Raw genomic sequence first — 55,934 nt, 5'->3', positions numbered from 1 at the left:
GCGACCTCGCCCGGGCGGGGCATCCGCTGCCCCTGCTGGTGCCGCCGGACGGTCCGGCACAGCAGCTCGACCTGCCCTCGGGTCCCCCGCTGGGTGTCGGCGGGCTGCCGTTCGAGTGCGCCGAGGTCGAGCTGCGGGAGGGCAGCGTCCTGGCGTTCCACACGGACGGGCTGCTCGTGAGCCGCGAGCGGGACGTCGATGCGAGCAGCCGGATGCTCCGCGAGGCGCTGTCGGTGCCCTCCGCCTCCCTGGACGAGACCTGCGACCGCGTGCTGCACACCCTGCTCCCGCCGGGCGGCTCCAGCGACGACGTGGCCCTGCTGCTGGCGCGCACCCGCGGCCTGCCGTCCGCCCAGGTCGCCACCTGGGACATCCCCGCCGACCCGGCGCTGGTGGCCCCCATCCGCAAGCAGGTCGTCGACCAGCTCGAACGCTGGGAGATGGTCGAGGCCACGTTCACCGCCGAGCTGGTCGTGAGCGAGCTGGTCACCAACGCCATCCGCTACGGCGCCCCGCCCATCCGGCTGCGGTTGATCCATGACGAGGCCACGCTGATCTGCGAAGTGTCCGACACGAACCACACGGCACCGCACCTGCGCCGGGCCAAGACCTGGGACGAGGGCGGCCGCGGTCTGCTTCTGGTCGCCCAGCTCACCCAGCGATGGGGCAGCAGGCACACCGCCGAGGGCAAGACGATCTGGGCGGAGCTGACTCTGCTCGGCGACGAGATCTGAGCGATCCGCACTCGGCCGGGCCGGCGGGCCGTGCGGCCGGCGCCGGGCGGGAGTTCCTGACGGCGTCCACGGCGGGCAGCGGCCCCTGACCAGGACAGCAGGGCCGCCGAAGGTCTCTTACCCGCGCCTGGTTTCATGAGCGGGCACGACCTGATCACGTCCCGGAGGACCCGCCCTGAACACCCCGCTCGCCGAAGTCCTGTCCGTGACGCTGCTGGCCGCCGTGCTGATCTGGGCCGTCGCCCGCCCGAAAGGCCTGCCCGAAGCCGCGCTGGCGGTGCCGGCCGCCGGGCTCGCCATCGCGCTGGGAGTGATCTCGCCGGACCACGCCTGGGAAGAGGTCCAGCGGCTGGGGCCCGTGGTCGGCTTCCTCGCGGCCGTGCTGGTACTCGCCCACTTCTGTGACGTCGAGGGGCTGTTCACGGCGTGCGGGACGTGGATGGCCCGCTGGGCGGCGGGGCGCCCCGCGCGGCTGCTGACCGCGGTGTTCGCGCTGGCGTCCGTCATCACGGCCGTGCTCAGTCTGGACGCCACGGTCGTCCTGCTGACTCCGGTGGTGCTGGCGACCGCGACCCGCATGGGCGTGCAGGCCCGGCCGCACCTGTACGCGTGCGCCCATCTGTCGAACACCGCCTCGCTGCTGCTGCCGGTCTCCAACCTGACGAATCTGCTGGCCTTCACGGCGAGCGGGCTGAGCTTCACCCGCTTCGCGGCCCTGATGGCGCTGCCCTGGCTGGTCGCGATCGCCGCCGAGTACCTGGTGTTCCGGCGCTTCTTCGACGACGAACTGGCGGCGCCTCTCCCCTCCCCGGGCCCCGCGCCGCACCCCGAGCCGCTCCCGCTGTTCGCCCTGGTCACGGTCGGCTGCACGCTCGCCGGGTTCGTCGTGGCCTCCGCCGTGGGGATCGCGCCGGCCTGGGCCGCGCTGGCCGGCGCGCTGGTGCTGGCCGGGCGGGCGCTGGTGCGGCGGCGGGCGACGCCCCTGACGGTGGTGCGGTCCGCCGCCCCGGCCTTCCTGGCGTTCGTGCTCGCGCTCGGCGTCGTGGTGCGCGCGGTCGTCGACCACGGGCTCGCCGACGCGCTGCGGCGGGTCCTGCCCGACGGGGCGGGCCTGCTCACGCTGCTGGGCGTGGCGGCGCTGGCCGCCGTCCTGGCCAACCTCATCAACAACCTGCCCGCGGTGCTGGTGCTGCTGCCCCTGACCGCCGGGGCGGGTCCCGGCGCCGTGCTGGCGGTACTGCTCGGGGTGAACATCGGCCCCAACCTGACCTACGCCGGATCGCTGGCGACCCTGCTGTGGCGGCGGATCGTGCAGCAGCACGGGCACCGGGCCGGGCTCGGGGAGTTCACGCGGCTCGGGCTGCTCGCCGTACCGGCCGCGCTGGTGCCGGCCGTGGTGGCCCTGTGGCTGTCGCTCACCGTCGTCGGGGCCTGAGCGCACGCCCGGTCAGCGGCGGCCGCCTCCGCCGTAGCCATAGCCATAGCCATAGCCGCCGTATCCGTAGCCGGGGTAGCCGTATCCCGGGTTGCCGTACCCGCCGTCCTCATCGCAGTAGTAGCCGTAGCGGTCGCAGGACGGGTCGGTGGTGGCCGGGCTGGTCGGCGTCGGCGGCGGGGCCGGGGAGGTCGCGGACGGCGTCGCCTTGGGCGCGGGCGTCTTCGACGGTGTGGGGGTGGGGGTCGGCGTGGGCGTGGGGCGGGGGGCCGGAACGGCGGCGGCGTTCCAGTTGACGGCCTCCAACTGGAGATCGGCCTTCGAGGTGTCGATCACCCAGCGCTGGGCCTCGTCGTCCGCCCGGGCCTTGACGACCAGGGATCCCGAGCCGTCGGTCGCGGCCGGAGCCAGGGCGAGGTCCTGGTCCCAGCGGGGCACCAGGGCGCCCTGGAGGGTGAAGTCGTAGCGGATGTTCTTCGGGTCCGGCCGGGACGCCCCCGTGCAGGGAGCCAGCCGTACCGAGTAGCCGAGCTGCGAGTCCAGGCACAGGTCGGGGGCGGCGCCGTTGCGCAGCAGCCCGTCGGTCTCGTACGTCCACTGCTGGGCGGCGTCCGCGGAGCAGGCCGTGAGTTCGGCCTCCCCCTTCTCGACGGCCTTCTTGCCGTCGATGCCCACGCACAGGCCCGAGGCGACGTTGTGCAGCCGCCCGCGCAGGGCGCCGTTCTCGGCGTCGTCCGCCCCGGCCCAGGACGGGTCGGTGGTCACCTCGCCCGCGTCCGAGTCGGGTGCCTCCCCGGCGGGCCGGTCGGGACCGGCCGGGGCGCCGTCGCCGGAGTTGCCGGTGGACCACAGGACCAGTGGCAGGACGACGAGGCCGCTGACGGTCAGGATGCCCGCGGTGAGGTTGCGCCGCCGGGCGGCACGGCGGGCCGCCTTGTGGGCGGATCGTCCGGATCGTCGGGCGGCGGTTCTGGGGCCTTCGGGCCGGGCGGCCGGGGGTGCGGTGAGGAGTGGTGGGGCGGTCCCGAGTGGTGTGGTGACGGGTGGGACGGCGAGGCGCGCGCGGACCGGGACCGGAGGCGGGGCTGTGGCCCCGGCCGCGTCCGCGCGCCCCGTTCTGACCCCCGCTCCTGTGCCCGCTCCTGCTCCTGCTCCTGCTCCAGGAGGCGGCGGCACGGCCGCCGGACCACCCGGGTCGGTGAACGACTCCCCCACCGTGCCGGCGAGGGCGACGGGATCCGGGAAGACCTCAAGCGCGGCACCGGCCGGATCGGGGAAGACGTCACGCGCGACATCCACCGGATCGCGGGACACCTCACGCGCGACACCCACCGAATCCCGGAACACCTCACGCGCGACGCCCACCGGATCCGGGAACACCCGGTCCGGATCGGGAAAGGCCTCTCGGGCCGGACCGGCCGGTCCCGGGACGGCCGCCGCACCGGCCACTCCCCCGCTGCCGCCGACGGCTGTCGTCCCCGCGTGACGCACCCGGCTCTCCGCGTAGGCCCGCCCGCCCCAGCCCAGCACCGCCTCCGACAGGGCGGCGCCGAGGGCGTGGTTGAACGGGTCGAGCTGGTCGGCGGCGGCGCTGCAGTGCCCGCAGCCCTCGATATGCGCGCGTAGATCGGGGTCGATGTCGAGGCCGCCGCGTCGGTACGTCACGTCGAGCAGGCGCAGATAGCGCCGGCAGTCCTCGTCGGGGGCGAGTTCGCGGTGCAGCTGGAGGCACTCCTCGCGCAGCCGGTCCCGGGCCCGGCCCAGTTCGACGCGTGCGCCCTCCTCGTCCAGGCCGAGCAACCCGGCCGGGGAGGTGAGCGGTTCGGCCTCGACCTCGACGTGCCACAGCAGGCAACGGGCGGACTGGGGCAGCCGCCGGAAGGCCCCGGACAGCAGGCGTCGGCGCTGCGACGGCAGCAGCCGGGAGGCGGGCCGCTCCCCCTCGCCGGTCCCGGCCAGCAACTCCGGGTGGAGCATGTCGTGTCTGTGGTCACCGGCCCACTCGGCCGCGATACGCCGTACGGTGACGAGCAGATGGGGCCGCCATGCGGAGGTCGGGCCGTTCTGCCGGAGGGTCTCGCCGAAGAGCCGGGTGAAAGCCGCGGTGGTGAGCATTCCCGCGGAGCGCGGGCCGTCGGTGCACAGCCGGGCGTAGGCGAAGGCCGCCTCCCAGTGCCGGTCCAGCAGTTCGCCGACGGGATGAAGTGCGGGCGTCGCCCCGGTCCACTTCCTGAGCTCCGCGCTCAGTTGCTCGTCCGTCGCGCCGAACCTGCGGGCCGGGGCCGGAGAATTCGACGGGCCTGCGTCTTTCACGGCTGCATTCCTCTCAAGGACATGCGGAATAAAGTCCATACCAAGGGGTATGCCGGCATGTCAGCCTTGCGCATACGAAAGAAAGGCGTGATGTGAGCACGCCGACAGGGCACACCTTTGCACAGGTCAGCGACAGGGAACAAGCGATCTCACGGTTTCGTGCATTGCGTGCGGCGCCAGCGCCTTTTGACAAAATGTCAATCAAGGGAGCGAAAGGCATTTCCGTGCTGTCTGCCCCCTTTATCGGCCCACATTTTCCTGCCTCCGGCAGCCGCCCGGAAACCATTGAGCCGCCGCCTGAACAGCAGCTCACAGCGTCGGCCGCCTTCTCCGCACCGGCCTTCCGGGGCGTCCCGCGGAACCAATAGCGGTGCTCAGGCGGGCGGATCGCCGCGCGTCGTACGGTAGGCCCCGGGCGGTGCCCCGTAGCGCTCGCGAAAGGCTCGGTTGAAGTGGAACGGGCTGACGAAGCCCGACGCCGCGGCGACGCGTTCCACCGGCAGGTCGGTGCTCTCCAGCAGCCGGGCGGCGTGGCGCAGCCGTGCCTCGCGCAGGGCACGCATGGGTGACTGGCCGAGTTGCCGGCTGAACAGATGGGCGAAGCGGGACGGCGACAGCGCGACGTCCCCGGCGAGCGAGCGGACGGTGTGCGGGGCGCCCGGGTCGGCGTCGATCAGCTCCTGGGCGCGGCGGATCCGTGCGTCGAGGCCGGGCCGGGGCGCCGTCGGCCGGGCGCCGGGGGTGGTGAGGAGGACGATCTCCTCCAGGGCGCACAGGGCCAGTTCACGGGCCGCGCTGCCGTGCGCCACGGCGACCTGCCCGTCCGGAGGCGCCGCGTCGGGCGGTGCCTCGGTGCCGGTCCAGCGGGCGTCGGCGTGCATCCGCCGGAACGCCGCCCCCACGCGGCCGTGCACCCCGGCCGGGGCGGAGGTGACGACGTACATCCCGTCGCCGGCGTCGTACGGCCGCAGCCACGCGGCCCAGGACGGGCGGGCCTGGCAGTGGGCCCACCAGAACCGCCAGTGCCGGGCACAGGGTTCGACGGCGTAGCCGTGCGCGACGCCCGGGGCGAGGACGACCAGGTGGCCGGCGTCGGCCGAGGTCCGCGCACCGCCCTGCCACAGCCGTCCCCGGCCTGCGGTGGTCCAGGTGAAGAGCCAGCTCGCGGATCCGTGCGGCCGGTTGACGCCGTAACCGGGGGGCTGGTCGAAGTGACCGAGCACGACCAGCCCGGGCGGCGGGGCGGGATCCCCGGTACCCCCGGTGTCGCCGTGCTCAGCAGTGTCGGGCAATCCGTCAGCACGCACGGGCATCCTCCTGGACGGCTGGGCGGCCTAGCGTTTCGAACCGAGGACACTTGACCGAGGAGTGCGTTCATGACAGTCACGGGCAACGGCGCCGCCGGCGCTTCCATCCTGGACCCCGCCGGGCTCCGGCGGTACCGGGAGGGATTCGAGGAGAACGGTTTCACGGTGGTGCGCGGGCTCTTCGGGGCCGACGAGGTCGAGCGGCTGTGCGGCGAGTTCGCGGCGCTGCGGGCGGCCGGTCCGGTTCCCGGGCACTTCGAGCCGCGCGCGGCGGACGGGCCGGGCGCGGATCCGCTGCACGTCTGGCCCCGGGTGATGCACCCGCACGAGATCAACGGCCTCGCGCGTGAGGTCCTGCTGGACGCCCGGCTGCGGACGGTTCTGGAGGTTCTCCTCGGGGAGGAGGTGCTGGCCGCGCAGAGCATGTTCTACTTCAAGCCGCCGGGGGCCCGGGGGCAGGCGCTGCACCAGGACAACTTCTATCTGCGGGTGGAGCCGGGGACGTGCGTGGCGGCGTGGGTGGCCTGCGATGTGATCGACCGGGAGAACGGCGGGCTGGAGGTCGTGCCGGGCACACACCTCATGGACCTGTTCTGCCCGGAGACGGCGGACTCGGATGTGTCCTTCGCCCGGGAGTACGTTCCGCCGCCGCCGGGGCTGGCGCCGGTGCCGGTGGACATGGCGCCGGGGGATGTCCTGTTCTTCAACGGGAGCCTGGTGCACGGGTCGCAGCCGAACCGGTCGGCCGAGCGGTTCCGGCGCTCGTTCATCGGGCACTACGTGGGGCGGTCGACGGAGCGGATCGGGCGGTTCTACCGGACGCTGGCGATGAGCGGGGCGAGGGTGGAGCTGGCGGAGAGCGAGGGGGCGGGCCCCTGCGGGACGGAGTTCGCGCCGCAGGGGCCCCACTGACCTGCGAGACGTACGTTCCGCAGGGCCCCACAGACCTGGGAGACGTACGTTCAGTGCCCGGCGACCGGCGACGGGATGGGGGCCGTACGGACGCTCCGATTCCTCCAGCCCCTTGTCGCCCAGCCGGATCTCCACGGCCTCCACCGCGTCCTCCGGATGCCGGGCTTGGCGGCGCCGGCGATCGGGGCGGTGCCTGACGGGCCGTCATCGTTGCTGCCCCCAGGTGACCGGACGGCGTGGGAGCAGCCGGGCGGGCGAGCCGCTGCCGCATTCTCGGCGCAGGTGACCGGTGCCGGGCCGGTCCGTTGCGTACGGCGTTCGGGAGGACTCGTGGCGGTACGACGGAGGACACTCAGGATCCTGACCGGCGCGGCGGCGGCGTCCGTCGCTCTCGCCTCGACCGCCTGGAGCCGCCCGGCCCCGCCGCAGCCCGCAGTGCGGGCACCGGCGGCCGGCGCGGCGGCCACCCTGTGCGCGCCCGCGGGCGTGCTGCGCGGCGACGACGGCGAGCGGGCCGCCGTCAGCCTGTGCGCGGGCAGCGGCACCCCGGTGATGGCGGTCTCGGCGCCCGCGACCTGCCGCCGGCCCGGGGCGTCCGTCCGGTACGCCTGCCTGACCTCCGGCACCTGGACGGCGAGGCGCGACGGCGCGAGGGTGGCCTCCGGCACCCTGCCCGGATCGCAGCCCTATCCCGGCCCCGGGACCTACGACGTCACCGCCACGGTGCACGTCCGCTCCGCGCCGGACGGTGTGGACCTGCGCGGCACGGTCCGGGCCACGCTCACCCTGACCGCGCCGAAGCAGCGGCCCACGCATCGCGTCGAGGTCGACCGGACCACCCTGAGCCGTGGCAGCACCACCACGCTGACGTACCGGGTGTACCGCGACAGCGAGCAGGGCGACGGCAGCGCGCGGTTCGGGCTGATCGGCGAGGAGAGCACGGGGGTGCGGATCAGCACCGAGGACGCCCGGTGCGTCAACCCGCTCGTCGGCAGCCATCCGTCGAAGGCCCGGCTGACGCACTCCGTGGACTGTGCGCTCACCGAGCTCCAGCCCGGACGCCCGGCCACCGTGCGCGTCCGGGTCACCACGGCCGCGACCTGCTCGACGGTGGTCTCGAAGCTGGGCTACTGGACGCCGCGCGGGCAGGCGCTGTACACCGGCGGCATGGTGGAGGGGCCGACGGTCGGCTGCGACTGACCGGCGGCCACGTCCGACCAGGTCCAGGACCCACTCCCACCCGGACTCACTGGACGGGGAAGGTGTCCCCGCGCTCCGCCTGCGGCCGTGGACCGTGGATGCGGCGCTCCTCCTCCTCGATCGGCAGGTCGTTGATGCTCGCCTCGCGGCGGGTCATCAGGCCGTGCTCGTCGAACTCCCACAGTTCGTTGCCGTAGGAACGCCACCACTGCCCGTCGCCGTCCCGGCACTCGTACTGGAAGCGGACGGCGATGCGGTTGCCGTCGAAGGCCCACAGGTCCTTGCGCAGCGCGTACTCCTGCTCGCGCTCCCATTTAAGGGTCAGGAACGCGGCGATCTCGGCGCGGCCGGTGACGAACGTGTCGCGGTTGCGCCAGACGGAGTCCGCCGAGTAGGCGAGGGAGACCTTGTGCGGGTCGCGGGTGTTCCAGGCGTCCTCGGCGGCCTGGACCTTCTGTGCGGCGGTCTCGCGGGTGAAGGGCGGCAGCGGTGGGCGGTCGGTCATGAATCCTCCCCGGCAACAAGGGAGAACGAGCGTTCTCCACCAGGCTGCTACCGTAGGAGAACGCTCGTTCTCGCGTCAAGGAGGGTCGTACATGGACAGCGCGGTGGCCCGGGAGCGCGCACTGGACGCCGCCGAGGAACTGTTCTACGGGCGGGGTGTGCACTCCGTCGGCATGGACGACGTCCGCGGCACCTCCGGGCTCTCGCTCAAGCGGCTCTACCAGCTGTTCCCGGCCAAGGAGCACCTGGTGGAGGCTTATCTGGAGCGGCGCGACACGCGCTGGCGTGGGGAGCTGACCGAGTACGTCGAGCGGCACGGGGAGCCGCGGGAGCGGATCCTGGCCGTCTTCGACTGGCTCGGCGGGTGGTTCGGTGAGCCGGGCTTCCGCGGCTGCGCGTGGCTCAACGCGTACGGCGAGCTGGGGGCCACCTCTGCGCGCGTTGCCGCCCAGGTGCGCGCGCACAAGCGGGCGTTCCGGGAGTACCTCGGCTCGCTCGTGGCGACGGCGGGGCTGCCCGACGCGCTGGCCGGGCAGCTGTTCCTGCTGGCCGAGGGTGCCATGGTCACGGCGGGCGTCTCCAGGAGCGCCGAGCCCGCGGCCGAGGCGCGTGAGGCGGCCCGGCGGCTCCTGGACGCCGTGTGAGAGCGGGGGTCAGCTCACCGTCTCGGACACGGTGATGGCGCTGACCGGGCAGGCGCGGGCCGCCTCCCGCAGCAGCGGGCTGCCGCTGCCCTCCCCGCCGGGCAGCAGGGTGCTGTAGCCGTCGTCGTCCTGGGTGAACACGTCCGGGGCGGTCAGGGCGCACTGGCCCGCGCCGATGCAGACGTCCTTGTCGATGTCGATGTGCATGGGTGGAAGCCTCTTACCAGGTCACGGGGAGTTCCAGCATCCCCTGGATCGTGTCGCCCGGTTTGAAGGGGATCTCCTCGGCCGGGGCGGCCAGGCGCAGGGTGGGCAGCCGGTCGAAGAGGCTGTGCAGGGAGATCTCTAGCTCGGCGCGGGCGAGGTTCTGGCCGAGACACTGGTGGATGCCGAAGCCGAACGCGACGTGGTGACGGGCCGGGCGGCTCCAGTCGAGTGTGTCCGGCTCGGGGTAGACCGTCTCGTCGCGGTTGATGACGGAGGTCGCGAAGACCACGCCCTCGCCCTCGCGGATGGTCGTCCCGGCCACCTCGATGTCCTCGACGGCCAGGCGCAGCATGCCGTCCGCGATCGACAGCATCCGCATCAGCTCCTCGACCGCGGCCGGCAGCAGCCGCGGGTCCGCGCGCAGTTCGGCGAGCCGCTCGGGGTGCCGGAGCAGGGTGAAGGTGCCGAGCGAGATCATGTTGGCGGTCGTCTCGTGGCCCGCGACCAGCAGGATGAGAGCCATGGCGATCAGGCCCTCGCGGTCCAGTCCGCCCTCGCGCGGCTGCCGGTGGACCAGGTCGTCCAGCAGGCCGGTGCCGGGGTCCCGCTGCTTGATGTCGATCAGCTCGCCGAAGTACGTCTCCAGCCGGTCGCGGGCGTCGAGCACGTCGGCGGTCTCCGGGCCGCGCAGCAGCCGTCGGGACTGGGTCTCGAAGAAGTCGTGGTCGGCGTACGGGACGCCCAGCAGGGCGCAGATCACCATGGACGGCACGGGCAGCGCGAAGGCGCTCACCAGGTCCGCGCCGGGGCCCTCGGCGATCATCGCGTCGAGCCGTTCGTCCACGATCTGCTGGATGCGTGGCCGGAGTTCGACGGCCCGCTTGAGGGTGAAGTCCCCGACGACCATCCGCCGCTGGGCGCGGTGCTCGGGGTCGTCGACGCCCAGCAGGGCCGTTCTGCGGTTGCGGATCCCGGCGAAGCGCTGGGTGGGGGCGGGGAAGCCGGGCCGGTCGCGGTCGGACGACAGACGCGGGTCGGCCAGCAGCGCGCGGGCGGTGGCGTGCCCGCTGACCAGCCAGGCCTCGCGGCCGTCGAAGAGGGTGATCCGGGTCAGGGGACGCTCGGCGCGCAGGGAGTCGTAGGCGGCGGGCGGGTGGTAGGGGCAGGTCCGGCTCTGGGGGAAGACGACGGGTGCGGTCGTGTCCGTCATGAAGACCTCGCAGACGAGTAGTGCGTCGTGCCGATCTTCATTAGATGCCCCAGGCATCTATGGGGCGACGCGAAGTTCGGCCACATCGGTGGCGGCGGCGATATGGCCGGGGAATGCCGTCTTCCCGTTCGAACACCGGGGGGGCGAGGCCGTGTCGCGGGGCGCGCGCCCTTGCCCCGGCACGGGTGCGGCGACGCCGATTCGAAAACCGGTTGTCGGTGCGGCGGGGCAGGCTCCAGGATCCAGCCATGCCTACGTTCACTGTGCCCGTGCCGCTGTCCGTCGCCGCTCCCGCCGCGCGCCGGCAGCAGCAGTCGGGCCGCAGGGGGGGACCGACGCCGCCGCGGTCATGACGGCCGCGCTCGTCGCGGGGCTGCTCGCCGGGTACGGCATCGCCGTACCCGTGGGCGCCGTCGGGACCTACCTCGTCTCCCTCACCGCCCGCACCTGCCTGCGCACCGGCGTCTGCGCCGCGCTCGGCGTCGCCACCGCCGACGGGCTCTACGCCCTGGCGGCCACGCTCGGGGGCACCGCCCTGGCGTCCGCGCTGCGGCCGGTGCTCGGGCCGCTGCGGTGGCTCTGCGTGCTGGTGCTGCTCGCGCTGGCGGCATGGGGCGCGGTCACCGCCGTGCGCGAGTACCGCGGCCACCGGCTCGCGACCCGCGCCTCCCCCGCTCCCCCGAGCCCCGCCCGGGCCTATCTGGGCCTGCTGGGCATCACCCTGCTGAACCCCACCACCGTCATCTACTTCGCCGCCCTCGTGCTCGGTTCCCAGGCCTCGGGCCCAGCCGGTCCTCTGGAGCAGGGCGTGTTCGTGCTGGCCGCCTTCGCCGCTTCCGCGAGCTGGCAGGTGCTGCTGGCCGGGAGCGGGGCCCTGCTGGGCCGCGCGCTGACCGGTCATCGGGGGCGGCTGGCGACGGCCCTGGCGGCGAGCGGGGTGATGACGGCTCTGGCCGTGCGGATGGCGCTCGCGCCGGAATGAGATCGTTTTCCGGCCGGATCCGCGGGGTGCGGATGATTCCCGGGGGCACGGGTGTTGATGGCAGGTGGCGATGAGCCGCGAACGCGACGATGGGACGGATGCCATGCCTCTTGAGGGCGAGTACGAACCCAGCCCGACGCAGTGGGTGCGCAACCAGGTGGAGCTGTACGAGAGCTCCGGCGGTACGGAGGGGACGACGCTGCAGGGCTCGAACATGCCGGTCGTCGTCCTGACCTCACGGGGTGCCAGGAGCGGAAAGCTGCGCAAGACACCGGTGATGCGGGTGGAGCACGAAGGGCGTTACGCCGTGGTGGCCTCCCTCGGCGGATCGCCGAAGCACCCCGTCTGGTACTTCAATCTGCGGGCCGACCCGCACGTGGAGCTTCAGGACGGGCCGGTGAAGCGGGACATGACCGCCCGTGAGGTCACGGGCGAGGAGAAGGCAGCGTGGTGGGAGCGGTCCGTCGCGGCGTACCCGGCGTACTCCGACTACCAGAAGAAGACGGACCGCGAGATACCCGTGTTCGTCCTGGAGCCGGGCGAGACCGGCTGAGACGCGGGCCGGCTGCCCGGTGCCGGCAGCCGGCGGAAAATCTTCCTCCCCCGTGCGTGTGAACCCGCACCGACGGGGCACGCGAGGTTCAGGCCGAGGAATATCTGGTCCGCCTCGGGCACCGTCCGGGCGATGGATCGCTTGATGCGGACGGCGACCTCCTCCACGCGCTCGCTGTCCAGGCCGGGTACCAGGTCGACGCGGGCCGCCACCAGGGTCGTGTCGAGTCCGGTCTTCATCGTGAACAGCGCTTCCACACTGTCGATCTCGGGCTGCGCCCGCAGCAGCGCGTGGATCCGCCCGCTCGACTCCGGGTCGGCCGCCTCGCCGATCAGCTGGTCGCGGGCCTCGCGGCCCAGCCGGAAGGCCACGTAGACCAGCAGCGCGCCGATCGCGAGCGAGGCCGACGCCTCCCACACCACCTGGCCGGTGACCATGTGCAGCGCCATGCCCGCGATGGCCAGGGTGACGCCGAGCACCGCGGTGCCGTCCTCGGCGACGACCGTGCGCAGGGCCGGATCACGCAGCCCCGCACCCGTGCCGCCCTGCCGGCGCACCTGGTACAGCGCCCGCAACAGCGAACCGCCCTCCGCGAGGAGGGCGATTCCCAGCACGACCAGGCCGGCCACATAGCCGCCGAGATCCTCCGCCGAATCGCTCGTCAGGGCCTCGAAGCCCTGGAAGAAGGAGAAACAGCCGCCCATGACGAAGATCCCGACGGCCGCGAGGAGCGACCAGAAGAACCGCTCCTTGCCGTAGCCGAAGGGATGGCGCCGGTCGGCGGGGCGGCGGCTGCGGCGCAGGGCCGCGAGCAGGAACACCTCGTTCAGGCTGTCGGCCACCGAGTGGGCCGCCTCGGACAGCAGGGCGGGTGACCCCGCCGCGAGGCCGCCGACGGCCTTGGCCACGGCGATCACCAGATTCGCCGCGAGCGCCACCAGCACGGTGACGCGTGTCCTGTGATCACTTCCTTCATCACTCACCCACGCCGATTGCCCCGGTCGGCGGTGCTCACACCGTGCCGTCAGCGGAAAACGGGGAACGCGTTCACCAGGGTCCACGTACGGCAAGGAGGTCACCCCCATGAGCCGCGACGACGGCGACGACGGCAACACCGACTACGGAAGGAGGGCGTTCAAACGGTCCAAGGCGCATTTCGCGGACCGGATCACGGCGGACGGCCGGGACGGCTGGCCGGTGGAGGCCGACCGCTACCGTCTGGTCGTCAGCCGGGCCTGCCCGTGGGCGAGCCGGTCGCTGGTCTCCCGGCGGCTGCTCGGCCTGGAGGACGCCCTGTCCCTGGCCGTCGCCGACCCCATCCAGGACGACCGCAGCTGGCGCTTCACGCTGGACGAGGACGGTCGCGACCCGGTCCTCGGCATCCGCCTTCTCAGCGAGGCCTACGACCGCCGCGAGAGCGACTACCCCGGCGGTGTCAGCGTGCCGGCGATGGTGGACGTGCCCAGCGGGCAGCTGGTGACCAACGACTACCAGCAGCTCACCCTCGATCTCGCGACCGAGTGGACGGCCCTGCACCGGGACGGCGCGCCCGACCTGTATCCGGACGCGCTGCGCGACGAGATCGACGAGGTGATGACGGACGTCTACGAGGACGTCAACAACGGTGTCTACCGAGCGGGTTTCGCCACCGGGCAGGAGGAGTACGAGGCCGCCTGCTCGGGCGTGTTCCGGCGGCTGGAGCTGCTCGCGGGGCGGCTGGAGCGGCAGCGGTACCTCGTCGGCGACACGATCACCGAGGCGGACATCCGGCTGTTCACCACGCTGGTCCGCTTCGACGCGGTCTACCACGGCCACTTCAAGTGCAACCGCTGGAAGCTGACGGAGAACCAGGTGCTGTGGGCGTACGTCCGCGACCTGTACCAGACGCCCGGGTTCGGTGACACCGTCGACTTCGACCACATCAAACGCCACTACTACCAGGTGCACACGGGCATCAACCCGACCCGTGTCGTCCCGCTGGGCCCGGACCCGTCCGGTTGGCAGGCCCCGCACCACCGCGAGGAGCTGGGCGGCCGGCCGTTCGGTGACGGCACACCGCCCGGGCCGGTCCGCGCCGAGGAGCGGATCCCGACGGCGCACACACCCTGACCCCTTCATCCCCCTCAGCGACCAAGGAGTTCCCGTGGCAAAGAAGAAGAAGATGTCCCTCGCGTACCAGCCCCTCGGGTTCGTGCTCGGCTGGTCGGGCGGCTGGCTGGCCGGGCTCGCCTTCCGCAAGACGTGGATGGCGATCCGGCACGAGGAGGACGCGCCCGACGCGCTGGACAAGGACCGCGGCTGGGGCGAAGTCCTGCTGGCCGCCGCGATCCAGGGCGCCATCTTCGCGGTGGTGCGCAGCGCCGTGGACCGCGCGGGCGCCAAGGCCATCGAGCGTTCCACCGGCACCTGGCCGGCCGGCGAGAAGGGCGGCCGGGACTGACGGCCACGCGGCCCTGCCCGGCGGCTGCCGGGCAGGGCCGGCCCGCCCTCAGCCGTTCACCTTGATCGTTTTCAATAAGCTCAGCGGCGCAGGCCGCTTTCCGGCACTGCGCCTCGGTGGGTCTCGGGTGGTTCCGCTCGGTGTCGCCTTCGTGGCCCTCGTGGTCCAGTCGGGCATTCTCGCCGGCACGGCCGTCCACGTGGCCCTGGCCAGCACCCTCTTCACGGCCTGACTCGGGTCCGGCCGTTGCCGGCGACCGGCTGAACCTCTCGCTCAGCCCTGCTTGGGTGCCGTCGGCGCGGTGCGGCGCAGGGTGAAGGAGTGGCCTGCCGGGTCGGCGTAGCCGCGCTCCTCCAGGGGGCCCGAGGGGTCCTTGGCCTCCAGGGGGCGGCCGCCGAGGCTGATGACGCGGCGTTCCACCGCGTCGAGGTCGTCCACCACGAACTCCAGATGGGCCTGCAGGGAGTTCTCGGGGCGGGGCCAGCTGGGCGGGGTCGCGTTGACGTCCCGGCGCAGTGCGATCCGGAAGCCGTCGGCGCTCTTGATCTCCACCCGGTTGGCGGTGGCGTCCGACTCCTCCCCCTCCAGCAGTTCCTTGTAGAACACGGCGAGCTTCTCGGGCTCGGCGCAGTCGAGCACGAGGACCCCCGCTTTCACCAGTGCCATGTCTCCTCCGCAGGATTCCGGCCGCGGGGCGGTCGTGCCCCGCGGATCCGTACCTTGCGGATATCCCGGTCCGGCGGATTCAGTCGGCCTTCAACCACCGTCCGTCGCACTTGAGTTCACGGCCGTCGAGTTCGTCGGCCTCCCGCCAGGCCTGCACCCGCCGTGGCACGACGCGGAAGTAGAGGTACGGCGTGGCGAGTCGGCGAGGGTCGAACCCGGTCTTGGCCGCGAAGAGTTCGGCGTCCTGCTCGGTCAGCTCGCCGGGCTGGACCGTCTCGACGGCGCCCTCGACGAGGACGACGTCACGGGTCGGCCCGATGCCCAGCCGGGCCCGGCCGGACGCGGCGAGGTTCAGTGTGGCGTTCCGCGGTTCCGGAGGCTCGGTGGACGAGCCGGTACCGGGTGAGGGACGAGGGAGTATACGCAGCTCATGCGCTTCGGGCAGTAACGGAGATCACGGCAGGGTCACGGAATGGCTTATTCACGTCGTGGGCAGCCTCGTACCGCTTCTCGGTTCAACTTTCGGACCGCGAAACCCAGTTCGAGTGTGCGGGCGGTCACGGCACCGTCCGCCAGCAGGGGTGGGGGGACTCTGCGTTCCGTCTCCCGAAAGGAAACACATGCCTCAGGACGTCCGGTTCGACCTGCCCTTCGACACCCCGGTCAGCCACCCACACGCCTCGGGCGAAGCAGCGCATCTCGGATCCAGGGGTCGCGCTACGCCTGACGGGCCGCGAGTGCTTCCTGATCAACACAGCTGAGGCGGCGATGCAGGTGCTCGCCTTGCGGCAGGAGTGCCGTCATCGCAGCAGTCGTGCCCCTCGCGGTCGTTCGTAGCAGGAGCCAAAGCCGGTCGCGTGAGTCCGGCTGTCCGGCGAGGCCGTCGCGGAAAGTACAGAAGATTCCCGGACACGGCCGGTCGACGACCACGGTCGATCGATTCCGTTGCCAGGACCACAGCTCATTGGGAGACCGGTGTGAAATCTCGAGTCGCAGGTGCTGTTCCGGAGGCGTCCGCCGACAGCTCGCTCCCGGCGCAGCCAGGCGCCCAGCTCCACCCCACGGAGGCAGGGAACACCCTGGCCCGCCTCTTGGTGAAACACATCAATGGGAGCACGGAGCAGTACCGAAGGTCCCAGAACGCCGCTCAGCAGCGGCTGAACGCATTCGGCTCCCCTCAATCCAGCACCACGCTGCGTGTGGAGGGAGCCCTCCATCTGGCGCGGCCCGCGTTTCTCCCGCCCGACGAGGAGGGCTACGCCAGGCTGAGGCACCTCGACACCAGCCTGCGCATGATCGAAGCAGCCTTCCCCCAAGTCAGCACCGACATCGAGGTCTGCAGACTGACCTGCGCGATGCTGGAAGGGGCCTGGAGGAGCCGGGCACTCACCCCGCCGCGCGAGGAGGAGCAGACAAACGTCTGCGCCTGCGCTCTGTGCCGTCGGCTGCCCGCGCCCCCCGCACGCACGCTGGACGACTACCGCTGGCGGCAGAGCGCCGGTCGTCCCCTCACCGTCAAGACCTGGCCGCACCGCCGGGAACTCGACAGCGTCCTGACCGGTGGATGGTCCTGGACCCGGCAGATGAACGACCTCGAACGAGACCTGGGCCACCGCCACCGCTTCGAGGACGACATCCTCGTCTTCCACGAATACAAACGCGTGGTCGACACCATCGACACAACGCGCCTCACCCGGCACGTCGAGGGCCGCCTGGCCGAGAATTTCAGCACCAACAGCGCACGGGCCCTGGTCTCCGGACTCTTCGCAGCCCACAAGCGGTCCGTCGACGAGTACTGGCTCCAGCAGCACGACGCGGGCAGCGTCATGCTCCCCCAGACCAACCCGCTCAGTCACAGCACCTACTCAGCGCTGCAGATGCTGGACTGCCTGTTCTGGCACGTCGCCCCCGACACCGAACTCTGGCAGGAGGAGAACCTCGCCTCCCTGCTGCTGTGCCGCGTCATCGACGACATGGCCGATGTACGAGCCGACGCCCTCACCGGCGAGATCAGCAACTTCTGGCTCGCCGACATGCCCACCCACACCAAGGCGCTCTACGCCGCCTGCGCGATAGCCCTCGTCAAGTACGGCTGCATGCCCGAGGCCCACAGCCCGATGTGGAACACCTGGCTGATGAACACCACCATCGTCTGGATGGGGCTCACGGGCCGCCACGCCCTGTGGTTCGACGGCATCACTGAGGGCCTCCCCCCGGCCGAGGAGTGCCCGCTGTGCGACCTGCAGCCCAACCCGTGCACCGGCATCCTCACCCACGGCACCACCCTCACCATCGCCCCGCGGCCCACCGCACCAGCACTGAGCACCCGGACCGCCGAGCTGTCCGCACGCTGTCGAGCCCAATACCCCCGGACATGGCCCCTCTTCGACGCCGAGCTCCATGCCTTCGAAGCACTGCACGGCCCCTGGTACGGCAACACGGACAGCACATGGGAGATCTTGCGCCGCACCTACATCGCCGCCGTGGAGGCATCCAGCGCCGCGCCATCGCCGGAGCGCGCCCGTCATGTCCAACAAGACGCCGGCGTAGTCGGATCCGAGAGGTTCCACACCCTGCACGACCCTCAGACCGGGCGGGAAGACACCGCACTGCTCGCCTACATGTTCGGCTGTGCCCACCCGCATTTCCTCTGGAACGCCACGGGATACCGTCCCACGGGCGTCGCAGGCGACTGGCTCGACGGCTGACGCGTCAACCCTGAAGGCTCCGCCACCGAGGAGTGCCCCGTGGCCACGGCCGAACTCCCCGGACGCAGCTCAGGTTGACGACCTGCTGGGTGTGTGAGCCACCGCCTGCACCCACGCATGGCGTTGCCCGGCCGGAAGCCGGCCGGGCAACGGTCTGCCGGCGTGGCCTAGACGGCGAACTCGACCGGCAGGCTGTCCAGCCGGGACTCCCACGTGGAGGCGGTCGAGCTGAGTTCTTCCGGCGGTACAGCCAGGCGCAGGTCCGGCAGCCGGTGCAGCAGGACGTCCACGCCGATCTCGATGATGGACTGGCCGATGTTCTGCCCGGGGCACTCGTGCGGTCCGGAGCTGAACGCCAGGTGCGACTGGTTGCCCTGCACGGCGACGGCCGGGTCGGGCCGTACCTCCGGGTCGACGTTGCCGGCGGCCAGGCCCAGGATGAGCAGTTCTCCCTCCTGGACGTGATGGCCTCCGAGCTCCAGGTCGGCGGTTGCGAACCGGCCCGGCAGCACGGACAGCGGCGGGGTGTCCCACATGACCTCTTCCACCGCTGAGGAGATGTTCAGCTCCCCGCTGACCAGACCGGACAGCCGGGCGGAGTCGGTGAGGACCCGTTGCAGGACCCGGGCCAGCAGGTTGCTGGTGGTGGTGTGCGCGGCGATCAGCACCAGGCGCAGATGGCTGACGACCTCGTCGTGGTCGAGGCCGGCCGGGTGCTCCAGCAGGGCCGTGGCGAAGTCGGAGCCCGGCTCTGCCCGCTTGCGCTCGGCGAGTTCCGCGAGGATCTGCATGATCCGGTCGTTGTGCTCGAGGGCGCCCTCACCGCCCTTGAAGACCTCGGCGCACGACTCGATCAGGCGTAGCCCGTCCGCCGCGGGAAGACCCAGCATCCTGGTGAGCACGAGCATCGGCAGTTGCTCGGCGTAGTCGGCCACGAGGTCGGCGCGCCCGGCGTCGGCGAACGCGTCGATCTGCTTGTTCGCGAAGTACGTGACGTGCCGCCGGATGCCCCGGGCGGCCGCCGCCTGCAACCCGTCGGTGACGGCGCCGCGCAGCCTGCGGTGCGGTTCGCCGTCCTGGGACACACAGTCGGGGCGCCAGCCGACCATCGGCATGATCGGCGAGGTCTCCTCGATCCGGCCCTCCCGCCAGTCCCGCCAGATCCTCGCGTCCCGGCTGAACTGGCGGGGGTTGTCGAGCACCCGCCGGTTGTCGCGGTAGCCGAGGACCAGCCAGGCGGGCACGTCGCCTTCGAGCAGAACCGGCGCGACCGAGCCGTGCTCCTTGCGCAGCCGCTCGTAGATGCCCACCGGGTCGGTCGCGGCGTCCGGGCCGTACAGCCTGGTCAGGTCGGCCCCGTGGTGGGCGACGGGGCAGCCCCGCACGGCCTGGAGTCCGGATTCGGTCGAGTCGTTCATCGGGGCTCCAGGGCCACGGCCGAGCGTTCCTTCAGATGGTGGATCAGTGCGACGAGGACGTCCCGGCTGGAGGCCCGGTCGCGGGCGTCGAAGGCCACGACCGGAGTGTGCTCGGGGATGTCCAGGGCGTCCCGGATCTCCTCGGCCGGGTAGTTCCGCGAGTCGGGGAAGACGTTCAGCGCGACGACGAACGGGACTTCCTGCCGTTCCATCTCCTCGATCGCCCGGAAACTGGATTCCAGGCGGCGCGTGTCCACCAGGACGATCGCGCCGAGGGCCCCCTTGAACAGCCCGTTCCACAGGAACCAGAACCGCTCCTGCCCGGGCGTGCCGAACAGGTACAGCACCAGGCTCTCGTTGATGCCGATCTTGCCGAAATCCAGGCTGACGGTGGTCTGCGTCTTGTCGGCGACGCCGATGAGATGGTCGACGTCGGCACTGGCCTGGGTGAGGGTCTCCTCGGTGGTGAGCGGCTTGATGTCGCTGACCGACCGGACCATGGTGGTCTTCCCGGTACCGAACCCGCCGGCGATCATCACCTTCACGGAGCGGGTGTCCCCGGCCGAGCCTCCGGGTTGGTCAAAGCCTTTCAAGTCCACTGAGTACCTCCTCAAGGAGCGCGAGGTCGGGCCCGCGGCCGGCTTGGTGTGCCGGGATGGGGTTACGGGCTTCGACGCGACCTGCGTCCAGCAGGTCGGACAGCAGCACCGCGAGAATGTTGAAGGGGAGCCCGAGGTGAGCGCCGAGCTCGGCGACCGACAGCGGGTCGCGGCAGCGGCGGAGGATCTCCTCGTGCTCGTGCTGCATGCCCGGTAACGGGGCGGCGCGGGAGACGACCAGGGTCGCCACGTCGAGGCTCGACGCCGAACCGCCCGGTCCGCTGCGCCCCCCGGTGAGGACGTAGTAGCGCTCGAGACCGGACGGGTCCGACGGCTTGCGGGGAGCACTCATCCAGAGTGCTCCTCCAGGCGCGGAGTGGTGCCGAGGAGCTCACCCATCCTGCGGGCCAGGTCTCTCATCTGGTGCCCGAGCAGGCCCTGGTCGAGGCCTTCCCTGGCGAGGACACCGAGGTACGTCTCCACACCCGCGCGCACGACGAAGAGGTGCCCGCCGTCCACCTCGATCATCGCCAGGCGCAACTGCCCGGCGTACTTGGGGAACTGCTCGGCGACCGGCTGGGCCAGGGCCTGCAGGCCGGCCACCACGGCCGCGAAGCGGTCGACGTCGTCGGGGTCTTCGGCGCCGTAGGAGGTGATGGCCTTGCCGTCGCTGGAGGCCACGAGGGCGAAGCGGATCTCCTGGATGCTCTCGACGAGATCGCGGAGCGCCCAGCTCACATCTGTTCCTTGTTGCGTCATGGGACTAGTCGCTCTCTTCGGTGCGGTGCTCGGTGTACTCGCGTCCGGCGAGGGGGTCGCGGTCGTCGGCCGCCTCGGAGGCCTCCGCCGCGTCGCGTCCGGCGGTGGCGAAGGCGGCGAGACCCGAGAAGGACGCGTCCGGCGGTACGGCGGCGACGGCGCCCCGCTCGGTCCGCTCGGCCGGCCTGGGCGCCTCCGTCTCGTTCCGCTTGCTGCGGCGCCGGGGCAGTCCGCCGGGCGTGGTCTCCCCGGTCTCGGCCTGCGCGGCCCGTGGTTCGGGCACGCTGAGCGTCTCGCGGGCCGGGGCGGCGGTGCGGACCTCCGGGGCGGGCGCGGCCGTGGGCAGCGGGCTGAAGTACTTGTGCGGGACCACGACCACCACGGAGGTGCCCAGCCACGGCGAGTCCGCGAAGGTGACGCGGATGCCGTAGCGGCGGGCGACGGCGCCGACGACGCGCAGGCCGATGTTGGCGTCCTCGGTGATGCCGCCGAGGCCCGCGCCGGGCGCGGTGCCCGCGAGGGCGTGCTCGGCCTCGCGCTTCTTCTCCTCGCTCAGGCCCTTGCCGGAGTCCTGGATCTCGATGCCGACGCCGTTGGGGACCTCCTTGCCGGAGATGAGCACCGGCTCGGTGGGCGGCGAGTAGCGGGCCGCGTTGTCCAAGAGGTGGGCCAGGATCAGTGTGAGGTGGTCGACGAGGCCGCCGTCGACGCCGAGTTCGGGCAGGTGGCGCACCTGGATCCGGTGGAAGTCCTTGATCCGGCCGATGCCGCCGCGCACCACGCTCAGCAGCCGCTGCGGCTCCTGCCACTGCCGTCCGGGCCGGTCGGAGCCGCCGAGCACGCCGATGCTCGCGGCGAGCGAGTCGGCGGGGCCGAGCTCCTGGTCGAGCTCCATCAGGCCCCGGGCGACGGCCGGCAGCCGGCCGTGCTCGCCCTGCATCTCGTGCAGACGGCCACGGAGCTTGCTGGTCAGGACGTGGATGCGGTTGCCGATGCTGATCACGGCCTGCTCGGCGGAGGTGGAGCGGTCGAACTCCGCCTCCAGGCCGATCAGGGAGGTGCGCAGCAGCTTGCGCAGTTCGGCCTGGAGCTCCGAACTGACCTTGGCGCACTGGTTGACGGTGGGCAGCAGGTCGTCGATGGCGTCGCCGGCGCGCAGCTTCTCCATCGCGTCGGGCAGCTGCTCGTCGGCGAGCCGGGCGACCGCTGCGAGCTGGTGGGAGAGCTGCTCCTGCCAGACCTCGGCCTGGTCGGCGAGCTGGGCCTCGTAGGACGTGGCCTGCTCGGTCAGCCGTTCCTCGTAGGCCCGGGAGTGCTCGGCGAGCTGCGTCTCGTACGTGGCGCTCTGGTCGGCCAGGCGCCGCTCGTACGTCGCGTTCTGCTCGTTGAGCTGGGCTTCCAGGCCGGCCCGCTCGGCGGCGAACTTGCGTTCCAGGCCCGCCACATGCTGCTGCCACTGCTGGTTGTGCTCGGCCTGCGTGGTACGGAAGGAGCCCTCCGCCCGGTGCAGTTGTGCCCGGGTGCGTAGCAGCAGCCGTACGCACACGGCACCGGCCGCCGTCGCCGCGAGTCCGGCGACGGCTGCGGTTATTCGCTCCGAGCTCATGAACGTGGCGGCAACGGTCCCGCCTCCCAAGCCCAGCGGCAACAACCACCAGCTGTACCAGGCGACAGGGGCCCGCGCCGCCGGTGGCGGAGTGGCGAGTTCCATCTGCATCCTTCGAAGCAACACGATCGAACAGGGGGGTGTGTGGACCGCACTCATGAGTACGCACCGCGAGTCGACTGAACGCGATCGCGTCAACTCGCAGCGCCGATCGGAACCTTATCGGGTTTGGGCCCGAAAGGATCAACTTCGCCCCCCGGCCGGACGTGAGGGTTCCGTCACGCTCCGACAGAAGGCAACAGGTCGACAAATGGCTTTGCTGCCAGTGGAATTGGGCTGTACGCCAGGCCGCGCACGCGTGCCTCCGGCGTCAGCGCGCGGTCTGGAACGTGCGGCGGTAGGCCTGGGGGGAGACGCCGATCGCCGCGTTCAGGTGCTGGCGCAGGGACGCGCCGGTCGCGAAGCCGACCCGGCCCGCGATCTGATCCACTGTCAGGTCGCTGGACTCCAGCAGATGCCGGGCCCGGACCACACGCTGCTGGATCAGCCAGCGGCCGGGACTGAGACCCACCTCGTCGTGGAAGCGGCGGGCAAAGGTGCGCAGGCTCATCCGGGCATGGTCGGCGAGGTCGGCGAGGGTGAGCGGTTCGCCGAGGCGCTCCAGGGCCCAGGCGCGGGTGGCGGCGGTGCTCGCGGCGCCCCGCTCGGGGACGGGCTGCTCGATGTACTGGGCCTGGCCGCCGTCCCGGAAGGGCGGGACGACACAGCGGCGGGCGACGCTGTTGGCCAGGCGGCTGCCGTGGTCCTTGCGGACGAGGTGCAGGCAGATGTCCACGCCGGAGGCGGCCCCGGCTGAGGTGAGGAAGGGGTGGTCGTCGACGAAGAGCACGTCCGGGTCGAGGTCGACGCGCGGGAACAGGCGCCGGAAGTGGTCGGCGACCAGCCAGTGGGTGGTCGCCCGCCGCCCGTCGAGGAGACCGGCGGCGGCCAGGACGAAGGCGCCGGTGCAGATGGAGACGATGCGGGTGCCGGGGCGGATGGACGCGAGGGCGGCCAGGACGTCGTCGGACACCTCGTCGGTCAGCCGGTCGGGCGTGACGGGCGCGATCACCACCGTGCCCGCCGTGGCCAGGATTTCGGGGCCGTGCTCCACGGTGACGCCGAAGTCCGCGTTGGTGCGCACCGGGCGGCCGTCGACCGAGCAGGTGAGGACCTCGTAGCGGCCGTCGGCCGCGCCGAGGATCCGGCTGGGGATGCCCAGCTCGAAGGGGTACACCCCGTCCAGGGCCAGGACCACCACTCGCTCACGTCGCATGGCACGATCCTATCGAAGGTTGGCAATCGTGCCATTGGCGTGCGGCGTGAAGACGGGCACGCTGGTTGACCATGAGCACACAGAAGACGATGCGAGCCATCAGCCAGGACGTCCTCGGCGGCCCCGAGGTCCTGAAGGAAGTGGAGATCGAGCGCCCGGTACCGAAGCCGAACGAGGTACTGGTCCGGGTGCGGGCCGCCGGGGTCAACCCGACCGACTGGAAGCACCGTGCGACCGGCGGGTTCCTGGGCGAGCCGCCCTTCGTCCTGGGCTGGGACGTCTCCGGGGTGGTGGAGGCGGTCGGCATCGGCGTCGTGGCCTTCGCGCCCGGTGACGAGGTCTTCGGCATGCTGCCGTATCCCTATGGGCACGGCTCGCACGCCGAGTACGTCATCGCCCCGGTCCGCGCCCTGGCCCGGAAGCCGGCCGGCGTCGACCACACCCGGGCGGGCGCGCTCCCGCTGGTCTCGCTCACCGCCTGGCAGGCGCTGACCGAGCACGCAGGCCTCCGGCCCGGGCAGCGGGTGCTGATCCACGCCGCGGCCGGCGGGGTCGGACATGTGGCGGTCCAGATCGCCAAGGCGCGCGGTGCGTACGTGATCGGTACCGCGAGCGCGGGCAAGCACGAGTTCCTGCGCGAGATCGGTGTGGACGAGGCGGTGGACTACCGGGAGACGGACTTCACCGAGGCCGTGAAGGACGCCGACGTCGTCCTGGACACGATCGGCGGCGACAACTCCCTTCGCTCGCTGCGCGTGCTGCGCCCCGGCGGTGTCCTCGTCTCGATCCTCCCGGGCGGCTCGGACGACCTCTACGAGGAGGCCGAGCGGCTCGGTGTGCGGGCGCTGCGGATGCTGGTGGACGCCGACCGCAGCGGCATGGAGGCGATCGCGGAACTGGCCGAGGCCGGGAAGCTGCGCGCCACGATCGCCGGGACGTTCCCGTTGTCCGACGCGGCGGAGGCACACGCCCTGGGCGACACCGGCCGGACCACGGGGAAGCTGGTGCTGCTGAACGACTGACCCGGTCGGCCCGGCGGATCAGAAGGTGAGAACGGGCTTGATCGTCTTGCCGGACCTCATGTCCTGGACCGCCCGGTCGATGTCCCCGAAGGGGTAGGTGCTGATCAGGCGGTGCAGTGGGAGCCGGCCGTCCTTCACCAGGCGGACCAGGGCCGGGATCATCGTCTGGGTCTCGCTGTCGCCGAGGGTGAGACCGACGATCCGCTTGCCTCCGAGGAGGCCGTTGACGTCCAGGGCGACCTCGGTCCCGAAGGGCGGCGCGCCGACGACGACCAGGGTGCCGCGGGCGGCGAGCGCGTCGACGCCCTGCCGCAGGACGCCGACGTTGCCCGTGGTTTCCACGACACCGTCCGCGCCCTGCCCGCCGGTGATCTCGGCGAGGGCCGGGGCGAGGTCCGTGCCGCTCGTGTCGACGGTGTGGGTGGCGCCGAGCTCCGTCGCCAGGGCCAGGCGTTCGGCGACCCGGTCGACGGCGACGATCCTGGTGGCCGGAGTGAGGGCCGCTGCCATCACGGCGGACAGGCCGACCGCTCCGGCGCCCAGGACGACTACCGTGCCGCCGGTCTCCGGCTTCAGGACGTTCCAGACGGCTCCCACTCCGGTCTGTACCCCGCAGCCCAGCGGTGCGATGGACTCCAGCGGTACGTCCGGGTCGACCTTGACGAGGCTGCGCTCGTCGGCCAGGGCCCGCTCGGCGAAGGAGGACTGGCCGAAGAAGTGGCCGCCCAGGGCCTCGCCCTCCCGGCTGATGGTGCTCGTGCCGTCGGCGCGGGTGCCGCCGAGCAGGTTCAGCGGCAGCCAGGTCGCGCAGTACGCGGGGTGGCCGCCGCGGCAGTTGCGGCAGCCGCCGCAGGAGGTGAAGGAGAGCAGGACGTGGTCGCCGGGCGCGACGCCGGTGACGGCGGAACCGACGGCCTCGACGACGCCCGCGCCCTCGTGGCCCAGGACGCCGGGCAGCGGGAAGGGCAGCCCGCCGCTCGCCACCCCCAGGTCGGTGTGGCACAGGCCGGTGGCGACCATGCGGATCAGCGCCTCGTGCGGGCCGGGTGCGTCGAGGACGACGTCGGAGAGGGTGAAGGGCGCGCCGCCGGATTCGACGACCGCGGCACGTGTGGTGGTGGGCATCGCGATGACTCCTTGACGGTGTCTCAGTCGAGCGAGACGACGACGGACTTGACCTTGGTGTAACCGGCGAGGGCCTCGGGCCCGTACTCGCGGCCGTAGCCGGAGTCCTTCACCCCGCCGAAGGGCACCGCGGGGTCGAGCATCGCCCAGTCGTTGACCCAGACGATGCCCGCCTGGAGCCGGTCGGCGACGCGGTGGGCGCGGGCGAGGTTGGTGGTCTGGACGCCCGAGGCCAGGCCGTAGGGCGTGGAGTTGGCGAGGGCGACGGCCTCGTCCTCGTCGTCGAAGGGCTGCACGGTGAGGACCGGGCCGAAGATCTCCTCCTGGATCACACGGGAGTCGTTGGCCAGGTCGGCGATGACGGTGGGCCGGTAGTAGTAGCCGCCGTCGAGGTCGAGCCGCTCGCCGCCGCAGACGATCCGGGCGCCCTCCTTGCGGGCCAGGGCGACGTACTCCTCGACCTTTTTCAGGTGCTTCTCGGCCGCCATCGGACCGATGACCGTGGCCGGGTCGCGGGGGTCGCCCACCGGCACGCCCGGCACGGCCTCGGCGAGGATGCCGAGCATCGTCGGATACACCGAACGGGCCACCAGCAGGCGCGGACCGCCCATGCAGAACTGGCCGGTGTTGAAGACGAAGCCCTTGATGACCGCGCCGACCGCCTTCTCCAGGTCGGCGTCCTCGAACACGATGTGGGCCGCGTTCCCGCCGAGCTCCATCGTGACGGGCTTGAGCGCCTCGCCGGCGACGCTCGCCACGTGCCGGCCGATCGCGGTGGAGCCGGTGAAGGCGACCTTGTCGACTCCGCGGTGCCGCAGCAGCGCCTCGCCCGCCACCGGGCCGGTGCCGGTCACGACGTTGACCACGCCGTCGGGGACGCCCGCCTGCTGGAGCAGCCGGGCCATGTACAGGGCGCTGAGCGGGGTCTCGTCGGCGGGCTTGTGCACGACGGTGTTGCCGGCCGCCAGCGCCGGGGCGAGCTTCGAACCGGCCAGGATCAGCGGGAAGTTGAACGGGGTGATCGCGGCGACCACCCCGAGGGGCTCGCGCTTGGTGTAGGCGAGGGCGTTCATGGGCAGGTCGCGCAGCGCGCCGTCCTGGCTCTGGGCGAGATGGGCGTAGTACTCGTAGTCGTTGGCCGCGTTCGTGACGTCGACGGCGCCGCACAGCGTGATCGGCTTGCCGACGTCGAGGCTCTCCAGTGCGGCGAGCTCGTCGGCGTTCTCCCGGATGAGCTCGGCGACACGATGCAGCACCCGGCCGCGCTCGCGGCCGCTCAGGCCGGACCAGGCGCCGTCGTCGAAGGCCTCGCGGGCGGCGCGTACGGCAGCGTCGACGTCGGCGGGACCCGCTTCGGCGACGGTGGTGACGACCGTGCCCCGGGAGGGGTCGACCACCTCGGTGCGCGCCCCGTCGGCGGCTTCGCGCCATCGGCCCCCGATGAACAGCTGCCCGGGTGTGCTCTCGAAGGTGGTCATCGCCACTCCTCAGCTTCGTCGCCAAGATTTCAACAAACAGGATTCCTGTCTGTGCGCAGTCTCTTTACAGACAGGTTTCCTGTCAATGGTCTAGCCTGCCCTCATGCTCGACACACAGGTGACCAAGGCGCCCCCTTCCCTGCTCTACATGGTCAAGCAGGTGGAGCTCGTCGTGCGCTCCCATCTGGACGAGCTGGTCAGACCCTCCGGGATCACCGCCCTTCAGTACACGGCGCTGACCGTGCTGGAACGGCACGACGGGCTGTCCGCGGCCCAGCTGGCGCGCGACTCCTTCGTCACCGCCCAGTCCATCGCGGACCTGGTCCGCTCCCTGGAGCGCCGCGGGCTGGTGCGCCGGGAACGCAACCCCCGCAATCGCCGGGAGCTGCTGATCCTGCTCACCGAAGACGGCCGTGAGATGCTCGCCCGGCACGCCGGGCCCGTCCGGGAGCTGGAGGAGCGGATGGTGCGCGACCTCACCGCGCACCAGACCGAGCAGTTCCGCGAGGCACTCGCCAGGGCGTGGCACGCCCTGTCCTGACCCCCCCCGGGCTCGGTGACACGCCCCCCGCGGACACGCCCGCGCACGCCCCGGCGTGAACCTCGGCCAACTCGGCCGGAATTCAAAGACATATGTCAATCGAACATGCTCAAATTCACTCGTTGGAGGGTAACTTGCAGGGCGGGGAACGGCGTTGAGGCCGTAGCCCCTCCCCACGCACGGAGCAGGCTGGAGGCGATCTCGTCGTGCGGCAGGAACCTGCACCGCTCACCCGGCATCTGCGCGTCCGCCAGGAACGGGGACACACGGTGCTGGAGTTCCGCGGCGAGATCGACCTCGCCGCGGCCACGGAGATCGCACCGCACCTGGACCGGGAGACGGACCGCCCCGCCGCCCGGGTCGTGATCGACCTCAGCGGGATCGACTTCTTCGACTGCTCAGGACTGCGGCTGCTGTACCGGGCCCGCAGCCGGGTGCTGGACCGGCGGGGCCATGTGCTCCTCGTCTGCGCGCACCCGCTCACCCTGCGCGTCCTGCGGATCACCGGCCTGTCCCGGATCCTGCCTCCGCAGCCGACGCTGGACGCCGCGCTGGAGCAGCCGGAGGCGACCTCCCGCCCGTGACGGGCGTGCGCCCCGCGTGCTTCCGCCGGGGCCGTTCCCTCTTCAACTCGGCGGTCTGGCGCGGGCTGTGGCGGGCATCCGGACGGTAGGAAGGAGGGCCGTCGCATGACGACTCCCGTCAAGCGCCTCCCCAGGCGCATGCCCGGCTGGGCGAAGGTGGTGGCCGCGCTCGTGCTGGTGCTCGTCGTGTTCTTCGCCGGGCTCCGGCTCAGCGTGCTCCCGGGCCTGAAGGACCTGTTCGGCACCGACACCCACGACCGGTCCGGCCCCGCGCTGCTGAAGTCCATCCAGGACATCAGCCGTTACGACGCCGCCTCCGGCAACTTCCAGGTCGTCGTCGACCTGGAGAAGGACGCCAAGCTGCTGCCCGACGCCATCCGCGGCACCCGCACCCTGTATGTCGGCGCGGGCACCGTCGACGCCTATGTCGACCTGGGCAAGGTCGGCGAGAACGACGTGAAGGTCAACGACGACCGCACGTCCGCCACGCTCCGGCTGCCCCACGCGCAGCTGGGCAGGCCCGCCCTCGACCCCGACCGCTCCTACGCGGTCTCCAAGCAGCGCGGTCTCTTCGACCGCCTCGGCGACCTCTTCTCGGACAACCCCAACGGCGAGCAGGCCGTGCAGAAGCTCGCGGTACGGCACATCGGCGACGCGGCGAAGGAGAGCGAGCTGACCGCACGCGCCGAGTCGAACACCACCGGCATGCTCGAGGGCCTGCTGCGCTCCCTGGGCTTCAAGGAGGTGCGTGTCTCGTACGGGAGCTGATCGGCTCCCGTAGGACGTGGTCCTCGGCGTGCCCGGACCGCGGACGCCTGAACGGCAGGGGCCCGACCCGGGCGGCGAGGAGCCCGGGCCGGGTGTCGGCCCCGGTCGTGGGGATGAGCCCCGGCGCGGCCTGGACGAGGCCGGGCAGGACGCCGGGCGGGGCCCGGTGGCGGCGGGGACCAGCGTCATGATGTCCGGGGATTCGGCTCAGCCGCCGCCGGGTCCCCGGCTCCTCGCCGGAGCCGGTCGTCTCGCACCCGTCCCCCTCTCCCGGCCGGGGCCTTTGGCCGGGGCACCTTTGGCCGGGGCCTAGGAAGACCCCGGCGGTGTCCGCGCTCGCGAGCGCGGGGGCGAGGATCCAGCCGTTCACCGGTGGGCCACCGTCCGCCGCGGCCCACCGAGCGGCACTTCGGCGCGCGGCTCCTGGCCGGGAGTGCTCCGGGGAACGCGGGGAAACCGACGGTGGGAACGGTCCCCGGCGATGCCGTCGGCGACCGTGGCCGGGAACGGCCCCCCACGGCATCCTCGGCCCGCCCGGGGGTAACCGCCTTGTCACGCAGGGAAGTTGAAGACTGGAGGACTCACCATGGCCAGTGCAGCCTCACGTCCCCGGACCACCGGGTCCGGGAGCGAGCGACGCCCGCTCCCGTGGCCCGTCCGGCTGCTGGCGGTGCTGTGCGCGTTCACGTTCATGGTCGCCTTCGCCGTGGTGCTGGCCCGGCTGACCCTCCAGCCCTCGCCCGCCTCGGAGGCGCTGACCCACAGCAATCTGCAGCCGGGCAGTTCTCTGAGGGCCTATCTCGACCAGCCCGAACTGCGGGACGCCGTCAAGCAGATCGGCGGCAACATCGTGCTGGGCATTCCCTTCGGCGTCCTCGTGCCCGTGGTCGCGCCCCGCACCCGAGGCATCCTGCGCGTGCTGCTCCTGACCGCGATCGTGATGCTCCTGGTGGAGTTCGCCCAGGGCGCCCTGGTCACGGGCCGCGCCTTCGACGTCGACGACGTCATCCTCAACACGACGGGCGCGCTCATCGGTTACCTGCTCCTGGGACGCCGCCTCAGCAGGGCCGTGCACGCGCGCAAGCCCCGGCCGGGCCGGGCGGGGAAGGAACCGTCGGCCGGCAAGGCCTAGTGCGCGGCGGACAAGGCTCAGTGCACGGTCCAGGTGTACTTGTCTCCGCCCACCCAGCGGACCACGTCCGGGTCGTCCATGTCGTGCACCGTGATGCCGAACGCGGCCGCGGCCGTCAGCACGTCGGTGACGGCCCGGGCCTCCCCGACCACCTGACCGTCGATCTCCACGATCCGGAACGGCGGTGTGCCCGGCTGTACCCCGAGCACCATGATCCGCGGGTGGGGTATGTACGGGCTCGCGCTTTCGGTCATGCATCGAGCGTAGAACGCAACCGGCGCCGGCGCGGGTTCAGGGCGCCCGCCGGACCGGCCGGCCGCTCAGGGGCGGCGCCAGTCGTGCCCGGTCAGGTGGGAGCCGGCCTGCGGGCCCATCCGCAGCATGCCGCCGTCGACGCTCCAGGACGCGCCGGTGACGTACGAGGCGTCCGGACCGGCGAGGAAGGCGATGACGGCGGCGACCTCGCGGGCGTCACCGGGCCGGCCGAGCGGGATGCCCGGGCGGCTCTCGGTGTGCGGGTCGGTGTCCTCCTGCCCGGTCATGGGCGTGGAGATCTCGCCGGGCGCGACGGCGTTGACGGTGATGTGGTGCTCGGCCAGTTCGAGCGCCATGACCTGGGTGAGCAGCCCGAGACCGCCCTTGGCGGCGCAGTAGGGGGCGGCGCCCACCCGCGGCTGGTGCTCGTGGACGGACGTGACGTTGATGATCCGGCCCCCCTCCCCGTGCCCGATCATGTGCCGGGCCGCCTTCTGCCCGCACAGGAACGGCCCGACGAGATCGACGTCGAGGACCTCCCGCACGTCGGACAGCTCCAGGTCGAGGAAGGGCGTCATGGTGCCGGTGCCGGCGTTGTTGACCAGCACGTCGATGCGGCCGAGCCGCTCGCACAGGTCGTCGACGGTGTCGGCGGCGTCGGGCAGCCGGGTGAGGTCCATCCGGGCGACCTCGGCCCGCTGCCCGTGCGAGCGCACCTCGTCGGCCGTCTCCTCCGCGCCCTTGCGGTCGCTGTGATAGGTGATGCCGACGTCCATGCCCGCCTGCGCCAGGCGTACGGCGGTGGCCCGGCCGATGCCGGAGTCGGCGCCGGTGATCACGGCGACCTTGCTGGGTGACGCGCTCGGAGCGGACATGACGAGCCTCCTCGTCGACGGAGTGGGGACGAGGCATCGCAGTACCCGAGGGGATACCGGGCAAACCGTCCGCCCGTCGTGCGGCCCGCCGGGCGCTGGGGAACCCTTGAGGTGGAGGTGGCGATGGACCCCGTCGAGGCACTGGACCGGATCGCCTTCCTGCTGGAGCGGTCCCTGGCACCGACCTACCGCGTGCGCGCCTTCCGTACGGCGGCCCGGGTGCTGAAGGACCTGGGCGAGGACGAGGTGCGGCGGCGGGCGGCGGACGGCTCGCTGGAGAAGCTCAAGGGGGTCGGCCCGAAGACGGCGCAGGTGGCGCGGGAGGCCCTGGCCGGCCAGGTGCCCGGTTATCTGTCGAAGCTGGAGGGCGAGGCGCGGGAGCGGCCGGCCGTGCGGGGCGGGGAGAAGCTGCGGGCGTTGCTGCGCGGGGACTGCCATCTGCACTCCGACTGGTCGGACGGCGGCAGCCCGATCGAGGAGATGGGCCGCGCCGCCGCGGAACTGGGCCACGAGTGGGCGGCCCTGACCGACCACTCACCCCGGCTGACGGTGGCCCGCGGGCTGTCGCCCGAGCGGCTTCGGGAGCAGCTGGACGTGGTGGCGGAGCTGAACGAGACCTGGGCGCCGTTCCGGCTGCTGACCGGCATCGAGTGCGACATCCTCGAGGACGGCACGCTCGACCAGGAGCCGGAGCTGCTGGACCGGCTCGACGTGGTGGTGGTGTCGGTGCACTCCAAACTGCGCATGGACGCCCGGTCGATGACCCGCCGGATGGTGGCCGCCGTACGCGACCCGCACTCGGACGTGCTCGGGCACTGCACGGGGCGGCTGGTGACCGGGCGGGGGCGGCCGGAGTCGGAGTTCGACGCGGACGAGGTGTTCGCGGCGTGCGCGGAGACCGGTACGGCGCTGGAGATCAACAGCAGGCCGGAGCGGCTGGACCCGCCGCGGCGGCTGCTGCGCCGGGCCGTGGACGCGGGGGTGCTGTTCTCCGTCGACACCGACGCGCACGCGCCGGGGCAGCTGGACTGGCAGATCAACGGGTGCGCCCGGGCCGAGGAGTGCGGGGTGCCGCCCGAGCGGGTGGTGACCACGTGGTCCCTCGACGAGCTGCTGACCTGGACGCGTGAGCGGCGGGTGCCGTCCGGCGTGGCGGGCGGCTGACGTGGTACCCGCGCGGCCTGAGACGAAGGGACTGCACTTATGGGAAGCGCGGGACGGGCGGCCGTGTTCGACGTCGACGGCACGCTGGCCGATACCAACCATCTGCATGTCGTGACCTGGTGGGAGGCCTTCCGGCAGGCGGGCCACCAGGTGCCGATGCACGCCGTTCACCGGGCCGTGGGCCTGCCGTCGACCGACCTGATCGCCCATCTGCTGGGCGACGACCGGGACACGGACCAGGACGCCGCCATCAGCGCCGGGCACAAGGCGCTGTACGGGCAGTACTTCGACCGGCTGCCCGCGCTGCCGGAGGCCGGGGCGCTGCTGCGGCGGCTGCACCGGGACGGCTGGACGGTGGTGCTGGCCACCTCGGCGGGCGGCGCGGAGCTGAGCGCACTGCGCCGGGCCATCGACGCGGACGAGGCCATCGCCGCCACGGCCGGCGCCGACGACGTGAACGAGGGCAAGCCCGCCCCCGAGCCGGTCGAGCACGCTCTGGAGCTGGCCGGGGTGCCGGCGCGGCGGGCGGTGTTCGTCGGCGACACCGTGTGGGACATGCGCGCGGGAAGCAGCGCCGGGGTGCGCTGTGTGGGCGTCCTGTGCGGCGGCGTCCCGCGCGCCGATCTGGAGGAGTCCGGCGCGGACGCGGTCTACGCCGACCCCGCGCACCTCCTGTCGGCCCTCGGCGACAGTCCACTGTCGTGAGGCGACGTGAAACCGCCGGTCACACGGATACCCGCAGCGCATGACGCGTGTGACGAGTGCGGTACGGCGGACGGCGGGAGTCTTCCGCGGGCGGAGGGACAGCGACGAGGACCCGGGTGGGCGGCCCCGGGGAGCACCGACGGCGCAGGGGCGGATGCGCGGCCTGGAGCAGGGAGCGCGCGCCGTGCGGCCGGTGGATGCCGTACGCCGCGACACGCGGGGCGCCTGGAACGCCGCGCGGGCGGCGTGGCGCGGGCCCGGGCGGGAGCGGGATCTGGTCGTCCAGTCGCTGAAGGCGGCCGGGGCGGCGGTGCTGGCGTGGCTGGTGGGCGGCGTCTGGATGGGCGACCCACTGGCGCTGATGGCGCCCTGGGTGGCGCTGGTGCTGGTGCAGGCCACCGTGTTCAGCTCGCTGGTGCAGGGCGCGCGGCAGTTCGGCGCGATCTGTGTCGGCACCCTGCTCGCCTCGGGTGCGCAGGCGATCACCGACGACACGACCGGCGCGCTCGCGCTGTCCGTGCCGGTGCTGATGCTGCTGGCGAACTGGCCCCGCTTCGGCGACCAGGGCATCTACGCGGCGACCACGGCCCTGTTCACCATCTCCTCGGGCATGGTCAGCCTGTCCGCGGTCGGGCACCGGGTGGGGCTGGCCGCGATCGGCGCCGTCATCGGCGTCGCCGTCAACGCGCTCGTCCTGCCGCCGATCCACCTGCGGGACGTACGGGAGAACCTGGCGGCGCTCGCCCGGGAGGCGGGGGACGTGCTGCACACCGTGGCCGGCGATCTGCGCGAGGGCGAGTGGGGCGCGCAGACCGCCTCCGGCTGGGTCAGCGCCGCGACGCGACTGGACCACCGTCTGAAGGCGTTGCGCTCGGCGCGCCGGTGGAGCCAGGAGAGCCTGCGCCTGACCTACGCCCCGCTGCGCGCCCTGCACCGCGTGCCGCACGGAGGTGTCCTGCCGTCTGAGGAGGAGGACGAGCGGCTCGCCCGGGCGACCGGGCACGTCATGACGCTCACCCGGGCCCTCGCGGTGTCCGTGGACGACAAGCGGACGCCCGCCCCGCCCGAGGGCCCGGCTCTGCGCTCGTACGCGCGTCTGCTGGAGCTGATCGGGGACACCCTGCGCGCGGAGGCCGACAGTCTGCTCGACGGCAGCGTGACCGCCCGGCCGGGCGAGGAGAGCGAAAAGGCGATGCGGGAACTGCACGAGGAGTTGCAGGAAAAGCTGCGCCGACACGCCGGGGAGGGGGCCGCTCACACCATGGTCCTGGGCACGCTGCTGCTCCAGGCGGAGAACCTCTGGGCCGAGACTGTTCCGGGCGACCAGGAGCAGTGACGCACCTCACCGGGCCCGGTGCGCGGGGCCCGGAACACCCAGCGGTGGTTGCCCGTTGAACAAGGTGTGGGTCCGGACAGGATCCGCCCCTGAGCCGCCCCGGCCGTGATTCCCCCGTCCGGCCGGGGCTTCTCTCTCCCCACGTGCAATCCGCGCCAGCCGGGTACTCGGTCACCTCTCACGGAACCACGCGGCCGAGAGGAGCACGAGGTGAGCAGCGGAACGGGCATGAAGGTCGTCGTCACGGGTGCCACCGGCAACGTGGGCACCAGTGTGGTGCGCCTGCTGTCGGAGGACCCGCAGGTCGCCTCCGTACTGGGCCTGGCCCGGCGGATCCCCGACTGGTCCCCGCCGAAGACGGACTGGGCCGCCGTCGATCTGGCGTCCGAGCGGTCCGAGCTGGTGGAGCGGTTCACGGACGCGGACGCGGTGGTCCATCTGGCCTGGGCGTTCCAGCCGACGCACGACCCGGCCGCGACCTGGCGCACCAACGTACTCGGCAGTGTGCGTGTCTTCGAGGCGGTGGCGGCAGCCGGAGTGCCGACGCTGGTGCACGCCTCGTCGGTCGGCGCGTACTCGCCCGGCCCGAAGGACGAGGCGGTGGACGAGTCGTGGCCGACGCACGGCTGGCCGGACGCCGCGTACTGCCGGGAGAAGGCCTATCTGGAGCGGGCGCTGGACACGTTCGAGCGCGACCGTCCCGAAACGCGGGTGGTGCGGATGCGGCCCGCCTTCCTGTTCCAGCGGGAGTCCGCGAGCGAGCAGCGCCGCATCTTCGGCGGCCGCTTCCTGCCCGGGCCGCTGGCCCGCCCGGAGCTGCTGCCCTTCCTGCCCGACATCCCGGGGCTGCGGGTGCAGGCGCTGCACACGGACGACGCGGCGAACGCGTACCGCCTCGCGCTGCACTCCGATGTCCGGGGCGCCTTCAATCTGGCGGCCGACCCGCCGGTGGACGCGCGGCTGCTGGGCGAGATGTTCGACGCGCGTCCGGTGCGGCTGCCGCGCAGTGCGGCCAGGTCGGCGATCGCCGCCGCCTGGGGCCTGCATCTGCTGCCTGCCTCTCCGCACCTGTTCGACGCGGTGCTGCGACTGCCGCTGATGGACTCGACGCGTGCGCGCACGGAGCTCGGCTGGCGGCCGGAGCACACGGCTCCCGAGGTGCTGGAGGAGTTCCTGCAGGGCCTCCAGCAGGGCGCGGGTGCGCGGACGGAGCCGCTGCGGGGACGCAAGGTGGGCTGATCCGGGCGAGCCGCCCGGGAGGCCCCGCGGCCCCCCGGGCGCGCCGCACGAGCGGCCGGGGACATGCCCGAGGGCCGCAGCCGACCCCCACAGCCGGCTGCGGCCCTCGGTGGGATGCCCTCCTCAGGCGGAGGGCTCGTCCGGCACCGGGTGCTCGGGGTGAACCGTTCCCGAGCGCGGTGCTCCCTGCCGGCCCGTCCCCGCTTCGTCCGTGTCGGGGACGTCATCGGCGGGCTCGTCGGTCTCGTCGTCGCCCTTGTGCTGGTCGTTCTCACCGGAGCCCGTGAAGCGCGGGGCGACCTCCCACGGGTCCTCGCCGTCGTCGGCCTGCTGGTCCGGCATGTCCCGCGGGATGGGGTCACCGTTCTCGCCGGGTCCTTCGAGGCGGTGGTCGGTCACGGCGCGCTCCCTTCTGTGGTCCGGGCGCCACGCGAGTACCTCCGCGGTGATCGGCGAAACCTCAGCGCGGTGTCCGCTCCTGAAGGCGTGGCGCGATGTTCCTCCACCCCTTGCTTCACGACGTGAGCCGACCCGCGTCCGCCGGGAGGGTCAGGAACCCCGCTCGATCTCGTCCAGGGCCGCGACGAGTTCCGGGTCGACCCTCTCCCGCACCCACCGCTGATGCTCCTCACCGGCTTCACGGGGAACCGTCTCGATGAGCATGATCAGGTACAGGTAGGCGCGGTACAGGGCGAGGCGCAGGCGGGCCGGGGCGTCGAAGCGGGCCCGGCCGCCCGCCTCGCGGTAGCCCGCCAGGAACTCCTCGTCCTCCCTGATGTCGCCGAGCAGCGCCAGGGAGACGAAGTCGGCCAGTGGATCGCCCCAGAACATGCGCTCCCCGTCGATGAGGCCCCCGATGCGGGCCCGGCCGTCCGGGCGGTCGACGAGTATGTTGCCCCGCCACAGGTCGAAGTGGACGAGACACGGGTCGGTGACCTCGTCGAGGGCGCCGTACGCGGACGCGGCGGTACGGGCCACCGCGTCGACGGGGCGGGGCAGCCGGGCCCCGTAGCGTCGGGCGTCGTCGAGGACGGCGTCGAACATCGCCGTGAACGCGGTCCGCCAGTCGGGGGCGAGCGGGCCGAGGGCGCCGGAGGGGTAGCCGAAGCCGGGGCCGGTCACGCGGTGCAGGCGGGCCACCTGGCGCCCCAGCTCCGCGCGCAGGGCGGTCTGCTCCGTGTCGGTGAGGGTGCCGTCCCACGGGTCGCCCGGGACGGCAGTCATCAGCAGGAAGTCCTCCCCAGCGAGCGCCTGCCGCGGTGTGGGGACCCCGACCCGCGCTGCCGAGCGGTAGAACTCGGCCTCGGAGACGAGCAGCCGCTTTTCGTGCCGCATACCGGGGACGGCCGCGGCGGGCGGGATCTTGAGCACATAGCGGCTGCCGTCGGTGAGGCGGAGCTCCTCGACGGTGTTGTATGTGCCGCCGGTCAGCGGGGCGAGGTGGGTGAGGCGGCCGGGGTCCAGGCCCGCCGCCTGAAGGATGTGCCGGGCCCGTTCCCATGAGTCCACCACCGTGTGCCCACCCCTCCCCTGCCGCCGGTCAGCCGGCCGCGTACACGTCCTCGATGTAGCGCCCGTCCGCGATCAGCCCGTCGAGCCACTGCTCGGCGGCGGCCTCGTCGGCATCCGGCGCGTGCTTGCGGAACAGCGTACGGAACGCCTCCCGCACCCCGGGCGCCATTCGGGAACCGTCTCCGCAGACGTACACCCGCGCTCCGGCGTCCAGCAGGGCCCAGACTTCCTCGGCCTCGGCGGCGATCCGGTGCTGCACGAACCGCACCTCGCCCTCTGGGGTCTCGCTGAAGGCCGGGCGGAGGGAGACGGCTCCGGCGGCCTCGGCGGCGCGCAGTTCGTCGGCGTGCAGGAAGTCCGCGTCGGGGGCGTCGCAACCGAAGTAGCACAGGGCCGGGGCGAGGCCGGTGCCGGCCGCGAGGGCCGCCGTGCGGTCGGCGATGACACCGCGGAACGGGGCGAGGCCGGTGCCCGCCGCGACCATGACGACCGGTGCCGGGTCGCCGGTGACGTCGATGCGGAAGGCCTCCCGGCAGGGCTGCACGCGCGCGTACACCGTGTCGCCGGGCTCGACGGTGGTGAGGTGGCCGGAGCCGGTACCCCGGTAGACGCCCCTGCCGGAGCGGGCGGGCGCCTCCAGCAGCGACACCATCAGGTCCACATGGCCGGGGTCGAGGGCGGGCGAGGAGGAGATGGAGTAGTGGCGCGGGCGCAGCGGGGTGAGGAGGTCGAGGAGCCGCGGCCAGTCCAGGGCGCCCCGCAGCGCCGGGTGGTCCTCCAGAATCTCCACGAGGGTGCGCGGGTCGTCGGTGAGGGCGGCCAGGGCGATGCGCTCCGGCGGGCAGGGATTGGCGGCGGCGAGTGCGGCCAGCTGCCCGGCGCTCGGGCGCTCCTGCAGCTCCACGTGGTGGGTGAGGAGCTGCCGTACCGTCACGGGCCGGTCCACGGCGATGCCGTCGCGGCGCGGACGGGTGGGGCGGATGTCCAGGACGGTGTCGAGGTCGGCGCCGAGCGCGGTGGCGGCGCGGGTGACGAGATCCGGGGCGTTGGCGGGGAGCACGGTGAGGTGGTCGGCCGTGCGGTAGCGGGCGCCGTCCGGCAGCGCGACGCGGACGAACCGCTTGCGGCGCGCGTAGCCCGGCGCGGTGAGGTCGCGGGCCTCGGTGACGCGCATGGGGACGAGGCCGTGCCGTTCGGCGAAGGCGTCCAGCGGGCCGCCGGTCAGGGTGCGGACCTCGTAGGCGGCGACGGGCTCGGGGGCCGGGGTCGTGGCGTCCGGGTCGCCGTAGCGCTCCAGGAGGGCGGTGCGCAGGGCCGCGGTGAAGGCGCGGACGGTGCCGGTGAGGTCGCCGGAGGCGTCGGCGGCGGCGCGCTCCAGCAGGCGGCCGGCGCCGGACGCGGCGAGCCGCTCGTCGATCCGGGTGGGGACGTGCTGGTAGGTGGCGGCCCAGTTGCGGTCGCCGACGCCGAGGACGGCGTACGTCACGCCGGACAGGTCGTGGGTCTCCTCCAGCCGGGCGGCGAACGCCATGGCGTCGTCGGTGGGGCGGCCGTTGTAGGAGGCGGCGGTGATGACGACGGGCCGGTCGGTGGGCAGGCCGCCCGCGTAGGTGTCGAGGGGCGCAACCTCGGTGTCGCAGCCGATCGCGGCGGCCTCGTCGGCGAGCCGGCCGGCGAAGTCGCGGCAGGTGCCGTAGTTGCTGCCGTGCAGGAAGAGGGCGGCGGTGCCGGGGCGGACGCGGGCGGGCAGGCCCTGCGGCTCGGCCGACTCGGTGTCCTGGGCCGGGGCGGCTCCGGGCAGCGGCGTGTGGACCCGGTCGGCGGCGGTGCGCGGGGTCAGCGCGAGGGTGAAGCCCTCGGGCTTGAGTGTGAGGGTCTCCTTGACCGTGAGCCGGTAGTCGGCGTGGTCGTTCAGCCGGTAGCGGTGGACGAGCATGGCCAGCAGCATGGTCGCCTCGTGCAGCGCGAACTGCCGCCCGATGCAGGCGCGCTCGCCGGTGCCGAACGGCTTGAAGGCGTGCACCGGGCGCTCCGCCTCCGCCTCGGGCGTGAAGCGGGAGGGGTCGAACAGCTCGGGGTTGTCGCCCCACACGGGCTGCCGGTGCAGCATCGGCGTGAGGACCAGGGCTGACTGCCCGGCGCGCAGCGGGATGCGGCCGCCGAGCAGGGTGTCCTCGCGGGCCTGCCGGGAGAAGACGGCGGCCGTGGGCCAGAGCCGGAGCGCCTCGTTGAGCACCTGGCGGGTGTAGGTCAGCCTGCCGACCTCGTCGTACGTCGGCTCGGGGTCGGCCTGGTCGCCCCACAGCGCGTCGGCCTCGCGCCGCACCAGCTGGAGCGCGGTGGGGTGCTTGGCGAGGTAGTACAGCGCGAAGGACATGGCGCCGGAGGTCGTCTCGTGGCCGGCGATCAGGAAGGTGATGACCTGGTTGCGGATGTTGGCGGTGTCGAGTGTGGTGCCGTCGGCCGGGTGCTCGGCGGTGAGCATCAGCCCGAGGAGGTCGTCGGCGGCGCTCTGGTCGGTGCCGGTGCGGGCGGCGATGACGTCGTCGACGACCCGGGCGAGGTAGGCGGAGTCGTCGCGGAAGGCCGCGTCCTGCTCGGAGTAGTCCCGGCCCGGGACGCGCGCCAGGCGGGTCATGCTCCACTCCAGGCAGCGGACCATCGACTCGACGAAGGGGTGCGGCTCGGCGCGTTCGAAGGAACCGAAGTCGTAGCCGAAGCCGGCGAGTCCGATGGTGTCGAGCGTCATGCGGGTCATGTCGTCGGGGACGTTCACCGGCTGCCCGGCGCGGGCGTCGCGGTCCCAGGACGCGATGAGCCGGCGGGCCACCTTCAGCATCACCGGGTGGTAGGTGCGCATCGAGCCCAGCGCGAAGGCAGGCATCAGGATGTCGTGCGCCTTGGCCCAGTTGGGTTCGTCGTTGTACGCGGTGAACAGGCCGTCGGCCGCGAACTCGCGGACGTTCTCCAGACCGGGCCCGATGTGCTTGGCGAACCGCTGTTCGTCCGCGAGGTCGGCCACGAGATCGAGGTCGCCCACGAACAGGGTGTCCCGCCCGTGCAGCCGCCGCACGAACACGGGCCCGTGCTCGCGCATCAGATCCATGGCCTGCTGGACGGGCGCACCGCCGGGTCCGGTGGCGGAGATGTCGGCGACGGGGACGCCGGGGAGGGTGTCGTCGGTCAGGGGAGGCTGTCCGGTGGGGGGCATGACGCGGCAACTGCCTTTCGCGGTACGGAAGTACTGCGCTCCAGCGTGATCCACCGGGCCCGCAGAGCAGTACCGCCGCCCTACATGATTGTGTAGTGGGAGCAGACGCGCCGCTCTTGCGCGGGAGTGGCCCGGCATGGCAGGAGAGGCTCGTGGAACTGGCCCGGCAGGAGGCCGTGACGTGGCGCAACCGTGCCCTGCTCCTGTTCGACCGGGTCGCGATGCCGGTCGCGGTGTGCGATGTGTACGGGGCGGTGCTGCTGGCCAATCCGGCGATGGCCGCCGAGTGCGGTACGACACCGGGGCGGCTGCGCGGCCGTGACGTGCTGGACCTGTTCAGCCCGCGGGAGGCCACGCAGGTGGAGCGCATCGCCGAGGCCCTGCGCCTGCGCCACCGCTCGCGCTACCAGGTGTCGGTGCGCTGGCGGGCCCCCGGCGGCGTGGAGCGCTACGGCGAACTGACGGCGGATCCGGTCAGCGACACGGTGGAGGACACCCCGGCCCTGCTGGTGATGCTCCGGGTGGACGCCGAGCGCGTCCCCTCCCCCACCGCGCCCGGCGAACAGGCCCTCGTCACCCCGATGGAGGCCCGCATCCTGGCGCTTCTGGCCGCAGGCGCCACCACGGCCCGGACGGCCCGCGAGACGGCCCTCACCACGGACGGCGTGACCTACCATCTGCGCCGCCTGTCGTCCCGCTGGGGCGCCTCCAACCGCACGGAACTGGTGGCCCGGGCGTACGCGCTGGGGGTGCTGACCCCCGAGGTGTGGCCGCCGGGCGTCCCGGGCGACAAGGCCTGACGGAAATCCGGTCGCCCCCCGCGACGCGACTGTCTAACCTGACCTGGCCCGCAAACCTAGGACCCCTAGGTTTCACGACGACGCCCCCAGGAGCCCTCCCGTGCAGCCGCTCACCGAGCAGGACATCCGCGCCTCCTTCATCAACTGCTCGAAGGGCGAGGCCAAGCGCCTGGCCGTGCCCCGGGACCTCGGCGAGCGGCCCTGGGACGATCTCGACTTCCTGGGGTGGCGTGACCCGGGGGCGCCCGACCGGAGCTACCTGGTGACGGAGCGGGAAGGACGGCTCGTCGGGGTCGCGATGCGGTTCCAGGCCGCGCGGCGCGGGTTCCTGCACCGCAGCATGTGTTCCCTGTGCCTGACGACGCACCCGCGGGGCGGGGTCTCCCTGATGACCGCCCGCAAGGCGGGGCCGGCCGGGCGCGAGGGCAACTCCGTCGGTGCGTACATGTGCACCGACCTCGCCTGTTCCCTCTACCTGCGCGGGAAGAAGGCGCTGGAGACCGGGGCCCGGTTCGAGGAGAGCCTCACGCTGGAGGAGCAGATCGAGCGGACCACGAACCAGCTGGCCGCCTTCCTCGACAAGGTGTCCGCCTGAGCCCCCTCGGTCGCCCGTGGTGTGCCCCGGCACTACCGTCCTTCATGAGCGTCCTTCATGGATGTGATCATGGATGCGTTCGATACGCCGGGGAAGGGGAACAGCCCGAGGATGAGAGAGGTACGTGAGTGGACGGCGCACGCCGGGCGGATCGCGAGGAAGCGTCGCGATCCCGTGGTCGTCCAGACGCTGCGGTCCGCGATCGCGGCGACGATCGCGTACGTCATCGCGCTGCGGCTGAGCCCCGAGCCGGCACCTCTCACCGCTCCCCTGACGGCACTGCTGGTCGTCCAGGTGACGCTGTACGCCACCATCACCAACGGCTTCCGCCGGGTGAACGCCGTGGTGACCGGCGTCCTCGTCGCCATCGCGTTCAGTCTGCTGGTGGGCCTGACCTGGTGGAGCCTGGCGCTGCTCCTGGTGGCCTCGCTGGCCGTGGGCCGGCTGGTCCGGGTGGAGGAGTACGTACCCGAGGTCGCGATCAGCGCGATGCTCGTCCTCGGCGTCACCACCGTCGGGGACACCGCCTGGGCCCGGGTGGTGGAGACGCTGATCGGGGCGGTCGTCGGGCTCGCCTGCAACCTGCTGCTGGCTCCGCCGGTGTGGGTGGAGGAGGCGGGCGAGTCCATCGAGGGGCTGGCGCGCCGGCTGCGGCAGCTGATGCTGCGCATGGGCGAGGAGGCCGCCGACGGCACGCCGGTGCACCGCGCGGAGAAGCAGCTGCACGAGGCGCGCCGCCTGGACCACGACATCGTCGAGGTGGACGCGGCCCTACGGCAGGCCGAGGACAGTCTGCGGCTCAACCCGCGCGTGCAGGACAGCGTGCTGCACCGGGTCGTGATGCGCACCGGCCTGGACACGCTGGAGATCTGCACGGTCGTCCTGCGCGTGCTCGCCCGCTCCCTCACCGACCTCGCGAAGGAGCGCGAACCCGAGCCGCTGTTCGAGCCCGAGACGGGCGCCGCCCTGCAGCAGCTGCTGTCCGAGATCGCCGACGCCGTGGTGAGCTTCGCGGTGCTGGTCACCACGCACCTCAGTGCGAGCGCCGAGTCGGCGGAGGAACGTCTCGCCGCGGAACTGCGCACCGCGGCGGGCACCCGCGACAAGCTGGCCCTGCTGCTGCGTGAGGAGGCCGAGCGCGACCTCCGGCACTGGCAGCTTCCCGGAGCCGTCCTGACGGAGGTCAACCGCATCCTCGACGAGCTCGACACCGAACACCGCACCCGGCGCCTGTTCGAGGAACTGGACCGTGTGTCGCGCGAGCAGCGCGCCCGGATGCCCCGGCTGACGCGGCTGCGGGAGCGGCTGGGCGTCACGGAGCAGTTGTGGCGGAACCGCGCGGGGTTCGGCGAGCGTTCTCGCTGAGGGAACGCCGGCAGGGGGCCGGCACATGAGGCGAGGAGCGGGCCGATGGCCGACACGACCGTGCGGATCGACGGGAACACACTGCGGCTGCCGGGCGGGGTCGCCGTGCGGTTCATCCGCACCCTGCGCCTGCCGGAGACCGGCACCCATCCGCTGCCGCCGGGCCTCGGCGAGTTCCCGGTGCGGCGGGTCGCGGACTACGGGGACAGGGTTCCCGAGGCGTGGCGGGCGCGCGGCGGTGTGATGCTCCCGGTGTATCTGCGCGAGGCGATGTGGCTGAGCTTCGCGGGCACCTCGGAGCCGGCCGCGCTCCAGGTGGGGGTCGGCAAGGTGTGCGCGGTCTCGGGCCGGCCCTGGAGCGACCGCCTGGCACACGACCCGCAGAACTATGTGGTGCTCCCCCGCCAGCCCTGGCTGGACGGCATCAACTCCGGCACGGGCACGGTCCGTCAGTTCGTGGCCGTCCCGCTCGGCCTGGGCGCCACCGTCGAGGGGCAGGTCACGGGCGAGGAGGTGTGGGGCGGCGTACAGCTGCGGTCCTTCGCGCTGAACGACCGGGAGCTGGCGCGGTGGCGTGAGGAGGAGCGGCAGCGGGCGGAGCGGACGAGGGCGATGCCGCCGCCGAGTGGGTACGGCGCCGCGATGCCGGGCGGCCTGCCAACCGCCGCGTCCGGCGGTTTCGGTGCCGCGATGCCCATGGCGGCACCGCCCGCGTCCGGCGGCTTCGGCGCCGCCATGCCCATGGCGGCCCCGTCCGCGCCCGGAGCGGTCCCGGCGCCCGCCGCCGGTGCCGCTCCGGCGAGCCCGCCCCGCGCGGCCGCCGCGATGGGTCTGGGCGTCGGCGGTTCCATGCGGCAGGAGGTCTACCAGGACGACCGGCCCCTCACGGACTGGTCGGAGCAGCCCGCGGGCCGGGTTTTCGTGCACCTGGTGACGCCGCCGGAGTGGCACCGCATCACCGGCGAGGCCGCGCCGCCCTCGCCGGTGGACCGGGCCGCGTACACCCGCGCGGGCCTGCCCTGGTTCGACTACTACGACGAGGACGCGCAGGACCTGGCCCCCACGGACCCTCTCCGGTCCGTGAAGCCGGTCGGCGACTGGCTCGGCGACGACCACGAGCCCTGGCAACCGCCCACGCCGGGGCAGACACAGCAGCTCAAGGACGCACCGGGGAAGCCGGTCGAGGACGGGGACTGGTAGCGGGCGCAAGCGCGTCACGGACGGGACGAGGACTGGTAGGCGGCGGAAGCGCGTCGCGGACGGGACGAGGACAGGCAGCCGACGACGGCACGTCACGGACACGACCAGGACGGCCAGCCCACGACGGCACGTCACGGACACGACCAGGACGGCCAGCCCACGACGGCACGTCACGGACACGACCAGGACGGCCAGCCCACGACGCCACGTCACGGAGGGGGCGGGCAGCCGGCCGGGGCGCGTGACGGACGAGGACCGGCAGCCGAGGACCCCAGGTCGCGGAGGTGCCTGGCAGCCGGCCAGGTCGCGGAGGGCGCTGACAGCCGGCCGGGACGCGTCGCGGACGGGGGCTGTCAGGCCGTCACGACCCGTTGCGCCTCGCGCAACACCGGCTGCCGTTGTTGCACCCGGTGGACGGGACACGCCAAGGTGGCTGTCACGACGGGGACGAGTGACGACCTGAGGGGCGACATGGACAGTGGTGGCTGGAGCAGGCGCCGGTTCGTCGGTGCGCTGGCGGGTGGGGCCGCCGCGGCGGCGTTGCCGGCCTGCGACGACACGACCGCGCCCACGAACACTCCGGCCCCGGAGCCCGAGGCGAGTACGAGCCCGTCCCGCGAGGCCCGCCGCCCCTCCGGCCCCCGCCCGCTCTTCCTCGGTACCTACACATCCGTCGAGGGCGGCGGCAAGGGCATCGGCCTGGCCACGTACGACGCGGCGACGGGCCGGATCACCGGCACCGGCACGATCACCGGCGTCGGCGACCCGTCGTATCTCGCGCTCCACCCGGACCGCCGCACGCTGTACGCGGTGGACGAGCGCGACGACGGTGCCGTGACCGCCGTCCGGCCGGCCGACGGGAAGGTCCTGGGCAGCCGGAGCACCGGAGGCGCGGCCCCCTGCCATCTGTCGGTCCACCCGGGTGGGCGCTGGCTGCTCAGCGCGAACTACGGCTCGGGCAGCGTGGCCGTGCATCCCATCGACGCCTCGGGCGCCCTCGGTGAGCGCACCGACCTCGTCCGGCACACCAGTCCGCCGCCCGGCCCCGGCCAGGAGGGCCCGCACGCCCACCAGTTCGTCACGAGCCCGGACGGGGGTCACGTCCTCGCCGTCGACCTGGGGACGGACACCGTCTACACGTACCGGCTGGACGAGAAGGCGGGCACGCTCACCGAGGTCGCGCAGGCGCGGACCCGGCCGGGCGCGGGGCCGCGCCACCTCACGTTCCACCCGGGCGGCCGGTACGCGTACCTCGCCAACGAGGTCGACGACACGGTGGCGGTCTGCTCGTACGACAAGGCCTCCGGCCGGGTGACCGTCGGCGAGGCGCAGTCCACGGGCACGGGCTCGGGTACGAGCTACCCGGCGCAGATCCTGGTGACCGCTAACGGCCGGTACGCCTATCTCGCCAACCGCGGCCACAACAGCCTCACCCGGTACGCCGTCGAGGCGGACGGCGCCCGGCTCAGGCTGCTCGACACGGTGCCGGTGGGCGGGGACTTCCCGCGGCAGATCGCCTTCTCGCCGGAGGGCACGCTGCTGTTCGCGGCGAACCAGAAGTCCTCCACCGTCACCGTGTTCCACGTGGACGAGGCGAACGGCGAACTGCGCCGCGCGGGCGAATCGTTCCCCTCACCCGTCGCCGTCTGCGCGCTGCCGCTGTAGGGCCCCCGGGCACGACGCGGCGCTCGCCTGGCTGAGCAGGATGTGCATGCGTTCGGTGAGCTGCGCGACGTCGTCGGCGGGCGCGTGGAACGCGAGGCGTACGTCGCCGTGGGCGCGGGCCCGTTCGATGCGCAGCGTCAGTCCGTGCCGGTCGACGGCGAGCGGCTGGACGCGGACGGCGCCGTGCAGACTGCCGGAGTCGACGAGCCGGGTGAGCCGCTCGACGGCGTCGGCGTGGCAGTCGGCGAGGTGGGTCAGCAGGCGGGCCTCGGCCGTGGTGAGCGGGTCGGGCACGGCGGCGGCGAACTCGTCGAGGTCCACGACCACGGCTCCGGACGGCTGCCGCAGCACCACGCGGGTGGGCGTGAAGACGAGCCTGTCCCCGTCGACGGCGAACCAGCCCGCGAGCCACAGGCGGGCGCGGACCCGGTCGCGGACCGGGACGGGCGCGACGTCGGCGAACTCCAGCACCGCGGACGGCTCGCCGCGGGGCGCGCAGATCGCGGCCGCGAGCAGGGCGCTGTCCTCGGGCACCTCCACGAGCACCCGGCCGTCCTCGCCCACGGTGTGCGCGCCGACCAGCTCCTCCCGCGTGCCCTCCGCGGTCACGGAGCAGGACCACGCGGCGGCGAGCACCGTGCGGGCCCGCTCCGCCGCGGCGGGAGCCGCCGTCCAGCTGTGGCTGTCGTCACCCATCCCAGACCTCCTTAGGTAAGCCTCACCTAACCTACCGAAGATCGGGGTGCACGCCAACCACGTCACGTGCTCTTCGCGAGAGCTTTTCAGGGAGTGAGGACGCCCAACAGGGCGCGGGCGCACAGCTCACGCACCTGTTCCCGGCCCAACTCCGTGCCGCGCAGCCACTCCAGACATACAGCCGTGGTGAACGCCAGCCAGCCGCGTACGGCCAGCCGGACCTCCGGCCGCTCCTCGAAGGCCGGGCCGAACTCGGGGTCCGCGGCGAGCGCGGCGAGGATCTGCCGCTCCTGCGCGGCCAGCGCCCGCTGATAGACCCGCCGCACCGCCTGGTCCCCGGCCGCGTCGGCGCGATGGAAGGCGCGATAACCGTGCGCGTGCGCCTGGACGTACTCCAGGAACGTCTCAAGACCTGCCGCGAGTTGCTCGCGGACCGGGAGGCCGGGCACCGCCGCCGTCATACGCAGCATCCGCTCGCTCTCGCGCTCGACGACCGCCGCGAAGAAGTCCCGCTTGGTCGGGAAGTAGTGGTACAGCAGCCCGCGCGACACCCCGGCGATCTCGGCGACCTGCTCGATCCACACGTCGTCGTAGGGGCTCTCGGAGAACAGTCGCGCCCCGACCGACAGAAGCTGCTCCCGGCGCTCCTCGGTACTGAGCCGGCGGCGCGGGCGCCCGCCCTGGTTCGCGGCCATGCCCGCACTTTACTTGACGTCGGTTCAACAACGGGACCAGACTGAACCGCACTATTGAACCCATGTACAACACGTGCGAACCCGCCGCCGGATCAAGGGAGATCGCGTCATGACGGAGGCGTCGGCACGGACCGGGGAGCCCAGGGGGTTCCGGAGTGCCGAGCTGGGCTGGCCGGAGCTGGACCGCATTCCGCATCCGCCGCGCCGGGTCCCGCTGCTCGGTGACGTGCTGGGCGTGAACCGGCGCACTCCCCTGCAGGACTCGATGCGCTACGCCCGCCGGCTGGGGCCGGTGTTCCGGCGGAAGGCGTTCGGCAAGGAGTTCGTGTTCGTGTGGGGCGCCCGGCACGCCGCAGACCTCGCGGACGAGTCGCGCTTCGCCAAGCACGTGGGACTCGGCGTGGCCAATCTGCGGCCGGTCGCCGGGGACGGCCTGTTCACGGCGTACAACCACGAGCCGAACTGGCAGCTGGCCCACGATGTCCTCGCGCCGGGGTTCAGCCGCGATGCCATGGCCGGATACCACCCGATGATGCTGTCCGTCGCGCGGCGGCTGACGGAGCACTGGGACCGGGCGGCGGCGACGGGCCGGGCGGTGGACGTGCCCGGCGACATGACCAAGCTGACGCTGGAGACGATCGCGCGCACCGGCTTCGGGCACGACTTCGGTTCGTTCGAACGCTCCCGGCCGCACCCCTTCGTGACGGCGATGGTGGGCACGCTGACCTACGCGCAGCGGCTCAACACCGTCCCGTTCCCGCTGGCTCCGCTGCTGCTGCGGAGCGCGAGCCGCCGCAACGCGGCCGACATCGCCCACCTCGACCACACGGTCGACGAACTGGTCCGGGCCCGGCGGACCACCGGTGGCGGCGAGGGTGATCTGCTCGACCGGATGCTGGAGACGGCTCATCCCGGCACCGGGGAACGGCTGACCCCGCAGAACGTCCGCCGTCAGGTCATCACGTTTCTCGTCGCGGGCCACGAGACCACGTCCGGCGCGCTCTCCTTCGCCCTGCACTACCTCTCCCGGCACCCGGAGGTCGCCGCCCGGGCCCGCGCCGAGGTGGACCGGGTGTGGGGAGACACAGCGGAGCCCGCCTACGAGCAGGTGGCCCGGCTGCGCTACGTCCGCCGGGTGCTGGACGAGTCGCTGCGGCTGTGGCCCACCGCGCCCGCGTTCTCCCGGGAGGCCCGGGTGGACACGGTGCTGGCCGGGGAGCATCCCATGCGGCGCGGGGCGTGGGCGCTGGTGCTGACGCCGATGCTGCACCGGGACCCCGAGGTATGGGGCGCGGACGCGGAGCGGTTCGACCCCGACCGCTTCGACGCACAGGCCGTACGGTCCCGGCCCCCGCACACCTTCAAGCCGTTCGGGACGGGGGCGCGGGCCTGTATCGGGCGCCAGTTCGCGCTGCACGAGGCCACGCTGGTGCTCGGGCTGCTGCTGCGGCGCTACGAGCTGCGGGCCGACCCGGCCTATCGGCTCGGCGTGACGGAGCGGCTGACGCTGATGCCGGAGGGCCTGCGGCTGCGCCCGGAACGCCGCACGGCGGTACGGGAGCCGGCCTCAGAGCTGCGCTGTCCAGTGCCCGGGGCGGGTGACTGACCCGGGCAGCCGGGTCCCGGCACTCCCCCGGGCCGCGTTCAGCTGCGGCTGGGTGAGGAAGAACGCACCGGTCAGGTCGGCGTCCGTGAGGTCCGCGTCGCGCAGGTCGGCACCGATCAGGTCGGCGCCCCGCAGGTCCGCGCCGGTGAGGTCGGCGGCGATGAGGTAGGCGCCGCGGAGGCCGGCACCGCGCAGGTCGGCGCCCTTGAGGCGGGCGCCCATGAGGTCCGCGCCCCGGCGGTCCTTCCTGCGGCCCTTGATGCCGGCCCTGGCCAGCTCACTCGTCCTCAGCAGCAGGACGTTGACCTCCTGGCGGTGCGCCGCCACGTCCAGCCCGGCGAGCTCCTCGGGGGTCCCGCCGGTCAGTTCCTCGGTCTTCTCCAGCGCCGCGCGCAGCCCGGCGTGGACGGGACGGGCCGCCGGCAGGGTGAGCGCCTCGGTCAGGTACCACAGCAGCTCGTGCAGTTGCCGGACGACGGGGAACACCTCGGACATGCGGCGGACCTGCTCCGGCGGTCCGGTGCGCCAGTCCCGGCCGCCGAAGGTGACCTGCGAGACCTGCTGCCCGGCGCCGAAGCAGTCGTAGACCGTACAGCCGGAGAACCCTTTCTGCCGGAGCCTGGCGTGGATGCCGCAGCGGTGGTCGTCCTGGAGGTTGCGGCAGGGCGTGCCGGCGGCCTTGTCGACCGCGAAGTCGGCCGACGCGGCAAAGGGCAGGGCGACGCAGCACAGCCCGAAGCACCGCTCGCAGTCGCCGCGCAGGTCCGCCTGCTCAGCCTGGTGATCTCGCATGCCGTTCAGCATACGAAACGAAAAGCGACGGGTGAGTTCCCGTCACCAGGTGAGCCCCGGTGCCTCCAGACGCTCCAGCCGCTCGGGGTCGGCCAGGATGTACATGCCGGTGATGCGGCCGTCGGTGATCGTGACGCCCATGACCGACTGCACGCGGCCCTCGGGCGCGTGGACGACCCCGACCGAGCCGTTGACCAGCACCAGCTGCGCGGCCTGCGCGTACCGGGCGAACATGAGCGCCCGTTCCGCCACCGCCTTCGCGCCCTGGACGACCTTGGACGCGGCCGCGCCCCGCACGAGAGCCCCCGAGTCGGCCCGCAGCACCACATCCGGGTGCAGCACTTCGAGCAGCGCCTCGAAGTCGCCGCCGCGCGAGGCGGCCAGGAACGCGTCGAGCACCTGCTTCTGCCGGCCGAGGTCCGGCTCGGCCGACGGGGTGGCGCCGCGCACCCGGCGCCGCGCGCGGCTCGCCAGCTGACGGGTCGCGGCCGGGCTGCGCTCCACGATCGGCGCGATGTCGTCGAACGGCACGGCGAACATGTCGTGCAGCACGAACGCGAGCCGCTCGTCGGGGGCCAGGTTCTCCAGCACGACGAGCAGGGCCAGGCCCACGGAGTCGGCGTGCAGGACCTCCTCCGCCGGGTCGAGGTGCGACAGGGGCCGGAGCACGGGGTCCGGGACGAAGGCCCGCACGGTGTCCTGGGTGTCGCCCATCGGCTCCTCGCGGCGCGCGGTACGCGAACGCAGCAGGTCCAGGCAGACCCGGCCGGTCACGGTGGTGAGCCAGCCGCCGAGGTTGTGGATGTCGTCCGCGTCGGTGCGGCCGAGCTTCAGCCAGGCCTCCTGGACGGCGTCCTCCGCCTCGGAGAGCGAACCGAGCATGCGATAGGCCACCGCCTTCAGATGGCCGCGGTGTTCCTCGAAGCGGTCGGCCAGTTCCTCGCTGCCCGTCATGGTCTCCCCCGTCGTGCGCCGGTCATCTGCTGAACAGTTCGAACGTCACCGCCGGCCTGCCCCCGAACCGCTCCCCCATGGCCTCGGCGTGCCCGGTGAGGAAGCGGCGGACGTAGGTCTCCGGATCCTCCTCGGTCAACACCTCGATGTAGCTGCGGTGTTCCAGCAGCGAGGCCACCGCGCGCTCCAGGCCGGCTGTCGCGTCGACGGCGTGGGTGGGGGCGCTGGAGCCCGCGACGGCGACCCAGCGCACACCGTCCCAGGGGTCGAGGCCCTGCTCCACGAGCTCGGGAAAGATCCACCGGTTGCCGGCGTCGCCCGCCGCGTCGAGCGTGGCCCGGCCGACGGCCACATGGTCCGGGGTGTTCCAGGCGACGCCGCCCCAGGTGTCGCGGTGGTTGAGCGTGATGACCAGCTCGGGCCTGTGCCGGCGGATCGCGGCGGCGATGTCGCGGCGCAGGGCGGTGCCGTACTCGATGACGCCGTCCTGGTGGTCGAGGAACTCCACCTCCGTCACGCCGACCACCGCCGCGCTCGCCCGCTGCTCCCGCTCGCGCAGCGGCCCGCACCGCGCGGGCTCGATCGTGTCGATGCCCGCCTCGCCCCGGGTCGCGAGGACGTAGGCGACCTCGCGGCCCTCGTCGGTCCAGGCAGCGATCGCCGCCGAACAGCCGTACTCGAGGTCGTCCGGGTGTGCCACGACCGCGAGGGCACGCCGCCAGTCGCCGGGCATGGGCTGCAGTTGAGTGGTCGTCATGTGCGCAGACTAATCCGCGCCACCGGCGTCACCGGGCGTACGGCACGGCTTCACGCCTCGCCCCGCACGAGCGCGAGCAGCCGGTCGAGGACGCGGGGCCCGCCGGTGCGGATGCCGTCGTGCTCGAACTCGTCCGTGATCCAGGTGCGCAAGCCCCGGATCGTGCGGGCGGTGCGCAGGGAGTGGGCCGTGTCGACGTACATGTCGTCGTGGTAGACGGCCGCCACGACCGGTACCTCGTTGGCGGCGAGGCGGGCCGGGTCGTACAGGGGCGTCCAGTTCGTGCGGGCGGCGAGCAGGTCGGCGGGCTCGCGCAGGGGGCGCAGGGCCGGGTCGCAGTCGAACATCCAGGGGTGAATCGATTCCCCGGTGAACAGGAGAGGCTCATCCCCCGCGAGGGCCTTGGCGGCGTCGAACTGCGGGAACTCGGCGCGGACCCGCTCGGCCGACCAGCCGGTGGGCCGGGCGTCCTGGCCGTAGATCGACTCGTGGATCAGGGCGTACAACGGGTGCCGGGCGTAGGAGAGCATGGCCTGCGCCTGCTCCTGGAACGCGTCGGATAGCGTGTGGCCCTGCGCGGTGCGGACGAAGGCGTTCTCCAGGAGGTAGTGCAGGCGGTGGGTGCCGTCGCCGGTGCCGAGGACGATGCCGAGGGACTGGAAGGCCTCGACGGTGAGCCGGTAGCCGTTGGACAGGACCACGTCGTGGTGAAGCAGGTGGTCCGCGATGCGGCGGGCGCGCTCGGCGTCCTGCGGGTAGCGGGCGTAGTGGGCGGTGACCTTGCGTTCGATGCGCGGGAAGGCGGCCCGGTAGACGTCGTCGGCGTGCGCGTCGAGGGAGGGCAGGCCGCCGGTGAGCACGGCGGTGGTCAGGCCCTCGGGGGCCAGGGACAGGTAGCTGGTCGCGCAGAAGCCGCCGAAGCTCTGGCCGAGGACGGTCCAGGGCTTGCCGGGGGTGAGCTCCGCGCGGATGACCTCGCAGTCGCGGACGATCGAGTCGGCGCGGAAGTGCGTGAGGTACTCGGCCTGCTCGGCGGGGCCGCCGCGCAGCGGGAGCGTCTGGCGGTTGGCGGGTGTGCTGTGGCCGGTGCCGCGCTGGTCGAGGAGCAGGACGCGGTACTCCTGCAGGGCCCTGCCCAGCCAGCCCGGGCGGCCGACGGACCGGTCCGCGCCGAAGCCGGGACCGCCCTGGAGGTAGAGCAGCCACGGCAGGTCCTGGTGCGCCTTGTCGCTCGCCACGACTTCGCGGGCGTACAGCTCGATCGTCTCGTCCTCGGGGCGGTCGTGGTCGAGGGGGACGGTGAAGCGGCGGTCGGTGAGGACGACTCCGGGCTGACGGTAGCTGGTGGTCAACAGGGCTCCCGGGACGGACGGATTTTCGGACCGCGTCCCAGTTCATCACAGCGATCGTCCGCGGGTGAGCCCTTCGATCATGAAACCTTGCTGAACGGCGGTTCAGCCCTAGGCCGTGTCCGCAAGGTCCCGCCTGCCCCGCGGGCGAACGACGGGACTTCGCGGACACGACCTAGCGGGCGGACAGGCTGGAGCGGCGGACCACCAGCTCGGGCTGGAGGACGACCCTGCGGTGCTCGTGCGCTCGCGCCGTGCCTTCCTCCTCCGTCTCCTCCAGGAGCAGGTCGGCGGCCATGGCGCCCATGGTGACGGCGGGCTGCCGGACCGAGGTGAGCGGGACGGCCGCGGCGGCGGCGAACTCGATGTCGTCGTAGCCGACGATGGCGAGGTCGTCGGGGACGCCGACACCGGCCGCGTACATGGCCTGCAGCACTCCGAGGGCGAGCAGGTCGTTCGCGCAGAACACGGCGGTGGGCCGGTCGGCGAGCCCGAGCAGCCGGGCCCCGGCGTCGCGGCCGGCGGCGACGTCCAGCCGCTCGGTGGGCAGTTCGCGCAGCACGTCGGGCCCGAGCCCGGCCTCGGCGAGCGCTTCGAGGGCGCCGGTGCGCCGGTCACGGACCTGGTTCAGGCCGGGCGGGCCGCTGACGTAGGCGAGGGAGCGGTGCCCGGCGTCGACGAGGTGGCGTACGGCCAGGGCGCCGCCCGCGACGTCGTCGACGGAGACCGAGCACTCGGTGGTGCCCTCGGCGACCCGGTCGACCAGGACGAAGGGGATGTTGTGCCGGCGGAACCCCTCGATGTTGCGGCCGGTCGCGTCGGCGGGCGTGAGCAGCACACCGCGCACCCGCTGCTCGGCGAAGAGCGACAGGTACTCGGCCTCCTCGCCCGGGTTCTGGGCGCTGTTGCAGACCATCACGCCGAGTCCGGCCTGCCGGGCGGCGCGCTCGGCGCCGCGCGCCACGTCGACGAAAAAGGGGTTGCCCATGTCGAGGACGAGCAGCCCCATGATGCGGCTGCGGCCCGCGCGCAGTTGGCGAGCCGACTCGCTGCGGACGTAGCCGAGCCGGTCTATCGCGGACAGCACGCGGGCCCGAGTCTCGGTCGCGACCGTGTCCGGGCGGTTGATCACGTTCGAGACGGTGCCGACGGAGACTCCGGCGACGCGGGCGACGTCCTTGATACCCACCGACTGGGCCATCGGGCAGGGACCTCCAGAGGGAGACGAGGGGGGCGGCGGCCGGGGCGGCTTCACACTACCGGCAGCCGCCCCGGGAACCGGTCGCGGTCAGGCGGGCAGGCGGAAGTCGACGACGCGCAGCGCCGAGGGCGTCGTACCGCTGGACTTCTCCTGGTACATGAAGGACAGCACCCCGTCCTGCGCGACCCGTGTCTCGTCGGTGACGACCTCGCCGAAGGCGTTGAGGCCGCTGCCGTCGAAAAGGATCTTCCAGTCGGTGTACCCGGAGGCGGCGGAAGCCGCGGCGATCCGCCCGAACGGGAAGATGGCGTAGGCGTTGTCGTACTTGTCCAGGATCAGCTTGGTGCGCTGGCTGGAGTTGAGCGGGACCGGTATCTCGGTCTTCTGCCAGGTGCCGGAGGCGTTCTTGCGGACATGGAAGGCACGGCCGTTGGCCGTCCGGTTCGCGACGTAGTTCGTGGTGCACTGGCCGAACCGGCCCGGGACGTAGGAGATGATCGCGTGCGGCCGGCCCGCGGAGTCGGTGAACTGGCTCTCCTGGTTCATCAGGGAGTGGTCCGGGTTCAGGGGGTCCACGACCAGACCGGCGTCGTTGACGGACACCTTGTCGGAGCCTCCGGTGACGCCGACGACGGCACCGGCGTTGTTGCGCCAGGTGCGGCCCCGGTCGTCGGAGTAGACGTAGCCGGTGTCGTGGTTGGTGATGCCGCCGCTGCTGCACATCACGGCGCCGTTCTGCTCGCGCCAGGTGAAGAAGGAGTGCAGCCGGCCGTTGCGGTCGTAGTCGATGCCGTGCAGGTACATGTTGCGGGCCGTCGAGGAGCCGTGCTCGCTGCTGTACGTGCCGGTGGAGGCGGACCATTCGCCGAGGTTGGTCCACTTGGTGCCGTCGTACTCGGCGAGGGCGTTGCGGCCGTTGCCCGAGACGGCGACGCGGTAGCTCAGCTGGAGCTTGCCGTCCGGCGTGGAGACGAACTGCGGGTAGGTGAACTGCGAGGTCAGTGCCAGCCCGTCCAGCGTCGACTGGGGCGCGCCGAAGCGGCTCGCGGTCCAGCTCAGCCCCGCGGGGTTGTCCATGAGCCCGGCGACGGACTTGACGTACGTGAAGCCGTCGCTGTGGGAGTCCATGTTGAGGTGCAGCCGGCCGTCGACCTTGGAGAGGCCCATGGAGATGACGTTGTGGGAGTCGTTGTAGCGAAGAGTGTGCCCGACCTTCACGGTGGACCAGGTGCTCGCGCCGAGGGCACGGCGGCCGACGACGGCGTTGCGGTCGGCGGTGTACCAGGCGGCGTACTGGTAGCCCTTGTAGGTCAGCAGGCCGTTCTTCTGGAACGCGTTGTTGTTGACCAGCCCGTCATAGGACACGAAGAAGAGGGCCTGGCCGTCGAGCGTGGTGGTGCCGGTGCGGGTGACCGACGGGCCGGGGTCGGCGGCCCGCGCCGTGCCGGAGGCGAAGGCGGGGGTCACCACCGCTCCCGCGAGAGCGGCGGCCAGCAAGGTACGTCTGTGCATCGCGTGGACTCCATTGTCATGCGAGGTGGAATACTTCGGTGAGCGGTTTCATGGCCTCGTCGGGCCGGGCGCCGTCCAGCGACTCGAAGAACGGCGCCATCTCCGCCTGCCAGCGGGCGTTGACGTCGGTGGCTTCCATGCCGGCCTGGGCGGCCGCGAAGTCCTCGGTCTCGAGGTAGCCGACGAGCAGTCCGTCCTCGCGCAGGAAGAGCGAGTAGTTGTGCCAGCCGGTCTGTGAGAGTGCCTGGAGCATCTCGGGCCATACCGCGGCGTGCCGCTCGCGGTACT

The 55,934-nt window shown here is 72.6% G+C and carries 54 protein-coding genes and 1 pseudogene (2 of these 55 only partly in view); 25 read left to right on the top strand and 30 right to left on the bottom strand.

Annotation, left to right across the window (positions count from 1 at the left end; all coding sequences use genetic code 11):
• Positions 1-734: the end of a SpoIIE family protein phosphatase gene (locus CEB94_RS37450; protein WP_175436378.1), read on the top strand. Its footprint begins 1,654 nt before the window's first position; the window shows 734 of its 2,388 coding nt (coding positions 1,655-2,388); the start codon falls outside the window, past its left edge; the stop codon is at positions 732-734.
• 175 nt (positions 735-909) lie between these two features.
• Entirely contained in the window at positions 910-2,169 is a 1,260-nt protein-coding gene (locus CEB94_RS37445) for an SLC13 family permease (RefSeq protein ID WP_175437333.1), read from the top strand.
• A gap of 12 nt (positions 2,170-2,181) precedes the next feature.
• On the opposite strand, the gene CEB94_RS37440 is transcribed toward CEB94_RS37445, so the two are convergent.
• Together CEB94_RS37440 and CEB94_RS37435 are read right to left on the bottom strand one after the other, a co-directional pair.
• Positions 2,182-4,482, bottom strand: a complete 2,301-nt coding sequence (locus CEB94_RS37440) for a ricin-type beta-trefoil lectin domain protein (RefSeq protein ID WP_246112037.1) — start codon at positions 4,480-4,482, stop codon at positions 2,182-2,184.
• Between the two features lie 374 nt (positions 4,483-4,856).
• Positions 4,857-5,795, bottom strand: a complete 939-nt coding sequence (locus CEB94_RS37435) for a helix-turn-helix domain-containing protein (RefSeq protein ID WP_175436376.1) — start codon at positions 5,793-5,795, stop codon at positions 4,857-4,859.
• A 63-nt stretch (positions 5,796-5,858) separates the two neighbouring features.
• Between CEB94_RS37435 and CEB94_RS37430 the strand changes: the two genes are divergently transcribed.
• Entirely contained in the window at positions 5,859-6,701 is an 843-nt protein-coding gene (locus CEB94_RS37430; RefSeq protein ID WP_175436375.1) for a phytanoyl-CoA dioxygenase family protein, read from the top strand.
• A gap of 330 nt (positions 6,702-7,031) precedes the next feature.
• Entirely contained in the window at positions 7,032-7,901 is an 870-nt protein-coding gene (locus CEB94_RS37425; protein WP_175436374.1) for a hypothetical protein, read from the top strand.
• A 46-nt stretch (positions 7,902-7,947) separates the two neighbouring features.
• Here CEB94_RS37425 and CEB94_RS37420 read toward each other — a convergent pair whose 3' ends face one another.
• Positions 7,948-8,406 carry a nuclear transport factor 2 family protein gene (locus CEB94_RS37420; protein ID WP_175436373.1) on the bottom strand — a complete coding sequence of 153 codons (459 nt, stop codon included), beginning with the start codon at positions 8,404-8,406 and terminating at the stop codon, positions 7,948-7,950.
• A gap of 91 nt (positions 8,407-8,497) precedes the next feature.
• On the opposite strand from CEB94_RS37420, the gene CEB94_RS37415 reads away from it, so the two are divergent.
• Positions 8,498-9,049, top strand: coding sequence for a TetR/AcrR family transcriptional regulator (locus CEB94_RS37415; RefSeq protein ID WP_175436372.1), 552 nt, complete (start codon positions 8,498-8,500; stop codon positions 9,047-9,049).
• 9 nt (positions 9,050-9,058) lie between these two features.
• On the opposite strand, the gene CEB94_RS37410 is transcribed toward CEB94_RS37415, so the two are convergent.
• Positions 9,059-9,256 (bottom strand): ferredoxin, encoded by a 198-nt coding sequence (locus CEB94_RS37410; protein ID WP_175436371.1) that lies wholly within the window; start codon positions 9,254-9,256, stop codon positions 9,059-9,061.
• A 13-nt stretch (positions 9,257-9,269) separates the two neighbouring features.
• Positions 9,270-10,466 (bottom strand): cytochrome P450, encoded by a 1,197-nt coding sequence (locus tag CEB94_RS37405; protein ID WP_175436370.1) that lies wholly within the window; start codon positions 10,464-10,466, stop codon positions 9,270-9,272.
• A gap of 349 nt (positions 10,467-10,815) precedes the next feature.
• On the opposite strand from CEB94_RS37405, the gene CEB94_RS37400 reads away from it, so the two are divergent.
• Complete coding sequence (locus tag CEB94_RS37400) at positions 10,816-11,448, top strand: LysE/ArgO family amino acid transporter (RefSeq protein ID WP_175436369.1); 633 nt, start codon at positions 10,816-10,818, stop codon at positions 11,446-11,448.
• Between the two features lie 103 nt (positions 11,449-11,551).
• Positions 11,552-12,001, top strand: coding sequence for a nitroreductase family deazaflavin-dependent oxidoreductase (locus CEB94_RS37395; RefSeq protein ID WP_175437332.1), 450 nt, complete (start codon positions 11,552-11,554; stop codon positions 11,999-12,001).
• Here the strand turns inward: CEB94_RS37395 and CEB94_RS37390 are convergent.
• Entirely contained in the window at positions 11,938-12,945 is a 1,008-nt protein-coding gene (locus CEB94_RS37390) for a cation diffusion facilitator family transporter (protein WP_425472562.1), read from the bottom strand. The two genes, CEB94_RS37395 and CEB94_RS37390, sit on opposite strands and share 64 nt — an antisense overlap.
• 139 nt (positions 12,946-13,084) lie before the next feature.
• On the opposite strand from CEB94_RS37390, the gene CEB94_RS37385 reads away from it, so the two are divergent.
• A complete protein-coding gene (locus CEB94_RS37385) occupies positions 13,085-14,110 on the top strand; it encodes a glutathione S-transferase family protein (RefSeq protein WP_175436368.1) in 1,026 nt (341 codons plus the stop codon).
• Positions 14,111-14,144: 34 nt separating this feature from the next.
• Complete coding sequence (locus CEB94_RS37380) at positions 14,145-14,441, top strand: DUF4235 domain-containing protein (protein ID WP_030845173.1); 297 nt, start codon at positions 14,145-14,147, stop codon at positions 14,439-14,441.
• Positions 14,442-14,714: 273 nt separating this feature from the next.
• Here CEB94_RS37380 and CEB94_RS37375 read toward each other — a convergent pair whose 3' ends face one another.
• Both CEB94_RS37375 and CEB94_RS41370 read right to left on the bottom strand, forming a co-directional pair.
• Positions 14,715-15,107, bottom strand: a complete 393-nt coding sequence (locus CEB94_RS37375) for a VOC family protein (protein ID WP_175436367.1) — start codon at positions 15,105-15,107, stop codon at positions 14,715-14,717.
• 79 nt (positions 15,108-15,186) lie between these two features.
• Positions 15,187-15,459 (bottom strand): annotated as a pseudogene (locus tag CEB94_RS41370) (pyridoxamine 5'-phosphate oxidase family protein); the annotation flags it as partial.
• An 847-nt stretch (positions 15,460-16,306) separates the two neighbouring features.
• On the opposite strand from CEB94_RS41370, the gene CEB94_RS37370 reads away from it, so the two are divergent.
• Positions 16,307-17,815 carry a hypothetical protein gene (locus CEB94_RS37370; protein ID WP_175436366.1) on the top strand — a complete coding sequence of 503 codons (1,509 nt, stop codon included), beginning with the start codon at positions 16,307-16,309 and terminating at the stop codon, positions 17,813-17,815.
• A 167-nt stretch (positions 17,816-17,982) separates the two neighbouring features.
• Here CEB94_RS37370 and CEB94_RS37365 read toward each other — a convergent pair whose 3' ends face one another.
• From CEB94_RS37365 to CEB94_RS37340, 6 genes are all read right to left on the bottom strand, one after another.
• Complete coding sequence (locus CEB94_RS37365; protein WP_175436365.1) at positions 17,983-19,233, bottom strand: cytochrome P450; 1,251 nt, start codon at positions 19,231-19,233, stop codon at positions 17,983-17,985.
• On the bottom strand, positions 19,230-19,832 hold the full coding sequence (locus CEB94_RS37360) for a GTP-binding protein (RefSeq protein ID WP_175436364.1): 603 nt from the start codon (positions 19,830-19,832) through the stop codon (positions 19,230-19,232). Before CEB94_RS37360 ends, CEB94_RS37365 begins: the two co-directional genes overlap by 4 nt.
• Positions 19,813-20,184: a DUF742 domain-containing protein gene (locus CEB94_RS37355; RefSeq protein ID WP_175436363.1), complete on the bottom strand. Its 372-nt coding sequence runs from the start codon at positions 20,182-20,184 to the stop codon at positions 19,813-19,815. The genes CEB94_RS37360 and CEB94_RS37355 overlap by 20 nt, the downstream gene beginning before the upstream one ends.
• Positions 20,181-20,591 carry a roadblock/LC7 domain-containing protein gene (locus tag CEB94_RS37350; protein WP_003994857.1) on the bottom strand — a complete coding sequence of 137 codons (411 nt, stop codon included), beginning with the start codon at positions 20,589-20,591 and terminating at the stop codon, positions 20,181-20,183. The genes CEB94_RS37355 and CEB94_RS37350 overlap by 4 nt, the downstream gene beginning before the upstream one ends.
• Positions 20,592-20,595: 4 nt before the next feature.
• Entirely contained in the window at positions 20,596-22,302 is a 1,707-nt protein-coding gene (locus CEB94_RS37345; protein ID WP_175436362.1) for an ATP-binding protein, read from the bottom strand.
• Between the two features lie 265 nt (positions 22,303-22,567).
• Positions 22,568-23,512 (bottom strand): GlxA family transcriptional regulator, encoded by a 945-nt coding sequence (locus tag CEB94_RS37340; protein WP_175436361.1) that lies wholly within the window; start codon positions 23,510-23,512, stop codon positions 22,568-22,570.
• Between the two features lie 71 nt (positions 23,513-23,583).
• On the opposite strand from CEB94_RS37340, the gene CEB94_RS37335 reads away from it, so the two are divergent.
• Complete coding sequence (locus CEB94_RS37335) at positions 23,584-24,534, top strand: NADP-dependent oxidoreductase (RefSeq protein WP_175436360.1); 951 nt, start codon at positions 23,584-23,586, stop codon at positions 24,532-24,534.
• Between the two features lie 18 nt (positions 24,535-24,552).
• Here CEB94_RS37335 and CEB94_RS37330 read toward each other — a convergent pair whose 3' ends face one another.
• Both CEB94_RS37330 and CEB94_RS37325 read right to left on the bottom strand, forming a co-directional pair.
• Entirely contained in the window at positions 24,553-25,659 is a 1,107-nt protein-coding gene (locus tag CEB94_RS37330) for an NAD(P)-dependent alcohol dehydrogenase (protein ID WP_175436359.1), read from the bottom strand.
• Positions 25,660-25,682: 23 nt separating this feature from the next.
• Complete coding sequence (locus CEB94_RS37325) at positions 25,683-27,137, bottom strand: aldehyde dehydrogenase family protein (RefSeq protein WP_175436358.1); 1,455 nt, start codon at positions 27,135-27,137, stop codon at positions 25,683-25,685.
• 103 nt (positions 27,138-27,240) lie between these two features.
• On the opposite strand from CEB94_RS37325, the gene CEB94_RS37320 reads away from it, so the two are divergent.
• The 4 genes from CEB94_RS37320 (at position 27,241) to CEB94_RS37305 (ending at position 30,162) form a co-directional block, all read left to right on the top strand.
• Positions 27,241-27,678 (top strand): MarR family winged helix-turn-helix transcriptional regulator, encoded by a 438-nt coding sequence (locus CEB94_RS37320; RefSeq protein ID WP_175436357.1) that lies wholly within the window; start codon positions 27,241-27,243, stop codon positions 27,676-27,678.
• Positions 27,679-27,884: 206 nt separating this feature from the next.
• On the top strand, positions 27,885-28,262 hold the full coding sequence (locus CEB94_RS37315) for an anti-sigma factor antagonist (protein WP_175436356.1): 378 nt from the start codon (positions 27,885-27,887) through the stop codon (positions 28,260-28,262).
• A 105-nt stretch (positions 28,263-28,367) separates the two neighbouring features.
• On the top strand, positions 28,368-29,030 hold the full coding sequence (locus CEB94_RS37310) for a DUF4230 domain-containing protein (protein WP_175436355.1): 663 nt from the start codon (positions 28,368-28,370) through the stop codon (positions 29,028-29,030).
• 586 nt (positions 29,031-29,616) lie between these two features.
• Positions 29,617-30,162, top strand: coding sequence for a VanZ family protein (locus CEB94_RS37305; protein WP_175436354.1), 546 nt, complete (start codon positions 29,617-29,619; stop codon positions 30,160-30,162).
• 17 nt (positions 30,163-30,179) lie between these two features.
• Here CEB94_RS37305 and CEB94_RS37300 read toward each other — a convergent pair whose 3' ends face one another.
• Positions 30,180-30,416: a hypothetical protein gene (locus CEB94_RS37300; RefSeq protein WP_175436353.1), complete on the bottom strand. Its 237-nt coding sequence runs from the start codon at positions 30,414-30,416 to the stop codon at positions 30,180-30,182.
• A gap of 66 nt (positions 30,417-30,482) precedes the next feature.
• Positions 30,483-31,292, bottom strand: coding sequence for an SDR family oxidoreductase (locus CEB94_RS37295; RefSeq protein ID WP_175436352.1), 810 nt, complete (start codon positions 31,290-31,292; stop codon positions 30,483-30,485).
• A gap of 123 nt (positions 31,293-31,415) precedes the next feature.
• On the opposite strand from CEB94_RS37295, the gene CEB94_RS37290 reads away from it, so the two are divergent.
• From CEB94_RS37290 to CEB94_RS37275, 4 genes are all read left to right on the top strand, one after another.
• Positions 31,416-32,456 carry a PHP domain-containing protein gene (locus CEB94_RS37290; RefSeq protein ID WP_175436351.1) on the top strand — a complete coding sequence of 347 codons (1,041 nt, stop codon included), beginning with the start codon at positions 31,416-31,418 and terminating at the stop codon, positions 32,454-32,456.
• Positions 32,457-32,495: 39 nt separating this feature from the next.
• The gene (locus CEB94_RS37285; RefSeq protein ID WP_175436350.1) at positions 32,496-33,161 is read left to right on the top strand and encodes an HAD family hydrolase; all 666 of its coding nucleotides are present in this window, start codon (positions 32,496-32,498) and stop codon (positions 33,159-33,161) included.
• A gap of 154 nt (positions 33,162-33,315) precedes the next feature.
• A complete protein-coding gene (locus tag CEB94_RS37280; RefSeq protein ID WP_175437331.1) occupies positions 33,316-34,497 on the top strand; it encodes an FUSC family protein in 1,182 nt (393 codons plus the stop codon).
• A gap of 228 nt (positions 34,498-34,725) precedes the next feature.
• Positions 34,726-35,736 carry an SDR family oxidoreductase gene (locus tag CEB94_RS37275; protein ID WP_175437330.1) on the top strand — a complete coding sequence of 337 codons (1,011 nt, stop codon included), beginning with the start codon at positions 34,726-34,728 and terminating at the stop codon, positions 35,734-35,736.
• A 123-nt stretch (positions 35,737-35,859) separates the two neighbouring features.
• On the opposite strand, the gene CEB94_RS37270 is transcribed toward CEB94_RS37275, so the two are convergent.
• The 3 genes from CEB94_RS37270 to CEB94_RS37260 form a co-directional block, all read right to left on the bottom strand.
• The gene (locus CEB94_RS37270) at positions 35,860-36,135 is read right to left on the bottom strand and encodes a hypothetical protein (RefSeq protein ID WP_175436349.1); all 276 of its coding nucleotides are present in this window, start codon (positions 36,133-36,135) and stop codon (positions 35,860-35,862) included.
• A 150-nt stretch (positions 36,136-36,285) separates the two neighbouring features.
• Positions 36,286-37,248 (bottom strand): phosphotransferase family protein, encoded by a 963-nt coding sequence (locus CEB94_RS37265; protein WP_175436348.1) that lies wholly within the window; start codon positions 37,246-37,248, stop codon positions 36,286-36,288.
• Between the two features lie 28 nt (positions 37,249-37,276).
• Positions 37,277-40,459 carry a cytochrome P450 gene (locus tag CEB94_RS37260; RefSeq protein ID WP_175436347.1) on the bottom strand — a complete coding sequence of 1,061 codons (3,183 nt, stop codon included), beginning with the start codon at positions 40,457-40,459 and terminating at the stop codon, positions 37,277-37,279.
• Between the two features lie 221 nt (positions 40,460-40,680).
• Between CEB94_RS37260 and CEB94_RS37255 the strand changes: the two genes are divergently transcribed.
• From CEB94_RS37255 to CEB94_RS37235, 5 genes are all read left to right on the top strand, one after another.
• Positions 40,681-41,259, top strand: coding sequence for a PAS domain S-box protein (locus tag CEB94_RS37255; RefSeq protein WP_425472561.1), 579 nt, complete (start codon positions 40,681-40,683; stop codon positions 41,257-41,259).
• A gap of 100 nt (positions 41,260-41,359) precedes the next feature.
• Complete coding sequence (locus tag CEB94_RS37250; RefSeq protein WP_175436345.1) at positions 41,360-41,854, top strand: FBP domain-containing protein; 495 nt, start codon at positions 41,360-41,362, stop codon at positions 41,852-41,854.
• A gap of 111 nt (positions 41,855-41,965) precedes the next feature.
• Positions 41,966-43,219 carry an aromatic acid exporter family protein gene (locus CEB94_RS37245; RefSeq protein WP_175436344.1) on the top strand — a complete coding sequence of 418 codons (1,254 nt, stop codon included), beginning with the start codon at positions 41,966-41,968 and terminating at the stop codon, positions 43,217-43,219.
• 45 nt (positions 43,220-43,264) lie between these two features.
• A complete protein-coding gene (locus CEB94_RS37240; protein WP_175436343.1) occupies positions 43,265-44,419 on the top strand; it encodes a hypothetical protein in 1,155 nt (384 codons plus the stop codon).
• A gap of 471 nt (positions 44,420-44,890) precedes the next feature.
• Positions 44,891-46,084 carry a lactonase family protein gene (locus CEB94_RS37235; protein ID WP_175437329.1) on the top strand — a complete coding sequence of 398 codons (1,194 nt, stop codon included), beginning with the start codon at positions 44,891-44,893 and terminating at the stop codon, positions 46,082-46,084.
• On the opposite strand, the gene CEB94_RS37230 is transcribed toward CEB94_RS37235, so the two are convergent.
• Both CEB94_RS37230 and CEB94_RS37225 read right to left on the bottom strand, forming a co-directional pair.
• Entirely contained in the window at positions 46,052-46,780 is a 729-nt protein-coding gene (locus CEB94_RS37230) for a DUF2470 domain-containing protein (RefSeq protein ID WP_175436342.1), read from the bottom strand. The genes CEB94_RS37235 and CEB94_RS37230 overlap by 33 nt on opposite strands.
• Positions 46,781-46,866: 86 nt before the next feature.
• A complete protein-coding gene (locus CEB94_RS37225; protein ID WP_175436341.1) occupies positions 46,867-47,475 on the bottom strand; it encodes a TetR/AcrR family transcriptional regulator in 609 nt (202 codons plus the stop codon).
• A gap of 109 nt (positions 47,476-47,584) precedes the next feature.
• On the opposite strand from CEB94_RS37225, the gene CEB94_RS37220 reads away from it, so the two are divergent.
• Positions 47,585-49,081, top strand: a complete 1,497-nt coding sequence (locus tag CEB94_RS37220; protein WP_175436340.1) for a cytochrome P450 — start codon at positions 47,585-47,587, stop codon at positions 49,079-49,081.
• Here CEB94_RS37220 and CEB94_RS37215 read toward each other — a convergent pair.
• The 7 genes from CEB94_RS37215 to CEB94_RS37185 form a co-directional block, all read right to left on the bottom strand.
• Complete coding sequence (locus CEB94_RS37215; RefSeq protein WP_175436339.1) at positions 49,043-49,885, bottom strand: pentapeptide repeat-containing protein; 843 nt, start codon at positions 49,883-49,885, stop codon at positions 49,043-49,045. The genes CEB94_RS37220 and CEB94_RS37215 overlap by 39 nt on opposite strands.
• A 30-nt stretch (positions 49,886-49,915) precedes the next feature.
• Entirely contained in the window at positions 49,916-50,827 is a 912-nt protein-coding gene (gene sigJ / locus CEB94_RS37210; RefSeq protein ID WP_175436338.1) for an RNA polymerase sigma factor SigJ, read from the bottom strand.
• Positions 50,828-50,849: 22 nt separating this feature from the next.
• Entirely contained in the window at positions 50,850-51,584 is a 735-nt protein-coding gene (locus tag CEB94_RS37205) for a PIG-L deacetylase family protein (protein ID WP_175436337.1), read from the bottom strand.
• Between the two features lie 50 nt (positions 51,585-51,634).
• On the bottom strand, positions 51,635-52,936 hold the full coding sequence (locus CEB94_RS37200; RefSeq protein WP_175436336.1) for an alpha/beta fold hydrolase: 1,302 nt from the start codon (positions 52,934-52,936) through the stop codon (positions 51,635-51,637).
• Between the two features lie 172 nt (positions 52,937-53,108).
• Positions 53,109-54,134, bottom strand: coding sequence for a LacI family DNA-binding transcriptional regulator (locus CEB94_RS37195; protein ID WP_175436335.1), 1,026 nt, complete (start codon positions 54,132-54,134; stop codon positions 53,109-53,111).
• A gap of 87 nt (positions 54,135-54,221) precedes the next feature.
• Positions 54,222-55,646 carry a BNR repeat-containing protein gene (locus CEB94_RS37190; RefSeq protein WP_175436334.1) on the bottom strand — a complete coding sequence of 475 codons (1,425 nt, stop codon included), beginning with the start codon at positions 55,644-55,646 and terminating at the stop codon, positions 54,222-54,224.
• 16 nt (positions 55,647-55,662) lie between these two features.
• Positions 55,663-55,934, bottom strand: the 3' portion of a protein-coding gene (locus tag CEB94_RS37185; protein WP_102908957.1) for an L-rhamnose mutarotase. It continues 49 nt past the right edge of the window; only the last 272 of its 321 coding nucleotides appear in the window; the start codon falls outside the window, past its right edge; the stop codon is at positions 55,663-55,665.

Origin of the sequence: Streptomyces hawaiiensis (assembly GCF_004803895.1) — a bacterium.
Classification (GTDB): Bacteria; Actinomycetota; Actinomycetes; order Streptomycetales; family Streptomycetaceae; genus Streptomyces; species Streptomyces hawaiiensis.
Note: the sequence above shows the minus strand (reverse complement) of the source record. Positions and strands in the feature narration are given on the sequence as shown.

Coding starts and splice junctions, on each gene's coding strand:
- CEB94_RS37435 (WP_175436376.1), bottom strand. CDS start 5,795: ATGCCCGTGCGTGCTGACGGATTGCCCGACACTGCTGAGCACGGCGAC.
- CEB94_RS37430 (WP_175436375.1), top strand. CDS start 5,859: ATGACAGTCACGGGCAACGGCGCCGCCGGCGCTTCCATCCTGGACCCC.
- CEB94_RS37420 (WP_175436373.1), bottom strand. CDS start 8,406: ATGACCGACCGCCCACCGCTGCCGCCCTTCACCCGCGAGACCGCCGCA.
- CEB94_RS37415 (WP_175436372.1), top strand. CDS start 8,498: ATGGACAGCGCGGTGGCCCGGGAGCGCGCACTGGACGCCGCCGAGGAA.
- CEB94_RS37410 (WP_175436371.1), bottom strand. CDS start 9,256: ATGCACATCGACATCGACAAGGACGTCTGCATCGGCGCGGGCCAGTGC.
- CEB94_RS37405 (WP_175436370.1), bottom strand. CDS start 10,466: ATGACGGACACGACCGCACCCGTCGTCTTCCCCCAGAGCCGGACCTGC.
- CEB94_RS37400 (WP_175436369.1), top strand. CDS start 10,816: ATGACGGCCGCGCTCGTCGCGGGGCTGCTCGCCGGGTACGGCATCGCC.
- CEB94_RS37395 (WP_175437332.1), top strand. CDS start 11,552: ATGCCTCTTGAGGGCGAGTACGAACCCAGCCCGACGCAGTGGGTGCGC.
- CEB94_RS37385 (WP_175436368.1), top strand. CDS start 13,085: ATGAGCCGCGACGACGGCGACGACGGCAACACCGACTACGGAAGGAGG.
- CEB94_RS37375 (WP_175436367.1), bottom strand. CDS start 15,107: ATGGCACTGGTGAAAGCGGGGGTCCTCGTGCTCGACTGCGCCGAGCCC.
- CEB94_RS37365 (WP_175436365.1), bottom strand. CDS start 19,233: ATGAACGACTCGACCGAATCCGGACTCCAGGCCGTGCGGGGCTGCCCC.
- CEB94_RS37355 (WP_175436363.1), bottom strand. CDS start 20,184: ATGAGTGCTCCCCGCAAGCCGTCGGACCCGTCCGGTCTCGAGCGCTAC.
- CEB94_RS37350 (WP_003994857.1), bottom strand. CDS start 20,591: ATGACGCAACAAGGAACAGATGTGAGCTGGGCGCTCCGCGATCTCGTC.
- CEB94_RS37345 (WP_175436362.1), bottom strand. CDS start 22,302: ATGGAACTCGCCACTCCGCCACCGGCGGCGCGGGCCCCTGTCGCCTGG.
- CEB94_RS37340 (WP_175436361.1), bottom strand. CDS start 23,512: ATGCGACGTGAGCGAGTGGTGGTCCTGGCCCTGGACGGGGTGTACCCC.
- CEB94_RS37335 (WP_175436360.1), top strand. CDS start 23,584: ATGAGCACACAGAAGACGATGCGAGCCATCAGCCAGGACGTCCTCGGC.
- CEB94_RS37330 (WP_175436359.1), bottom strand. CDS start 25,659: ATGCCCACCACCACACGTGCCGCGGTCGTCGAATCCGGCGGCGCGCCC.
- CEB94_RS37325 (WP_175436358.1), bottom strand. CDS start 27,137: ATGACCACCTTCGAGAGCACACCCGGGCAGCTGTTCATCGGGGGCCGA.
- CEB94_RS37320 (WP_175436357.1), top strand. CDS start 27,241: ATGCTCGACACACAGGTGACCAAGGCGCCCCCTTCCCTGCTCTACATG.
- CEB94_RS37310 (WP_175436355.1), top strand. CDS start 28,368: ATGACGACTCCCGTCAAGCGCCTCCCCAGGCGCATGCCCGGCTGGGCG.
- CEB94_RS37305 (WP_175436354.1), top strand. CDS start 29,617: ATGGCCAGTGCAGCCTCACGTCCCCGGACCACCGGGTCCGGGAGCGAG.
- CEB94_RS37300 (WP_175436353.1), bottom strand. CDS start 30,416: ATGACCGAAAGCGCGAGCCCGTACATACCCCACCCGCGGATCATGGTG.
- CEB94_RS37295 (WP_175436352.1), bottom strand. CDS start 31,292: ATGTCCGCTCCGAGCGCGTCACCCAGCAAGGTCGCCGTGATCACCGGC.
- CEB94_RS37290 (WP_175436351.1), top strand. CDS start 31,416: ATGGACCCCGTCGAGGCACTGGACCGGATCGCCTTCCTGCTGGAGCGG.
- CEB94_RS37285 (WP_175436350.1), top strand. CDS start 32,496: ATGGGAAGCGCGGGACGGGCGGCCGTGTTCGACGTCGACGGCACGCTG.
- CEB94_RS37280 (WP_175437331.1), top strand. CDS start 33,316: ATGCGCGGCCTGGAGCAGGGAGCGCGCGCCGTGCGGCCGGTGGATGCC.
- CEB94_RS37275 (WP_175437330.1), top strand. CDS start 34,726: ATGAAGGTCGTCGTCACGGGTGCCACCGGCAACGTGGGCACCAGTGTG.
- CEB94_RS37260 (WP_175436347.1), bottom strand. CDS start 40,459: ATGCCCCCCACCGGACAGCCTCCCCTGACCGACGACACCCTCCCCGGC.
- CEB94_RS37255 (WP_425472561.1), top strand. CDS start 40,681: ATGCCGGTCGCGGTGTGCGATGTGTACGGGGCGGTGCTGCTGGCCAAT.
- CEB94_RS37245 (WP_175436344.1), top strand. CDS start 41,966: ATGAGAGAGGTACGTGAGTGGACGGCGCACGCCGGGCGGATCGCGAGG.
- CEB94_RS37240 (WP_175436343.1), top strand. CDS start 43,265: ATGGCCGACACGACCGTGCGGATCGACGGGAACACACTGCGGCTGCCG.
- CEB94_RS37235 (WP_175437329.1), top strand. CDS start 44,891: ATGGACAGTGGTGGCTGGAGCAGGCGCCGGTTCGTCGGTGCGCTGGCG.
- CEB94_RS37230 (WP_175436342.1), bottom strand. CDS start 46,780: ATGGGTGACGACAGCCACAGCTGGACGGCGGCTCCCGCCGCGGCGGAG.
- CEB94_RS37225 (WP_175436341.1), bottom strand. CDS start 47,475: ATGGCCGCGAACCAGGGCGGGCGCCCGCGCCGCCGGCTCAGTACCGAG.
- CEB94_RS37220 (WP_175436340.1), top strand. CDS start 47,585: ATGACGGAGGCGTCGGCACGGACCGGGGAGCCCAGGGGGTTCCGGAGT.
- CEB94_RS37215 (WP_175436339.1), bottom strand. CDS start 49,885: ATGCTGAACGGCATGCGAGATCACCAGGCTGAGCAGGCGGACCTGCGC.
- sigJ (WP_175436338.1), bottom strand. CDS start 50,827: ATGACGGGCAGCGAGGAACTGGCCGACCGCTTCGAGGAACACCGCGGC.
- CEB94_RS37205 (WP_175436337.1), bottom strand. CDS start 51,584: ATGACGACCACTCAACTGCAGCCCATGCCCGGCGACTGGCGGCGTGCC.
- CEB94_RS37195 (WP_175436335.1), bottom strand. CDS start 54,134: ATGGCCCAGTCGGTGGGTATCAAGGACGTCGCCCGCGTCGCCGGAGTC.
- CEB94_RS37190 (WP_175436334.1), bottom strand. CDS start 55,646: ATGCACAGACGTACCTTGCTGGCCGCCGCTCTCGCGGGAGCGGTGGTG.